Source organism: Psychroflexus sediminis, assembly GCF_900099815.1.
Lineage (GTDB): Bacteria > Bacteroidota > Bacteroidia > Flavobacteriales > Flavobacteriaceae > Psychroflexus > Psychroflexus sediminis.
In genome coordinates this window covers 1-57,671 of record NZ_FNCW01000002.1, presented here as the reverse complement: position 1 = coordinate 57,671, position 57,671 = coordinate 1, and the positions used below count along the sequence as shown (strand labels likewise).

Sequence of the window (57,671 nt, the reverse complement as noted above, 5' to 3'; positions counted from 1 at the left end):
GAAACCGAACGCGGTAACCGAAGCGATGATAAGCGCTCTGAAACCGCCATGGAAGACCGTAAAAAAGACGGTTACTTTTAGACTGTTACTTCTTGAAACAATATTGAAATTTTGATTACAAAAACTGACTTATACGATGAAAATAGATAAAAATCAACTGCTTAGATTCACAACTGCGGGTAGTGTAGATGATGGAAAAAGTACACTTATAGGAAGATTGCTTTACGATTCCAAATCCATCTTTGAAGATCAACTGGCCGCCGTAGGAAATTCCAGCAAGCAAAAAGGTATTGAAGGTGTAGATCTGGCCATGTTCACAGATGGTCTTAAAGACGAGCGCGAACAGGGCATTACCATAGATGTGGCTTACAGATACTTTACCACGCCTAAACGTAAATTCATCATCGCCGACACCCCCGGTCATATTCAATATACCAGAAACATGGTCACAGGAGCTTCTACTGCAAATGCTGCCGTTGTTCTTATAGATGCAAGGCATGGCGTGATAGAACAAACCAAAAGACACACCTTCATCGCTTCTTTATTGAATATTCCACATATCATTGTGTGTATTAACAAAATGGATTTGATGGATTATTCTGAAGACACTTTCAATAGCATAGTGGAGCAGTTTGAAGAATTTTCTTCAAAATTGCTGATCAAAGATGTGCGTTATATTCCTATCAGCGCCTTGAATGGTGACAATGTGGTCAACCGGTCTGAAAATATGTCCTGGTTTCAAGGCTCCCCTATGTTACACGAGTTGGAAACTCTACACATCAGCAGTGATATCAATAAAATAGATGCGAGATTTCCTGTTCAGACAGTGCTGAGGCCTCAACGCAAAGGCTTTGAAGACTACAGAGGTTATGCAGGTAGAATCGCTAGCGGAATCTACAGAATTGGCGATGAAATAGCCGTCCTTCCCTCTGGATTCACTTCAAAAATTAATAGCATCAATGCAGGAGAAAAGGAAGTTGAAGAAGCTTTTGCTCCGATGTCTGTCGCTATGACTTTGGAGGATGATATCGATATCAGTCGAGGTGACATGATCGTAAAAGTGAACAATCAGCCAGAATTATCTCAGGAATTTGATGTCATGCTGTGCTGGTTGAATAATTCTCCCGTGAAACCGAGAACAAAGTACAGTATTATGCATACCTCCAACGAGCAAAAAGCAGTCATCAAAGACATCGTTTATAAAATGGACGTGAACACCTTCAAAAGAAATGAGGCCGATAAGGATTTAAAGATGAATGACATTGCGCGTGTAAAATTGAAAACTTCTCATCGTTTGATGCTGGACTCTTACAGAGACAACAGAATAACAGGAAGTATTATCCTGGTAGATGAATCCACCAAAGAAACCGTTGCTGCAGGTATGATCGTATAGACCATAGAAATAGATTTATGACCCTGAACTCGTTTCAGGGTTTTTTACGAAATGCAGATCAGGAAACAGGTTCAGCCTAAAAACACATTGGATTTAGGTTTATTTTTTTTATAAATAATTGAGAGCCAACAATTAGTTATTCCTTAACAAAGTCCTACTTTTGCCACATCTAAAAAAGAATCTCAAAATGGCTCAAGTAAAAGGAATAAAATCTGCCTTAATATCCGTTTATCACAAAGAAGGTTTGGAACCTATTGTGAAAATTTTAAACCAATTAGGTGTCGAAATTTACTCTACTGGAGGTACTGAAAAATTCATAACTGATCATGGAATACATGTCATTCCTGTTGAAAATATCACCTCCTATCCCTCCATCCTGGGTGGTCGGGTAAAAACGCTCCACCCTAAAGTTTTTGGAGGAATTTTAAACCGAGCCGACCATACCCAGGATCAAGAAGAGCTAAAGGCTTATGATATCCCCCAAATCGATCTCGTTATTGTCGATTTATATCCTTTCGAAGATACCGTGGCTTCCGGGGCCACCGAACAGGATATTATTGAAAAAATCGATATTGGCGGCATTTCGCTTATCAGAGCTGCAGCTAAAAACTTTAAGGATGTGCTTTGCGTCTCTTCAAGACAGGATTACGCTTCTCTGGAAGAAATATTGAAAGAAAACAAAGGCGTTGTAAGCCTTTCACAAAGAAAGAATTTTGCAGCCAAAGCTTTCCAGATCTCTTCGCATTACGATACCGCCATATTCAATTATTTCAACACCTCTGAAGCAATACCTATTCACAAACAAAGTTTTGATAAAGGAAAAGAATTGCGCTATGGTGAAAATCCACATCAGCAGGGCTTTTTCTTCGGTGATTTTGAGAAAGTTTTCAATAAGCTTCACGGCAAAGAATTGTCTTACAACAATTTGCTGGATGTAGATGCTGCCGTCAATTTAATGTCAGAATTCTACCAAGAAGCACCGACTTTCGCCATTTTAAAACACAACAATGCCTGTGGCCTGGCTCAACGAGATACAATTCACCAGGCTTATATAGACGCTTTAGCTGGTGATCCCGTTTCTGCCTTTGGCGGCATTTTGATTTCAAACTCAGAAATAGACAAAGCCACTTCAGAAGAAATTCACAACCTCTTTTGTGAAGTTGTGATTGCACCCGGTTATACCGATGAAGCTATGGAAATCCTGACTAAAAAGAAAAACAGAATCATTTTGGTTCAAAAGGTTTTTCAATTTTCTGATAAAATAGTCAGGACTTGCCTCAACGGTGTATTGGTACAGGACAGAGATGCCAAAACGGATGCTGTTGAAGATTTGAAAACAGCTACTAAATTATCACCTAGCGATGCTCAAGTGGAAGACTTATTATTTGCTTCCAAAATATGCAAACATACCAAGTCCAACACTATAGTTCTGGCCAAAGACAAACAATTACTGGCCAGTGGAACGGGACAAACTTCCAGAGTTGATGCCTTAACTCACGCCATTGAAAAGGCTTTGAACTTTCGGTTTGATTTGAAAAACTCGGTCATGGCCAGCGATGCCTTCTTCCCTTTTCCAGATTGTGTCGAGATTGCAGGTAAGGCTGGAATTACATCGGTTATACAACCAGGAGGTTCTATTAAGGACGAATTGAGCATCGACTACTGCAACGAAAATAATATTTCCATGGTGATGACAGGAATACGTCATTTTAAGCATTAATTAATTAACTTTATACTCTTCAAACAACAAACACATGGGATTTTTTGATTTTCTTACCGAAGATATAGCTATAGATTTAGGAACGGCCAATACGCTTATCATTCATAATGATAAGGTCGTGGTGGACAGTCCATCTATTGTAGCCAGAAATCGTTTAACTGGAAAAATTATCGCGGTAGGAAAAGAAGCTGCCATGATGCAGGGGAAAACGCATGAAAACATCAAAACCATTCGTCCCTTAAAAGACGGTGTTATTGCAGATTTTGATGCCAGTGAGCAAATGATAAGCATGTTCATCAAAGAAATTCCTGCGCTCAAAAAACGCCTTTTCACTCCTTCCCTTCGCATGGTCATCTGTATTCCAAGTGGAATCACAGAAGTTGAAATGCGGGCTGTAAAAGATTCGGCAGAACGTGTGAATGGCAAAGAAGTGTATCTGATACACGAACCTATGGCCGCCGCTATTGGTATTGGGGTGGATATTATGCAGCCAAAGGGTAATATGATTGTGGATATCGGTGGTGGTACTACCGAAATTGCTGTCATCGCTCTTGGCGGTATTGTTTGCGATAAATCTGTGAAAATTGCCGGGGATGTGTTTACCAATGATATCATTTATTTCATGCGCACTCAGCACAACCTTTTCATTGGAGAGCGCACTGCCGAAAAGATTAAAATACAGATTGGTTCTGCTACTGAAGACTTGGAAACGGCTCCTGAAGACATGCGGGTTCAAGGTCGGGATTTATTGACCGGAAAGCCAAAACAAGTTGAAATTTCATTTAGAGAGATCGCAAAAGCCCTGGATAAATCTATCCTTAGAATTGAAGATGCTGTTATGGAGACTTTATCACAAACTCCTCCAGAATTGGCAGCCGATATTTATAACACCGGTATTTATCTCGCTGGGGGTGGCTCCATGTTAAGAGGGCTGGACAAGCGTTTATCTCAAAAAACAGACTTACCGGTTTACATTGCCGAAGATCCATTAAGAGCTATTGTAAGAGGAACAGGAATTACCCTGAAGGACCTGGAGAAATACAAAGCTGTCCTCCTAAAATAGACCTGAGTTATGCAGCAAATCATTTTATTTCTTATTAAAAATAAGACAGGTTTGGTGTTTATCATCCTTTTGACAATTGCTCTTGGACTTACTTTCCAGGCTCATACTTATCACAATAGCAAAGTGGTCTCCTCTGCTAATTTTATTTCGGGAAACATTTTAGGTACTTCTGAAAGTGTAGACCAATACTTTGACTTGAAAACTCAAAATGAAATCCTTTTAGAAGAGAATGAAATGTTAAGAACAAAGCTTTTGAATATGTCTTCTTCTGAAGATACCTTAGAGTCAACTTTAGATTATATCAGTGATACTTTATACAAGGTTCAAAAAGCTAGAGTGATTTCAAATTATTACGATAAGATCGACAATTATCTTCTCATTGAAGGCGGAACAAATGACAGCATTCAACAAGACCTGGGCGTTATTTCCAGCAAGGGCATCATAGGCATTGTTATAGACGCCAGCAAAGAATTTTCCAGAGTGATTTCAATTCTCAACACCAACACCTCTATTAATGCCAAACTGAAAAAAACCAATCATTTTGGAACCCTGACCTGGGATGGGAAGGATCCAAATCTTATGAACCTGGTAGACGTACCAAGATCTGCACCAGTTAAACTTGGAGATACCATTGCCACCGGAGGGCGTTCTTTAATTTTTCCTGAAAATGTTCCTATCGGTGTAATAAATGATTACGAACTGAATGAAAACCTGGGGTATTATACTATTTCTGTAAAGCTTTTTAATGACATGACAAATTTGAAACACGTCTATGTCATTGAGGATACGAGAAAAGAACAAGCCTACGAATTATTAAATCAAGAAGAGCCTTAGATGAAAACCTATTTTATAAATAGCATAAGATTTGTGTTGCTCATCTTGGTTCAGGTCATGATCTTGAATCAGTTTGAAGTAATGGGGTTCATCAACCCCTATATTTATCCTTTACTCATCATCCTACTGCCTTTCAATATAAATTCTGTTCAAAAGCTTGTGCTTGCTTTTGTTCTGGGAATATGCATAGATATTTTTGAAGACAGTGGTGGTATCCATGCCGCTGCAACTTTAGTCATTGCTTACCTGAGGCCCTTGTTCTTAAGAAATGCATTTGGCTTGAGCTACGACTACCAAACTTTAAAATTTTATGATGCCCCGTTTAGATCTAGATTGGTCTACGTTAGCTTCATGGTAATCATACATCATGTTGTTCTTTTTTCTTTAGAAATCTTTAGTGTTAATCATTTATTATATCTTTTAGAAAAGATTGTTTATTCTTCAGCTTTTAGTATACTCCTGATAATGATTACCTTAAATTTAATTCGAAAGAATCGTAAATGAGAAAATTACTCCCTATCATTTTAGTCAGTTTTGCTGCCTTCCTTTTCCTGATCCGTTTATTTTATTTACAAGTGCTAAATGAAAGTTACGATGAAGTCTCCAATAACATCTCTGTACGAAAAGTCTACGACTATCCGCAGAGAGGATATATCTATGACAGAAATGGGAAACTCATGGTTGGAAACCAGCCTGCCTATGATGTCATGGCAGTGCCTTTGGAAGTCAAGGAGTTTGACACCCTGGAGTTAGCCAGTCTATTGAAACTCACGCCAAAACGGCTTAAAATTCAACTGGAGAAGGCCTGGCGATACTCTCCCCGATTAGCTTCCTTAATTACACCCCAACTCACCAAAAAAGAATATGCTTACTTACAGGAGCGCATGCATAAATACGAGGGGTTTTATATTCAAAAGCGATCTTTAAGGGATTATAATGCAGATCACAGCGCCAATATTCTGGGATATATTGCTGAAGTTGGTCCGGGGGAAATCTCTAAGAATTCGTATTATCAATCCGGTGATTTGAAAGGAAAACAGGGGGTTGAAGAGCAGTACGAAGAAGCTTTACGAGGAGAAAGAGGAGTGAAACACTATTTGAGAGATATTCACAACAAAAACATCAAACCCTTTAAAGAAGGTAAATTTGATACGCTTTCAGAAAAAGGAAGCGACTTAAAACTCACAATTGATGCGGAATTACAGGCCTACGGTGAACTGCTGATGCAGGGAAAACGCGGGGGCATTGTTGCCCTGGAACCTGCTACAGGAGAAATTTTGAGCCTGATAACAGCGCCCTCTTACGATCCGGATTTACTGGTGGGGAGAAAAAGGTCTAGAAATTTCACAAAATTATATTACGATACTATCCAAAAGCCCTTATACAATCGTGCACTTCAAGCTGTCTATGCGCCAGGTTCGCCTTTCAAAGCTTTAACAGGACTGGTGGCTTTACAAGAAGGTGTAGTTGGGCTTGAGGAAAGTTTTAATTGTTATGGAGGTTACTCTTATGGCAGGGGAGCAAGAATGGGTTGTCACAATCATCCAAGCCCTGTCGAAATGGTAACGGGTATCGCCCATTCCTGTAATTCCTATTTTGCACAAATCTATAGAAGAACAATTGAAAAGTACGACACGCCTCAAAAAGGTATAGATGTCTGGAGAAAACACATGGCTAGTTTTGGCCTTGGAGATTATTTGGGCTATGACTTGAAAGTAGGAAGAGCTGGTCTTCTGCCGGATTCAGATTATTACAATAAGGCCTATAACTATCCTACGTATGAATGGTATGCAAGTGCAACCCTCTCCAATGCGATTGGACAGGGCGAAGTGCTTACAACACCCATTCAACTGGCCAACGCAACTGCAGCTATTGCTAACAAAGGCTGGTTTTACAGACCTCATATCGTCAAGTCTATAGCGGGATCGCCTATAGAAGACGAAAAATACACGACTAAGCAGGTCACAACTATAGACCAAAAACATTTTGAGCCGATTATACAGGGCATGCATGACGTATTCAATTATGGAACAGCCACTTACCTGAGGGTTCCGGGTATTGAAGTTTGCGGAAAAACAGGCACTTCCGAAAATTATACAGTAGTAGACGGAGAAAGAATGCAGCTCACCGATCACTCTATTTTTGTAGCTTTCGCCCCCAAAGAGAATCCAAAAATTGCCCTGGCTGTTTTTGTAGAAAACGGTTACTGGGGATCTCGATATGCCGGCAGGATTTCCAGCCTTATGATTGAAAAATATCTAAAAGATAAAATCGAAAGGAAAGACTTGGAAAAATGGATTCTTAGCAATACTTTGGAGGATGAATATGCCAAACCATATTCTGGCGAAGATTTTAAAATTAACCAATAAGAATGCCGAAAACCTTACTGCAGATAGATTGGCTTACCATACTTATCATATCGATTCTCATAGGTTTTGGATGGGTTAATATCTATTCAACCACCTTCGTAAGTGAGGAAGAAATTATTTTTGATCTATCAAGAATCTACGGTAAACAGTTGTTTTGGATTATTTTAGGAATAGTTATCAGTATTGTGATTCTCGCTTTGGAAAGTAAATTCTTTGAAAGGTTTGCCAGTGTTATTTATATTTTTGCAATACTTTCCCTTATAGGGCTTTTTATTTTCGGAAAAACCATTGCCGGACAAACAGCCTGGTATTCTTTTGGAGCTTTTAGCATTCAGCCGGCGGAGTTTGTGAAAACTGCTGTAGCCCTAGCCCTGGCAAAGTACATCAGTGAAATGGACAATGATTTGTCCAAGTTCACCTCTCAACTCAAAGCATTCGCCATTATTGGCCTTCCCCTGGCGCTTATCATGCTTCAGCCGGATGCAGGAAGTGCCGTTATTTATTTGTCTTTCGTAATCCCGCTTTACAGAGAAGGCTTACCCCATTTTTATATTACTTATGGCCTTCTGGCAGTCGCTATTTTTATTCTGACGCTAAAATTTGGATTCAGCATTTTTGCGCCGGTTTTTGTTGCCTTATTTATCATCATCTACCTCTTCAACAGAAAGAAAAAACCTAAACTATGGCGGTACATCTTGGTTTTAATCTTTGGACTTGGCTTTTCGTATTCTGTTAATTTTATCCTGAATTCAGTTTTATTGCCTCACCAGAAAGAAAGGTTCAATGTGCTCATTGGGGAGACCAATGACATAAGAGGCGCTGCTTTTAATCTTTATCAAAGTGAAGTGGCTATAGGCAGTGGAGGCTGGACAGGTAAAGGATGGCTTAAAGGCTCACAAACACAGGGGCGCTTCGTGCCAGAACAGCACACCGATTATATCTTTAGTACCGTGGGTGAAGAATGGGGTTTTTTTGGAACAAGCCTCGTCATTATTTTGTTTAGCATTCTTATCCTTAGGTTATACCATTTGGCTGAACGCCAAAAAAGTCAATTCAGCAGGGTCTATGGCTACTCTGTATTAGCTGTTATTTTTGTTCACTTTTTTGTAAACATAGCCATGGTAATCGGCTTATTTCCAACCGTTGGGATTCCACTTCCTTTCTTTAGTTATGGCGGTTCAGGATTGTGGGGTTTTTTAATTTTGGTGCTTATTTTCCTAAAGCTGGACGCTAAGCGGAAAAGCCTGAATTAAGAAAATTTAATCTTCTAAGTACATATCGATTAAACCTTCCGGAGTTTTGAAATAGATCACTTTTTCTTCCTTGTCTATTTTTTGGATAAACTTATCATGTACGGGAATGATAATTTCTCTGCCGTTAAAATCGATAAAGAAAAGCGCCTGCATGCTTTGGTCATTGACAAACTTTATGGCACCAATGCCTCCATGAACTTCATCCACCGCCTTAAAACCTATGATCTCGTGGTAGTAAAACTGGTCAGGACCCAGCTTGGGCAAGTCTGCTAATGGTAAGTAAACATCCCGCTTGAGCAGGTCGTCAGCATCTGCTTCTTCATCCACTTCTTCGAGCTTGACGCGAAGTAAGTTGCTTTTTTGAAGGTTGGATTTTTCCACAAAAAAAGGAATCAATTTATTGCGGTAATCCACAAAAATTGATTCCAGGTTTTCATAGAGTTCGGGTTCGTCGGTATCCAATTTGATTTGCAACTCCCCTTTAAAACTAAATTTACTCACGATGTGACCTAAATAAAAACACTGGTCTTTTGTCATCGCACCAAATTTATTAAGCCTCTTTTTTGTCTTCAGAAGAATCCTCTTCTTCAGCTGGTGTTTCTGCTTCAGCCTCAGCTTCTGCAGCTGCAGCAGCTTTAGCATCTGCTTCTTCTTTGGCTTTCGCCTCTTCCTCTTCCTGAGCCGCTTTTGCTTCAGCTTCACGCTTCGCATTCACTTCTCTTTCCGCTTCCAATGCTTTTTGCTTTTCTGCTTCTTTAGCTTTCGCCGCTTTTTCTTCAGAAGTCGATATTTTATCTTCTTTTTCAGACATCCAAGCTTCAAATTTCTTCTCAGCTTCTTCTTCTGTCAAGGCTCCTTTGTCAACACCTGCTAAAAGGTGTTTTTTCATTAAAGCGCCTTTATAAGATAAAATACGTTTTGCAGTGTCTGTTGGCTGTGCACCGTTTCTTAACCATTTCACAGACGAATCGATGTCTAGCTCAATAGTAGCAGGTTGGGTGACAGGGTTGTAAATTCCTAATTTCTCCAGGTATTTACCATCTCTTTTGGCACGAACATCTGCAGCAACAATCCAGTAAAAAGGTTTTCCTTTCTTACCGTGTCTTTGTAATCTTATTTTAACTGGCATAAAAATTAAATTTTGGAGTTCACGACTCCCGTTATTAATAATGAGGTGCAAAAGTAAGTTTATTTTTTGAATTACAGAACTTTGACTTTAAGATAATTAGAATCCCTTCTGAAGTAATTCCAAGTTCACTTCATTCAATCTTGCGCGCTGGTTTTATGAGGATACGAGCGCGAAGAACTCAGTCCTTTTCACATACAGTACAATTGGACTCCCCCACTAAATCTCCTTCTTCATTAAATTCATACTTACAACACGTGTTGAAATTCTTTTTTAAAATACCTTTTGCCCGTCTAAGTCTTGCCTTTAGGTTTTCAAGGCTTATTCCCATTAGTTCTGCAGCATTCTTTTGTTTAAGACCAGTTATATATATAAGTTCGATGACTTCTCTGTAAATCTCGGGCAAATCATTTATGAATCTGTCAAAACAGCAGACCTCCTGATATTTCTGCAGTGATGTATTCAAGTCTGTATCGAATTTCTCGACATACACAGATTCTTCATTAAAATAATTTGCAATCTCATTTCGGGCAATTTGAAAAACCCAGGACTTAATCTTTTTTTCGTCCCTAACAGAATGCAGGTTTTTATGAATTTTCAAAAACGTATTTTGAACAATGTCATGAGCAGCGCTTTTGTTTTTTACTTTTTTAAGAATGAAAAAATACAATTCATCATTATAATTAGTCCATATTTTTTTAGTGTTCATTTTGAAAAAAATAAGCAAAGGTGGCTTTTCAAGTCACCTTTATTAGCTTTAGCAACAATCGCATTGAGTACAATCACATTGCTTACAAGGGCAGTTACTTTCTAAACAATTTTTGCAATTACATTTAGAGCAGTCACAATTAGTACATTTACAGGCATTCATCATTATATAATTTTAGTGTTCACCAAGTAGACCTGTAAGCCTTCAAAAGGATACATTTAAACCCTGTTAAACTGATAATTTTTAACTTGAATTAAAACTTCTTCAAAATTAACTATTTTAGTTATCTTAAAAACACCGCTGAAGCATGTTAAATAAACTCAACCTGGAACACGTTCTCTTTCTGGACATTGAAACCGTTCCTGAACAGGAGACTTTTGAGGGCTTAACGCCAGTAAAACAAAAGCTGTATGCCGATAAAACGCAATACCAGCGTAAAGAAGAATTTACTGCTGAAGAGTTTTATGAACGTGCCGGGATTTGGGCAGAATTCGGAAAAATCGTATGCATTTCGGTGGGATATTTTAATTTTAAGGGCAGCGAACGCAAATTCAGAACCACCAGCTTTTTTGGTGAAGAAGGCGACTTACTGAAGCGCTTCAAGATTCTGGTTGAAGATTATTTCAGCTTGCCCCACCACCTGATGTGTGGTCACAATGCCAAGGAATTTGATTTTCCCTATATCGCCAGACGCATGCTGATTCATGGGATTTCACTGCCGGAAAAGCTTCAGTTTTTCGGGAAAAAGCCCTGGGAAATTCCGCACCTGGATACTCTGGAGCTATGGAAATTCGGGGATTATAAACACTACACCTCTTTGAAATTGCTCACCGAACTTTTCAATATTCCTTCTCCTAAAGATGACATCGACGGCAGCCAGGTGAGAGATGTGTATTACAAAGAAAAAGATATTGATAGAATTGTAATCTACTGCGAAAAAGACGTTATTGCAGTAGCGCAGGTTATCTTGAAACTTCGTCAGGAAGAACTTTTGGAAGATCACGAACTTATCTCTGTTTAATGCTTAAAGTCAGTAACCTCAACATACACTTTGGAGATGAACATGTCATCAAGAATGTCAGTTTCAACGTTCAACCCAATCAAATTCTGGGCATTGTAGGTGAATCCGGCTCTGGGAAGTCGGTGTCGACCTTGTCCATTCTGGGTTTACTCGGTCCAAAGGCTAAGGTACAAGGGTCGATTTTATTTCAAAAGCGAGAACTGACGAAGTATAGTGAGCAACAATTTCAGCAGATTAGAGGTAATGACATTTCCATGATTTTTCAGGAACCTATGAGTTCGCTAAATCCTTCGATGCGCTGTGGAAAACAGGTGGAAGAAGTCCTGATTCGGCATAAAACCCTTTCCAAAAAAGAAGTCAGGCAGGAGGTTCTGAACCTTTTTGAAAAGGTAAAATTACCGAGACCTGAAGCTATTTTCAAAAGTTATCCTCACCAAATCAGTGGCGGACAAAAGCAAAGGGTTATGATTGCCATGGCGATTGCCTGCAAGCCCAAAATCTTAATTGCGGACGAACCCACCACCGCTTTAGACGTCACGGTGCAGAAAGAAATCTTGAAACTGCTTAAATCTTTACAACAAGAAACGGAGATGAGTATCATCTTCATTTCCCACGATCTGGCCTTGGTATCAGAATTGGCAGATCGGGTGGCGGTCATGTACCAGGGCGAAATTGTGGAACAGAACGATGTGGTCAGCATCTTTAAAAATGCCAGTCACCAGTATACCAAAGCGCTTTTAGCTTCCAAACCTTCTACCAGGCACCGTCTTAAAGCCTTACCAACCGTTAAAGATTATATGCAGGAGGTTCCAAACGCTGCCATAGAAACTTCAGAAGAAAGGAAAAAAAGGCATGAGTTGATTTACTCCAGACCTCCTTTGCTTGAAGTGAAAAACGTCAAAAAAACCTTTATCTCCAATGCGGGCTGGTTTGAGAAATCTGAAAAGATAAATGCCGTGGACGACGTGAGTTTCAAAATTTACGAAGGTGAAACCTTAGGGCTTGTGGGGGAATCCGGTTGCGGAAAATCAACTTTAGGCAATGCCATTTTGAGGCTGGATGACCCCACCGAAGGCGATATTTTATACCAGGGCAAATCCATTACCAGGCTCAAAGGCGAAGCCTTAAGACAGCTTAGAAAAGACATTCAGCTGATTTTTCAGGATCCGTTTTCCAGCCTAAATCCACGGCTTTCGGTAGGCAAAACCATTATGGAACCCATGAAGGTGCATGGCCTGTATGGCAATGCTGAATCGAGACGAGACAAAACCATTCAGATTTTAGAACGTGTGGGATTGTCTGAGGAGCATTTCGACAGGTATCCGCATGAGTTTAGCGGAGGTCAGCGTCAACGTATCGGCATCGCCAGAACCATTGCTGTAGAGCCTAAGTTGATTATATGCGATGAGTCGGTGTCTGCTTTGGATATTTCGGTACAGGCCCAGGTCTTGAATTTGCTCAACGAACTCAAAACTGATTTTGGGTTTACGTACATTTTTATTTCTCATGATTTGGCGGTTGTGAAATATATGGCCGATCAACTATTAGTGATGCATCAGGGCAAAATCGTAGAACGTGGAGAAGCCGATGCCGTCTATGCCCATCCGGAAAAAGACTACACCAAAGAACTTATTGAAGCGATACCTAAAGGGATATAACTTACATGAAATTCCTCCGTGACCTTCGTGTCTTCGTGGTGAAATAGAACTACAAATCTGCCTGCGTTTCACTTTAGGAGGCGGGGACACAAAGGAAACTAATAAAAAACTCTGCGGACTTAGCGCCTCTGCAATAAAAAATATCAATGCAACAAAGTAAAGATTATCTGGAACGTGAAATTGAAAAATTGAGCTTGATGCTAATCAGTTTAATTGAAAAAGTAACAAGTCTTAATTCAAATTCAGCTTCAGATGAATTGAATGAAATCGATACCACTTTGCATGGCGAACTTGATCTAAACCTGAGTAAGATAAGCGAAATGCAAGAGGAGGAGTTTTTAGACCACATTTCAAGCTTGCATCTCTCCCACATTGAGCATTTATCTGAATTACTTTATAGATTAGTTCTAAAAATGGATTCGTCTAGCCTAAAGGAAAGCTATGATTATTCCAAAATCGCTAAAAAAGCAATTTTGTTAATCGATGTTTTAGACCAAAAGTCAAAAACATTTTCAATGAAACGTCTTCAAATGAAAGAGCATTTAAAAACATTTAAGTTAGGCTAGCAAAACAATAAGAAGCTCTTTATGCTGAGACAAAAAAATCTTACCCCAAAATACGCGATAATAGGCACTGCGCACTTAGCTCATCAGAGGTGAAAACAAAACACAAAGAAAGCCTCCTTGACCTTTGTGTCTTCGTGGTGAAATAAAACCAAAAAAACCACCACAGAGTCACAAAGAACAACGTTTCCCTTTGCTTTTGCGTATTTTTGTCTATGGATTTTCGAGATCATCTTCGCAAAATTATCCATGTGGATATGGATGCCTTTTACGCCTCTGTGGAACAGTTGGATGACCCCAGCTTGAAAGGTAAAGCCCTTGCTGTTGGCGGAAGTTCCAAACGCGGAGTCGTGGCGGCGGCAAGTTATGAAGCCCGGAAATACGGCGTAAAAAGTGCGATGAGTGGCCGGCAGGCCGCTCGGCTTTGTCCACATTTAATATTTGTAAGACCACGATTTGAGCGCTACAAAGAAATCTCTCAGCAGATTCGCAAAATCTTTTTTGAATATACCGATCTGGTCGAGCCGCTTTCCCTGGATGAGGCTTATCTGGATGTTACGGTAAATAAATTCAACTTCCCCAGTGCGACGATTCTGGCCAGAGAAATCAGAGAAAAAATCAAAGCTAAAACAGGACTCAATGCGTCCGCCGGAATTTCCATCAATAAGTTTATTGCCAAAGTTGCCAGCGACATCAATAAACCCAATGGTCAAAAAACAATTCCACCAGAAGACGTCATTGACTTTCTGGAACAGCTGGACATCAGGAAATTTTATGGCGTGGGGAAAGTTACCCAGGATAAAATGTACCGCCTGGGAATTTTTACAGGCGCTGACCTTAAGCTTAAAACTCTGGACTATCTCCAGGAGCACTTTGGAAAAAGTGGTTTGCATTACTATAATGTCGTACGCGGCATTCACTTAAGCGAAGTCAAAACGACCCGAATCCGCAAATCACTCGGTGCCGAACGTACCTTTTCTGAAAATATTTCCTCTGAAATTTACATGCTCGAAAAGCTTGAGGATATCGCGGAGGAAGTCGAGAGACGACTCAAAAACAGTCGGGTTGCAGGAAAAACCATCACCTTGAAATTGAAATACAGCGATTTCAGCGTACAAACCCGAAGTAAAACCCTGAAGCTTTTTATTGCCTCCAAAGCTTTGATTATGGAAGAAACCAAGGCCTTACTTTACCAGGAGCCCATCAAAGATTCCATCCGCCTGCTGGGGATTTCGTTGTCCAACCTCAACACAGAACAACCCAAATCAGTGAAAAAACCTTCCATTCCAAAGGAAGAACAGTTGAAATTACCGTTTTAAAAGTTATCACTGTACTTAGGTTCACCGAAAAGACGCTAAGCACGCAGAGATATAAATAAAAGATAATAGCATAAACCTTCTCCGTGCTCTCTGTGACTTCGTGGTCAACAATGACCAGAATCCTGCCTGCGTTTCTTTTTGGAAGCCAGGGACTCAAAGAAACACTGAACTCATTTTAAAACAACAACATCCAGACTGCCATGACCAGCATGATGGTGTTTTCAATAAAGGTCGCTTCGGTCATAGGAAGATTGAGCGCCGTTCCCAAACAGGCACACTTGATGACTTTTTTGGAGAACAGAGAACGGGTGACACCTATAGTGGTAATTCCTAGAACAACAATCGTAGCGACCAAAGCTATATCGATTTCAAATCGCATCAGAAACATGAGTCCGAGGGCGGTTTCTATAAACGGATACACCCACCCATAAGCAGGCAGGGCTTTGGCTAGAGGGTCGTACATCCTAAAGGATTCTGGAAATCCGGTATAATCCAGAAATTTGAAAAAACTAAAGACGATATAAAACAGGCCCATAAAGTCAAACATAAAACTGCTGAGTTCCCAGTCGCTGAAATTCAGCAAAATGGAAGCTGCAGCGATGTAACCAAAGATCAAAAACAAGGGGAACAGCTGTTTTGCTTTGGACTGGTCCTGGATGTTTTGACCAGATTTGTCTTCAAAATCAGATTTTTTTGAAATCGTGTATTTATCTGAAAGTGCCTTTTGAAGCGTCTCCAAATCCACATGCTTTTCCATATCGATTTTAGCTTCTTCGGCTTCCAAATCAACGCTCACCGATTTCACCTGGTCTAAATCTTTAAGACTTTCTTCCACACTGGCTCTGCAATGCTGGCAAGTCATGCCGGAAACTTTATAGGTATGTGTCATGTTTTAATTCAAAAAGGTTTAGAAATGATTCTGGTTTTACATTTCAGCATCATGGTTCATTTCGTCATGATTGATTTCGTCATGGTCCATTTCTTCATCCATCATCTCTTCATCATGCATTTCTTCATCATGCATTTCCTGTTCGTGATGCACTTCAGCATCAGTAGTGTCTTCTTTTTTCTTATCCACGCAAGACACTGACAGCATCATTAATCCTGCAATGAGAGTACTTGATAAAATTAGTTTTAAATTTTTCATTTGTATTGAATTTTAATTAGACATCAGTTTACTAAAATTTTACTCAGATATAGAAGTATTAACATGTTTTTTATAATGAACATGGTGTTTTGATTATTTCATTTGTTTTTTTAAGAGTTGAGCATTCACAGCTACAATAACGGTACTCAAACTCATCAACATAGCGCCTACTGCCGGGCTTAAAATAACTCCCGCTCCAGCCAAAACCCCAGCTGCAAGAGGAACTGCAACTATATTATATCCTGCTGCCCACCAAAGGTTTTGCATCATTTTTTTATATGTGGCTGTGCCAAATAAAATTAGGCTTGCAATGTCTTTAGGATTACTGTTGACCAAAATAATATCTGCTGTTTCTGCTGCAACATCCGTTCCAGAACCAACCGCAATACCAACATCTGCCTGAGCCAGAGCAGGTGCATCATTCACCCCGTCACCCGTCATGGCAACAAACTCACCTTTTTCCTGTAAGTCTTTGATAATGCTTTGCTTGTCTTCAGGAAGAACTTCAGCATAATAATCATCTAAGGAAAGCTCTTCACTTACCGCTTTAGCCACTTGCTCATTGTCTCCAGTGGCCATAATTACTTTAATGCCTCTGTCTTTTAAGGTTTTTATAGCTGATAAGGATTCAGGTCTGATTTCATCTGCTAAAGCAATAAATCCAGCCAGCTTAGCATCTATCGTCACAAAAACTACGGTTTCATCTTTAGATTTGAAAGCCTCTGATGGAATGTCAATGTCCTGTTCTTTTAACATTCCCGGACTCACAATTTTAATTTCCTGATCGTTTAAAGTTGCTTGTATCCCTTTCCCTGTGATATTCTGAAAGCTTGATGCTTCCTGTAAATCCAGATTTTGAGATTTTGCTTTTCGAACTATTCCTGAAGCAATTGGATGTTCTGAACTATTTTCGAGGGAAGCTGCTATTTGAAGTAAGTCATCATCTGATTGTTTTTCTAAAATTGATTTGTAGCGGGTCACCCCAAATTTTCCTTTGGTTAAGGTTCCTGTTTTATCAAAAATAATAGCTGAGATTTTTCTTGAATTTTCAAAAGCAGTTCTGTTTCTTATCAGAAGTCCGTTTTTGGCAGAAACAGCTGTAGAAATCGCAACAACCAAGGGCACAGCCAAACCGAGTGCGTGTGGACATGAAATAATCATGACGGTAACTGTTCTCTCTAAAGCATATTCAAATTCTTTCCCAAGGCTCAGCCAAACAACCAAGGTTATAATACCTGCACCTAAAGCCACATAAAACAAGCAAGCTGCTGCTTTATTTGCCAGGTTTTGGGTTTTGGATTTGGTCTTTTGAGCTTCTTCCACCATGCCAATCACTTTTGACAAATAAGAGTCTTTACCGGTGTGCTGCACTTTTATTTTTAAAGAGCCATTATCATTTATTGATCCGCCAATGACTTCATCCTCTTCGTGCTTGGCAACGGGCTTGGACTCCCCTGTGAGCATCGATTCATTGACATGACTTTCTCCTTCAATCACCTGGCCATCCGCTGGAATCTTTTCACCGGGTTTTACCAGAATAACATCTTCATTTTTTAAGTCGTCTATAGAAACCTCTTCGTGCTCCCCATCTTCTTTTATTCGACGAGCGGTGGAAGGCATCATTTTAGCCAGTTCTTCTAAAGCATTGGAGGCTCCCATCACCGATTTCATTTCTATCCAGTGACCCAGAAGCATGATGACTATTAAACTGGCCAGCTCCCAAAAGAATATTTTACCCTCCAAACCAAAGACAACCGCAGAGCTATAAAAATAGGCCACCGAAATAGCTAGTGCAATCAAGGTCATCATACCTGGTGTTTTCTTCTTAATTTCATCGACCAGGCCTTTTAAAAACGGCCAGCCTCCATAAAAGAAAACAAAGGAAGAGAGTCCAAATTGAAGATATCTATCCCATTTGAATCGAAATTCATATCCAACCAAATCTTGTATCATCGGAGCCAAAACTACTATAGGCAACATAATGACTAATGAAATCCAAAATCGCTTTTTGAAATCTTCAATCATCATTTTATGGTGGTCGTGATGAGAGTGATCATCACCTGAATGCTCATGCTCATCTTTTGAATGATTGTTTTGATGTTGTCCCATAATTTTTAATTTTCCAATTTGGATATTTAGAAGTACGCTTTGGCATTATGTATCTTTTAGACCTTAACGCTATATCAGATATAAAATCAAACCAATGATGACAATGGAACTAAAGAGATAAACAGCCACTTTTTTGAAAGAAATACCTCCACTTCCATGATCGTGATCATGACCTCCGCCTTCTTTCATGTTCTTGGTTTTAAAATTGAAATAAAGCATCAGTGCGGCAAGAACGGCAAATAGAATATTAAAATAGAAGGTATAATCCATCTTAAACTGGGTAACCTCAGCTACCTTACGACTGCCTTCGGGCAAGACTCCAAAAAATTCGAAGCTATAATTGAGTATCAAGGCTGTAATAACAATACTCACATACATCACTCCGGCTATATAAAGTGCTATACGCGGACCATAGTATTTTCTATTGATATTGACCAAAGGTGGTACCATAAGATCCGAATAAATAAAGCCCATAAGTCCGGCAAACATCACTCCATTTTCGTTAAGCACTGTGGCAAGAGGGATGTTTCCCATAGATCCAATAAATGTGGCGGCAGCCACAAAAGGAGCTACAAGTGCATTCTCTATCCGAATGACGAAATCGGGTATCTGTCCTTGCAAATTATTAAGAAAAATAGCCTCCCAAAACGACTGTGGCACTAAGACCGACACAAAGCCAGCTACCGTAAAACCAATCAAAATATCTTTCCAGGCCATTTTCCATTCCATGACAAAGTTTTTACCAACCAAAAACCAGCCTTCCTTCGATTTTATTCGTTTCTTCCAGTCGAAATCCTCTTCTTCATCAGATTCCTCCTCTACTTTTTCACGTGCCGCTTTGATCCATTTCTTTGGGTAGGTAAGTTTGATAAGTATAGAACTTATAACTATAAGTAATAATCCACCAATTATTTCTGCCAGTACAAATTCCCAGCCTAGAAAAATGAATATTAATATCCCAAGTTCGATGACAAGGTTGGTGGAAGCAAACATGAATGCTATTGTACTTACAAAGTGTGCGCCTTTTAAAAACAGCGATCTGGCTGCAGCCAATGCTGCAAAAGAACAGGACGAAGAGATGGTTCCAAATAAAGTAGATAATGAAACGCTTTTCACATCGCTCTCACCCATGTGTCGTGTAAGCTTCTTTTTAGGTACAAAAGCCTGAATGGCACCACTTATTATATAGCCCAATACAAAAGCCCAGCCTGCCTTCCAGAAAAATCCTACTGCGGTTTTGGCGCTTTCTCCCCACAAGCTAAAAAAACCTTCAGAATCCCCTTGAGCAAAAGATAGCATTGGAAAAATCGCAAACAGACCTGCTAAAATTATTGCTTTATTTTTCATATTAAATTAAATTTTTTTGAATTAATAATTAAGAAATACTAAACTCATTTTAAAAATCTGTCATTTTTTTTAGGTAGGATTTATGCCTCAACTTTCAATGAATTCAGATTTGTCAGTTCTGTTTAAAAACCATTTTTCACCTATAAAAACGATGAGCATAATGCCTGCAGAAACAATCAGAACCAAAATATCGGAAGACAACTTTATCCATAAAAAAGCAACCAGAACTATAAGATCTAAAACCAATGCGGTTATCAAAATAACAGCATTGGCCTTCACCTCCTTTCTTAAGTGTTTGAAAACTCCCCAGTGAATGATCATGTCCATAACCAAATAAAATATAGCTCCCATAGATGCAATCCTGGAAAGGTCGAAAAATACGGTCAGGACAATGGCAATGACTACCGTGTAAACCAGCATATGCTTTTGAATTCGTCCAGGCATTCCAAAATGGCTGTGTGGAATCAATTTCATGTCGGTGAGCATAGCTGTCATTCTGGAAACGGCAAAAATACTGGCAATTATTCCTGAAATGGTTGCTACAATGGCAATACCCACTGTAAAATACAAGCCATAATCCCCAAAAGCAGGCTTTGCAGCTTCAGCCAGAGAATAATCTTTGGCTTTGACAATTTCAGAAATCGAAAGACTGGAATTTACGGCATAAGCGACCAGGAAATAAACCACCGTGCATATCAATAATGAAATAATAATAGATCGACCTACATTTTTCTTAGGCTTGGTGATTTCATCTCCGCTATTGGTAATGGTGGTAAATCCTTTATAGGCCAAAATAGAAAGAGCCAAAGCTCCGATATAACTGGCTGCTGAATAGTCTGTGCTTTCAGAAGGTTTAGGTATCAGACCCTCTAATGAAAATCCAACTGCCCACAAAGCCCCTACTGCAAAAATCAAAATCCCTGCAATTTTGACAAATGCCATCACCAGGGAAGATTTTCCAATCAGTCGATTGCCGGAAATATTGATCAAAAAAGCAAAAATTAATAATCCCACCCCCAAAACAGGAATCCAAAGCGCTTTATTTTCAACGGTAAAAAGTTGCAGCGTATAGGATCCAAAAGTTCTGGCAACCAGACTTTCATTGATGACCATCGATAAGGCCATCAATAAAGAAGCAGAAGCCGTAATGGTCGTTTTGCCATAGGCTTTTTGCAAAATCATAGCAATGCCTCCTGCAGAAGGATACGCGTTGGAAACTTTGATATAAGAATATGCACTAAAGCCAGAAATGACTGCGCCCAGCAGAAAGATATAAGGAAACCATGTACCCGAAAGTTCTGCTACCTGACCAAGAAGTGCAAATATTCCTGCTCCTATCATGACACCCGTCCCTAGAGCGACAGACCCCAATAAACTTAAACTTCCTTTTTTATACTGGCCCATGAATTAACCCGCTTTTTCCAGTTCGGCTTTTCGTTTTTCGAATTCCTCATCATCAATTTCACCCTTAGCATAGCGATTTTTGAGGGTTTCTAATGGCGTTGAAGTCGTGCTGGGATTCTCTGTTGAGTTAGGCTTTCTTTTAAAAACACCACTCCCTCTTACTGCCATAAATAAAACAACTATAAGTATTAAGCCTATAATCCATCCGTACATCATAATTTTTGAATTTTAGTATTATTAAAAATTAAGTTTACTGCTTGTCATTTTCCTTTTCATCCATCATGCCTCCATTGTGCATGTTTTGCATCATTTCCTGCATCATTGCTTTTTTCATTTCTGGATTTTCCTGCATCGCCTCCATCAGTTTTTTTCTGCCCTCAGCGCTTTTCATCATTTTTTCAGTCATTTTGGACCGCATGTTTTCCATCATCTCCGGGTTGTTCTGCATCATGTTCTGCATGTTTTCTTTCATCTGCTCTATCATCTCCGGATTATTTTTCATCATCTCCATTAGTTTTCCAGATTCCATCATTTCCATATGGCTTTGCATCATGATTTTCCGAGCGTCTTGATCTTGCTCAGCCATTTGAGTAAATTCTGTCATGTGTTCAGGATTTGAAATGATTTCCTGGTAAACAGCCTGTCTGTTGTTTTGAAGTTCCATGGTTTCAGCAGCATCAAAGCTGGATTTACAGCTTACAAACGCCCCCATTATTCCAATTATCATTAGTGTTCTCGAAATTGTTTTCATTGTTTTCATTGTTTTCATTGTTTAATGTATTTAGTTAAAAATTATTTTAGTGTTCCAAACATTGAGTAAAAGCTTTCCTTATAGAGCTGATTCTTACTCCTTTTTTACGTGATTTTAAAGTTTCTCATCATGCCCATATCTTCGTGTTCCAGATTGTGGCAGTGATAAACAAACAAGCCTTTGAAATCCTTAAACTCCATGATTACTCTGGCCTTCATCCCCGGCAATAACAAGACGGTGTCCTGCCAGCCATCATTTATAAAACCCTCTTTTACAGCCTCCCATAATTGGGAATCTACATCGCTCACATCTCTTTCCAAAATGTTGAACTGTACCTGATGAATATGAACGGGATGTGGCATCTGCATCATGTTACCCATCATGTCGCCACCACTCATCATACCCTCATCTCCGCCCATCATGCCGCCGTCACCCATCATGCCGCCGCCACTATCATTACCCATCATAGCAGAACTATTGATCAACTCCCAAACTTCTGTACTCCCTAGCTTTACGGTTTCTTCATCGACTACGCCTGTAGTTTCCCAGGTGCGCCCATTGATCGTCCATTCCATGTGATCCATGGCGAAGCTAAACTGCCTTGGATTATTTAGATTTTCTGCCGTAGACGGATCGATATAATTCGATTTGACTAATTGCTGCGGTAAGCTATACTCATTACTGCCAGAACTAGTTGTCTTTACAGTAAACACTTCATATTCGCTTCCTTGAGGTAAGGAAGTCTCTCCACCCTCCATCATCATACCCCCGGACATGACTTCTAAAGGAAAGGACTCATTTTTCATAGTCAATCGAATGCCTTCAGGCTTGTCTGATAAATCCAGCCAAACATCTGCTCTTTTTGCAGGACCAAGCATAAGGTAGGGCAATTCTTTGGGGGCACTTAATAAACTTCCATCAATCCCTATGACAGTGATTGGACTTCCATCCTCCCAGGCCAACTTGTAAATTCTTGAATTGGAGCCATTCGGTAATCTGAGTCGGTAAGCACAACCTGATTTCAGATTCAGAACTTTTTCGGCATTCCCATTTATCAAAATCTTGTCGCCTAAAAAGCCGCGCATGCTATCCATTCTGCTTTGAATATAAACCAACTGATTATCTTCATCAAAAGAGCGATCCTGAATCACGACAGGCCTGTCAAACTCGCCTTTGGGTAAGTTGAGTTGCTGTTCTTCCTCATCGGTCACCAGTAAAAGCCCGGCAAGGCCATTATAAACCTGCGGTCCTGTGCGACCATGTGGGTGCGGGTGATACCAATAGGTCCCCGCACGATTCATGACTTCATACTCATAAATATAGGTTTCCCCACTATGGATGACATCCTGAGGGTGGCCATCATCCTCGGCCGGAACATGCATCCCATGCCAGTGAACAATAGTTTCTTCAGGGATATTATTCTGAAAACGAATACGTATTTTTTGACCTTTCCGCACCTTGATCGTCGGTCCGAGATAGCTGCCCTTCGAGGCCTGTAAAGCCTCCTTATCCCCTGTTATCAGGTCTCCTTCAAATACCCAGACTTTTGTTTTGGGGCCGGACAGGATAGGTATATCCCGCTCAACAGCACTTAATTCCAAATCTATATCAGGGATAAAATCTGGATCCATCACAGGTGATGCTGCTTTTGAGAACTGGCCATCACAGGAAGAAATGAATGGCCAAAGCATAAGCGTTGCCGCGCCATAGCCTGCGGTTTCAAGAAATGCTCTTCGGTTAAATGCCTTAGGTGGTTCTAGTTTTTTCATTGTTAAAACGTTTTGAAAGAGGTTAATTTTTTTGGGCAATTCTCAGTGGTTTATACTACTTCATAAGTATTAAATGATTTTTATTCTTTTATATCTTTAATCGTATCGGATGACGTACTGACACTCTTTGTTTCGTCATGAGTTCTTCCTTCCTGATGATTGTGATGCATAAAAACATCCTCTTCTATGAGGTCTTTTTGCTCTTGATGCTCTTTATCATTTTCCTTTTTTTTATCCGTACAGGAAATTGCAAAAAAAGTAACTACAAGCATGATTAAAATTTTTATCACATTTTTCATACAGTTTGTGTTTTGGTCCTTTAAGTTTTTTAAGTAAGAATTGCAGTTCTTTATTTAATAATTCATTAAAAAATAACTACCATCTTCACTCATAAACTCTTGGCTTAATAAAATTTTATTGTCATTTAGTTTTTCAGTAACCTGATAGCTTTCAGTTTTAATATTTAATCCCATCATATAAACTTTAATGGTTAAATGAGATTGAAGATCAAAACCACTAGCAGTCTTGTTTACCCTTCGATGGCTTAGTTTAATTTTATTTTTAGAGCCAAAAAAGCCAAGCATTCCTGATTCAACAGACATTTTCAAGCTAAGGTCCTTCAGTTTCTTTTCCTCTGCTTTAAATTGATAGAGGTTTTTAAAACCATAAGATGAAGCTTCTATAACATATTTAGCATCACCCCTTTGAGCAAATGGAAACACATTAAGAAGTACGTCAGATTTCTCTGGCTTACAGGTGTAATGAGTAAAATATTTTTCTTCTAGTTTTCCGTCTTCATCAAAAATTTTTACTTGCAGATTTACTGACAGTTTATCTCCGCTGCTTTTTAGTTCCCCTACATCAAAAAACTGCTTTGATTTCAATTCTTTTTCTTCATCAAAAACTTTACGTACAATTTTTTTGTCAGCAATTTGCTCTATGAGCATGTCTTGACAGTAAGTTACATGGCTTATTATGATGGATAATATAAAAACAAAGGTTTTAAGCATGGTACATTATTTCTGTTACCGTTCTATTAATAAATCACTTCCGTTTTCTAATTACTTTTATACAAATGCTAGTTTAAAGATCAACTCTGTCATAATGCTTATTTCTGAAAAAACACTTGTAACTTCTAGTTGTTAACCTGAACACTTGGATTATTTCTTCCCGTATTTTTTTATACTAAAGACGCTTGGTAAAAGCTTTATAATTTGATTCTGATTCGAAATAGGTCACAGAGCCTTGTGAATTGGACAACACAATAAAGGCCTCAGATTTATCTATTGGATTCCCGCTGTAAGGATCAATAGCGATTCTCGCTTCATCTATTGAGTTCAATTTATCGACGCACATGTCGCAACAGCCGTAGTAGGTTTTGCCACTTACCGGCACCGCGATTTGCTCAACACCCATATAGGCGTCATTGACCATACAAACCTTATCGTTTGGGACTTTATCCCCAATTGCTAAACTTTTAAGCGGGTCTGTGTGTTCCGTTAGCCTGGATGTGGTGGTTTTGTTCTCTTTCTCTGAAGTGGAGTTACAACTCACAAGAAAAAGCAGGAGTGTACATGCTGTTAATATAGTTTTCAGTGTCATGTTTTAAAAGGTATTAAGTTAAAAGGTATTGATAAAAATTTAAATTTATTAAGGTATTAACTAATGTTTAGTTATTTGATGGTTTCTTTTACCGTTCCACATTTCAGCATTTTATCGCCATAATAAGGATTGCGAATTTCCTGGCTGGTGGATAGCCATGAAGCTTTTGCCATAGGACAATACTCCAAATAAACCTCCCCTTTTGAAAGCTCTCCGGCTTTTACTAAAGAAAGCATTTCAAGACTTAATCCCTTAAAGGCTTCTCGCTGTTCTTCCAAACCAGTGGATGAACTAAATTTGGTCACTGCTGTTTTTGCTGTTTCACCGCCGTTTACATTCTCAAGTGATGCTTCTAACTTACCTGCCGCTTTTTTGGCTACTTCAGTTTTTGAAGCTACCAAGGCTTCTTTTAAATGAATGTAATGCTCAAAAGCTTCACCTAACTGCTGATCTTTAAACTCAAGGTCCATGTTTTGACTCATTTCTTTTTGCTCCCCATCATGAGCATGTTTATGTTGTGCAAAGGCTCCAAAACCGATAAAGATTAGGGTGAGGACTAAAGTTGTTTTTTTACTTTTCATTGTTTTAATTTTTAAAATTTAAGGTTCATTATTTAATTACAGAGGTTACTTCACCACACTTCAACATGGACTCACCATAGTATGGATTCATAATTTCTTCTTTTGCGCTTAGCCAGTAGGCTCCGTTATTTGAATTTGCCATAGGACAGAATTGAACATACAGCTCTTCAGCTATGGGCTTGATAAGTTTTACAATGGGAATCATAGCTTCAGATACGTCTTGAAAAGTATTTCTAATTTTTTCAATATCATTTTGTTGCTGTATATGCTCAAGCGCCTTTTTTAATTCACGGCTGTGCTGCATCCAGCTATCATGAGCTTCATCAGTAAAAACAGACATATCCACCTCTGCTATACTTTTTTTAAGTTGGATCCCTGCAGATTCAGCATTTTTAAAATCATCTGTAGCCAGGGCATTTTTAAAAGCTAAATAATCCTTTAAAACCGGCTTTAGTTCTTCTTTAGCTTCTTCACTACTGTTTATAGTTTCACCTGACGGAGTGCTCTGCTTCACACTTGAGGTTTCTTCACTCTCTTTCATATCTCCGTGCTGATGACCTGTCATCGAGGCGCCTCCTTCAGGATTCATCATACTCGGTTTTCCCGCCAGTTGGGCTTCAGAATCTATGCTGAAAGCGCCATAGGTAACCACTTCGTCGCCTGGCTCCAAACCCGAAAGGATTTCGACAAAATCTGATGAGGTTTCACCGATCTCAACGGTCTTCATCTTAAAATAAACCCCATTTTCATTCTCCAGCTGCTGATAAACCACCGAGCGCTTCCCCGTCCAAAGCACAGCAGATTTTGGGGCCATCAAAGTTTCACTGCCCTCTGACTTAGGTGCTGTTTTTATCACTTCTGCCGTGATAAAAACACCCGGCTTTAAGTCCAGATTTCGATTATTAATGACGACTCGTGCCTTTGCAGACCGAGTCTCGTCATCCAAAACAGGTGTAATAAAAGTGACTTCTCCTGAAACTTTTTTATAGTTTGGTGTCTCTAATTTTGATTTGTCGCCTACATTTATTTTGTTGAGATCGTTTTCATAAACATCTAGGATTGCCCAAAGACTGGACAAATCTGCAATGCTCATTAAGCTTTGGCCGGCTTTCAAATTATCCCCCTGGGTAACTTTCAAATCTGTAATTATCCCTGTTTTCGGAGAGCGCAGATTCAATCTTCCGTTTTTCAGTGACTCAACATCATCGACAGACAATTCGTAATTTTGAATTTTTTGGAGGATGCTATTCAGCAAAAGCTCGTTTCCCTGGCGTCTGGCCAGTTCCAGTTCTTCTTTTAAAACCTGAATTTCAGGCGCATAAACTTCTGCCACTACTTCTCCTTTGCTTACCTGTTCTCCTTCTTCGTTTACAAAAAGCCTTTCAATTCTGGCTTTGAAATTCGTGGATATGGAAAAGGTGTTATCAGCATTGACTTGTAACTGACCCGATAAATTCAGGTTGGATTCATAGTTTTGAGTTCCAAGTCTGGTGGTTGCTACTTGAGCCAGTTTTCGAGCAGTTTTACTCATTTTGATAGCATCCGGATCAATGCTTTCTTCCATTTTACTTGCAGGAATTAAATCCATTCCACAAATGGGACAGTCGCCCGGCTCGTCCTGACGGATCTGAGGATGCATCGAACAAGTCCAGACTGCTTCGCCTGCCTGCTCCTGAGAATGATTATGGGCATCCTCTTTTTTAGGTTCAGGTGAAAACAAAGTAATCCCTAAAAAAATGCCGACGATAAATATGACAATAAAGCCTAAATAATATTTGTATTGCGTTTTCATAATGCTGAATTTGAAGTGAGGTAACCTAAGGTTTCATTTGTTTTTTGAAGATTTGCCAAAGCCTGAGCCTGCTGTTTCAGGTAGAGTAATCGCTCCTGATACAAGCGTAAAACTTCTTCGATTTCCATGGAGGCATTGGCTAAAGCAACTTCTGAAAGCTGTAAAATATCTTTTAACCTCAGGAGTTGTTTTTCATATAAATCAAGACGATCAAAAAGTTCATCCTGCTTGTACTTTGCCACTTGAATTTCGGTTCTTAAAAGCGTTTTTTCATTTTCCAGCTGAAATTGTATCGCCTCGCCCTGAAGGGAAACCGCTTTTTTTCTGGATTTATTTTTCTTTCCAAAAATGGGTAAACTCACCGATAGCATAGGCATTATCGCATCCTGACCAGCGTCTGCATTCATCACGTTTTGATTTTGAATAATCGCATAATCCAAGCCTAAACCAAACTGCGGCAAAGCCTGTTTTTGGGCCAACTCACTTTCTGCTGCATTGGAGTCCTGCAAACTGCGAATGCGTTCCAGACGAGGGTGCGTTATCGAAAGCGTATCGCTCTCCATGAATTGGATTTGTTCCAGAGTCTGCTTTGGGTTTGGGATTAAAACCGGTGCTTCCAGCGGCCTGTTCATCATCTGATTAAGCTGAGTCACTAAAGCTTGATCTTGATCTTTTAACACCTGAAGGACATTCAGCTGCTTATCCATCTCCAGCTCAACTCTTAAAATATCCACCAAATTCGCCTTGTTATTTTCGAAGTTAGATTCTACAATAGATTTCAGGTCTTTTAAAATTTCGAACTGTTCTTCTTCGATTTTAGCAACATATCTTAAAGCCGAGAGCTCATAATACTGTTGTGCGACCTTGAGATACAATTTCAGTTTTTGATCCTGAAATTTTTCAAATTCGGCTTCGGCTTTGTAAGCTGCTATATCGCCTTTCACTTTAAAGGTTCCAAACCAGGGCAGCATTTGAGTCAGGGAAAATCTTGCAATTTGAGGACCCACCCGAGTTTCTATGGGACTGATGAAATAGCCAAAACTCAGGTTGGGATCCTGCCAGGATTTGGCCAGACTTATGCCTTCTAGCTGAGCTTCAAAGCGCTTATACTGCGTCTTTAACTCCAGGTTATTTTCTGCAGCAGTGGTTTTTAAATCCTCAAGGCTTTGGCCATTCAGGTTAAAACTAAGGCAGAACAGCAGTCCGATTAGAACAAGCTTCAGGGAGCTGCCGGGTGATTTTATGGGATAGGTATTAAACATAGTTTTCGTTTATTAAATTTATTCGAGATCAATTTCAGAAGTCGTTTTTAACTGTCTGCTATAAATGATATAAAACAAAATAGGCAGTAAGAAATAGGTCAAACTCGCCATCAACATGCCGCCAAAAGCAGGAATCGCCATAGGCACCATAATATCTGAACCTTTACCCGTTGAAGATAAAACCGGTAAAAGAGCGATGACAGTGGTTACTGAAGTCATCACGGCCGGACGAATTCGTTTGAGTCCGCCTTCCATAACAGCTTCACGAAGTTCTGCCTTGGATTTGGTAGGATTTCTGTTGAAGGACTGTTTCAGGTAAGTCGCCATCAGCACGGCATCATCGGTCGCAATTCCAAATAAGGCGATGAATCCAACCCACACCGCTACACTTAAATTGATGGTTTTGAGCTGAAAAATATCCCGAAGATTTTGTCCAAACCAGCTAAAGTTTAAAAACCAGTCTTGTCCGTAAAGCCAAATCATGATAAATCCGCCACTAAAGGCTAAAGCGATGGAGGAAAATACCATCATACTGATGCGAACCGACTTGAACTGGAAGTATAAAATCAGGAAAATCACCATAAAAACCACGGGGATAATCATGGATAATCGCTTTTCTGAACGGATTTGGTTTTCAAAACTTCCTGCAAACCTGTAGCTCACACCACTTGGCACCTTCAGGTTTCCGGTGTTGATTTCTTTAGTAATAGCGGCTCTGGCAGCTTCCACCGCAGCAACTTCAGCAATACCATCGGCACGATCGAAAAGCACATATGAATTCAAAAAGGTGTTCTCTCTTTTGATCATTTGCGAACCGCGTTCATATTCTATTTCTACAAGTTCACTCAGCGGAATCTGTGTTCCTGAGGAGGTCGAGATCAGCATTTCTTCTATCCTTTTCGGCGTATTTCTCATTTCACGCGGATAGCGCACTCTCACCCCATAACGTTCCCTGCCTTCCACGGTTTGCGTGAGGTATTCGCCCCCTATGGCTACAGATATGTACTCCTGAACCTCGTTGACTGTCATTCCGTAACGGGCAAGGTTTTTCCGATTTAAATTCAGGTGCAGGTAGGGTTTGGCGACCACTCGATCGGCAAAGACCGCCTGTGTTTTGAGTTTATCTACTTGCTTCAAAATTCCTTCCAGTTCTTTCCCGAAATCTTCTATCGTCTGCAAGTTAGGTCCCGAAACTTTAATACCCATAGGTGCACGCATCCCCGTCTGCAACATGATTTGGCGCGTTTCTATAGGCTGTAACTTTGGTGCAGAAGTAATGCCGGGAATCCTGGTGACCTCAGTGATTTCAGACCAGATATCATCTGGCGACTGGATGTGTTGTCGCCAATTTCTGAAGTAGTTTCCGTCTTCGTCTTGTATTAAAAAAGGTTTGAAATCATTTTCAATTTCATACAACAGTTCAGACTGAATTTGTTCTGAAAATGCTTTTCCTGATTCATTTTGAAACACAAATTCAGAATTATCAAACCACAGTACATCTTCTGAATTTTTAGAGATATCAACCTCGCCGTTTTGAATTCTCACCCCTTCTACTCTAAAACGTCCGTCATTATCCACACGGTAAGCCTGGAGTTCACCCTGGGCATTTTGAATGAATTCTGTCTTATAAGTGATTAAATTTTCGAACATGGAAATGGGTGCAGGATCAATTGCAGATTCTACCCGTCCAAGCTTTCCTACCACGGTTTCAACCTCAGGAATCTGTTTGACCAGAATGTCCATTTGCTGAAGTTTTTCTTTATTGAATTCGATTCCGGAATGTGCCATGCTGGTAGGCATCAATATAAAACTCCCTTCATCCAGACTGGGCATAAACTCTTCGCCAATGCCTGGGAATGTTTTATCCATGGCTTTCCAGACTCCCGTGTCTTCAATGGAAAGACCTACAGCATTGGCAGCTTGTTTAGACCACTGAAAGGTCGTTGAAAACCCCAGCCAAATCATAACTCCTATACCTATAGCCAACACGGGAAGTACTAAAAATATCCTGACATGCTTTAGAAATAAAGTCAGGATCTGAGCATAATACTTTTGCAGTAAGAGGTAAAATGTCAATAAAACACCCACCAGAATACCAACAAAAAATACATTAGAAATCATCGATTGCTGTGGTCCTAAAGGCAGCCAAAGCCATGAAAGCAAAACCAAAACCCCGGTCACCAATACATAAAAGTGCAGGTTTTTTACCCGATATGCTTTAAAGTAGGTCTGATAAGACATAAAATAGCTGACAGCATAAAGTATAATAAACAGCCCTAACCAAAATTCATAAAAAATAGTCCAAACCCCTACCAGACCAAGAAAAGCGTTTAAGTAATACGCTGTTTTGGTCTTGTTGATTTTGATTTTAAACACCATGTACATCAGGCTTGGCAAAATCAAGACTGTGACCAAAAACGCGGAGATCAGGGCAAAGGTTTTGGTGTAGGCCAAGGGAATAAAGAGTTTGCCTTCGGCAGCTTCCAGGGCGAATACGGGTACAAAACTGATCACCGTCGTCAGGACCGCCGTTAAAATGGCAGAACTCACTTCAGAGGAACCCTTGTAAATGTTACTGACCAGCGATTTCTTCGGTGATTTTTCAAGCTTTTTCAGGACATTTTCAGAAAGGATAATGGCCAGGTCGATCATGGTACCAATAGCAATGGCGATTCCGGATAGAGCGACAATATTGGCTTGTACATGGAAGAATTTCATCGCGATAAAGACCAGCAGCACCGAAATGGGTAAGACTGCAGATATGACCAGGGAAGCTCTTAAATTGAAAACGATGATAATCACAACCAAAATAGCGATGATTAACTGTAAACTTATGGCTTCTTCTAATGTACCAATGGTTTCATTGATCAGTTCTGAACGATCGTAAAACGGAACGATTTCCAGATGGCTTTCAGTTCCGTCCGCCAGGGTTTTGCTGGGTAATCCCGGGGAAATTTCTTCAATTTTTTCCTTGACATTGATGATGGCCTGCATAGGATTAAAACCATCCCGGGCAATTACCACTCCACCAACAACATCTGCTCCGGCACGGTCGAGAATGCCTCGCCTCTGGCTTGGCCCGATTTTAATTTTTGCGACATCTTTGAGGTAAATAGGAACATTTTGACGCTCATCCACCACAATGCTTTCGAAATCCGCAAGGTTTTCTATATATCCCAGGCCTCTTACAATGTATTCCACCTGATTGATTTCCAATGTTTTGGCTCCTACATCCCGATTGCTTTCCTTTACCGCCTTAGCGACTTGCATCAACGGAATATTATAGGATTTCAAGGCCTCTGGATTTACATCAATCTGGTATTCTTTTACAAAACCTCCGATAGAAGCCACTTCTGAGATCCCCTTGGCACTGCTTAAACCATATTTTACGTAAAAATCCTGTACGCTTCTTATTTCATGTAAATTCCAGCCTCCGGTAGGCTCATTGTTTTTGTCTCTGGGTTCGAGCGTATACCAGAACACCTGCCCAAGGGCAGTAGCATCTGGCCCCAGCGTAGGTTTAGCTTCAGCAGGCAAGAGTCCTTTGGGGATGGAACTGAGCTTTTCGAGAATACGGGAACGGGACCAGTAGAATTCGACTCCATCCTCAAAAATCACATAAATACTGGAAAACCCGAACATAGAAGAACTTCTCACCGTTTCTACGCCAGGCAAGCCCAGCAGGTAAGTGGTAAGGGGATAGGTGATTTGGTCATCTATGTCTTGAGGAGAGCGACCTGGCCATTCTGTAAAAATAATTTGTTGATTGGCGCCTGTGTTGGGTATCGCATCAACTGGAATCGGGTTTTTAGGCAAAAAGGAATCGGCCCACTGAAACGGTGATACCATTAAACCACCTATCACTATAGCTGCCAAAAGAATGAATGCTACTAAACGCTGGTTTAGAAAAAACTTGATGATTTTATTTAACATGGGGCTTTGATATTAAAAACATGTAGACAGATTTGGATTTTATTCTGAATTCAATTCAGTTAAAATCTAAGCGGCAAGTTTTAAATAATCAAATAAGGAAGACCTGATGCAGGACTCGGAAATCTAAGGAATATTGAGGAGGATGGTAAACCGGAAAATTCTTAACTGACGTATTGTAGGTTTCAGGATTTAAGAAATGAATAAAACTATAGGCTACGAGCTCAAGTGGGAAATCCAGGTCAAATTCAGCCTTAGAAAATTGAAGCTCATCCTGACCTTTTACCACTTCAACTTCGTCATCACAGCACTCAGATTTTTCTTCTGAAGGCATTTGCTGATGCATATCACAGGTTTCGGCCTGGGATAAAATAGCTTTGTCTATCATGATGTTTCCACAATAATGAACCCCAACCGTGAAAGACAAGGTTGAAAATAACACAAGAAGTGCTAAAGTGATGGACGCTATTTTAGAAATGAATGATTTCACTTTACAAAAGTATACAATTTTATTTAGAATTATTTTTCTTTAACAATACTCTTTTGATAGTAAAATGCTGGTAATAAAATCAATACAAATATCGGCTGGATTAAAAAGCGCCGTATATAAAAAATAATAAGGTAATTCTCAGCTTTCATATCTGAGATAAAAAACCAAAATGTAGTGATTAAGACCAGATAAGTAAAGCCGTAAAATACAAGGGAAAAAAGAAAGGTCTTCTTAGATGGAAATGCAATCCAGATAAGGGCTAAAGAAAGAATGGAATTCAATAGAAACCTCCAGCTCGTGGAGCAGATAACCTGAAAGGTGTTGAATTCAGGGGGTTCAGAATAGCTATACTTCGAAGAGTAAAACTCGAGAAGTGGATCTGAGAAAAGTTCGTGTTCGAAATGTCGAATCAGTGCTAAGCCAATCACCAAAAGCCCTAATAAACCGAATTTCAAAAATTTATTCATTGTTTGGACTGTTACTGGTTTTGTAGTTTTTAATCCAAAAAATCCATAATAAGAACACAAAACCATAAATAAAAAGAGGAAAAAGGGTTCCGTGCATTAATTCTGTATATTCTGGCATCTCATAAATCCCTATGGTAAGTAAAGCAATGCGCAAAACATTGAAGGCATAAATCAAAACACTCCCCGCAAAAATATACAGCAAGGTGGATTTCCAGTCTTTTTTAAAGGCCAGAACGAAGGATAAAAATAGGATAATCACACTCACCGCATTGCAACCTTCCACCACTCTTACCAAATAATCCCCGTTGATGCCAAGGCGCATAGAAGGATCATAGTGACTGGGAATCATTTTGGTTTCATAGCCTAAGAAATTGATTAAACTCTCTGTTTGTAAGGCAACAATATGGGTTACAGGTTCCGGAAAGTAGATTTCAGACCCAACATTATCCAAGTAGAGTTGGTAAGCCAGTGTTAGAACAATATAGGTCCCAAAGAAAATTCCTAAGAACCTTATTACCGCTTTATTTTTCTTTAAAATTTCCAAAGTTGGGGTATTGAATTTAGTTGTTGAATACTGGATTCTACTATAAACCTGTTTCAAAATATTTAACAAATTTATAGAAAACGACCTGTATGAAATGCCTTTATAATAAATACTTTTGTTTCAAATCTAACATCATGAACTTAGAGGATTTAAAACCAGACGTAGAAAACATACTTTCAAAGCAAAATTTAGACATCAATCATAGACTAACTGAGGTTTGCGACTTGCTCCAAACTAAGGTGGACACTTACGATTGGGTTGGGTTTTATTTTAAAAACGGTGACAAAAGAGAACTCATTTTAAAAGCTTTTGCCGGCGAACCTACCGAACATACGACTATTCCTTTCGGAAAGGGCATTTGCGGACAAGTTGCGGAATCCAATCAGAATTTTGTGGTTGATGATGTTTCAGCTCAAAATAATTACATCTCCTGTAACATCAATGTAAAATCTGAGGTGGTGATCCCCCTATTCGTTAATGGTGAAAATATCGGACAAATAGACATTGATTCTAACACGAAAAAAGCTTTTTCAAAAGAAGATGAGAACTTTTTAGTCTGGGTGAACGCCCAAGTGAGTAAACAACTAGAGATTTAATTAAATCGCATTTTTTTGACGCTCTTTTTCGGTCAGCGGAATAAATTCCGGAACCAGCTTTTTGAGAACATCTATAGATTTCACTACATTGTTGTTTGAAATCTGATTCTGCAGATTTTTGAGTAAAATCAATTTTTCGCTATCAAAATTGTAACTTGCTTTTGCGATAAGTATTTTCTGATGATGTGTTGGGAGTGTATTTTCCTTATCGGCCAGTAACTCTTCATAAAGTTTTTCTCCAGGTCTTAAACCTGTATACACAATATCTATATCTTCATAAGGTATAAACCCAGACAGGCGAATCATTTGCTTTGCAAGATCAATGATTTTTACCGGCTTACCCATATCAAAGACGTAGATTTCGCCGCCATTACCCATAGCTCCAGCCTCCAAAACAAGTTGACAAGCTTCATCAATCGTCATGAAATACCTTGTGATATCGGGATGGGTTACTGTTACCGGGCCTAGGTTTTCAATTTGTGCTTTAAAATGTGGGATTACAGAACCATTGGATCCCAAAACGTTTCCAAATCTTGTAGTTATAAACCTGGTATTCGAAGTTTTGGCTCTTGCTACAGATTGTAAGTAAATTTCTGCACATCGTTTGGAAGCCCCCATGATATTGGTGGGATTTACAGCTTTGTCTGTAGATACAAATACAAAGCGCGAAATCTTAAATTGAACAGATAAATCCGTAAGATTTTTGGTTCCTATAAAGTTGACGTCTAAGGCTTCAATAGGATTCGCTTCCATCATTGGAACATGCTTATATGCTGCTCCATGAAAAACAATTTCCGGCTGGAAATAATCAAAAATAGACTCTAAACGCTTGAAGTTTCTAACATTGGCTATAATCTTTTCAAAATGAAGGTTTGGGTACTGTGATTCCAATTCTAAACTCATATGGTGCAATGGGGTCTCTGCCTGATCAAGCATGAGTATTGTTTTGGGTTTGAAGCGAATCAGCTGCCTTACAATATCGCTACCTATGGACCCAGCTGCTCCTGTAACCAAAATCACTTTGTCCTTATATATTGTGCTGAGTTTCTCTCGTTGAAGTTTTATAGGAGTTCTTTGTAGCAGGTCTTCTAAATTGACTTTTTTAATTTCAGAAGAAATTGATTCTCCACTCCAATCCTGAAGATCTGGAAGTTTATATATTTTGAGGTTTAATTCTAAAAGTTGGCTTAGGATATCGGAATCCGCTGTAGCCAATTCTCTTAATTTTTGACTTGAAACGATTACTGAAGTCCCTCCTCTTATTTTTTTATGTTCTAACTGTTCGAATGTAACTATTGGTAATGTGAGAATACGTGTTCTCTTTAATTTACTTATTTCACTTATAAAACCAACAATCTCAAAATTTGTTCGTGAATCTGAAATTATACTTTCTGCAATGGCCACATCCGTTAAGCTTGTACCGAGTATATAGGCTTTTGTTGAAGTGTATTCTGCATGTATAAGCTGGTAAACCCTTTTCACAATAACCCTGAATAAAAACAGCATTGAAAAGGCTATAAAACCATAGATGATAGCACCTCCATTAACCAAAATTTTGGTCTGATAGATGTTATAGATTAACTCGTTTATAATGATCAAAGTTACAACCGTGGCGATTGTTGTTTGCAATTGCTTAATGGAGTCTTTAAACCCTGTATATCTTACTACTCCAGCATAAGATTTGAAAATAATAAAGAACAAAATCTGGATAATCACCAGGGAAGCAAACTCCCAGTTCAGGTGGATAAATTTAAGTTTTTTTTCGCCTACAGATGAAATCAGGAAGAAGGTAAATTGAGCTGAAAGTATAGAAATACAAACATCAATCAGAAAGATAACAACTCTAGGCACGTAATTACGAGCTAAGCGCTTAAGGATTTTAAAGCAAAAATGCTTTAGTGTAAATATAGGATTCATTTCAATTGGTTAAGATTCAAAATGCAAGATCAAACTTAAGGAATAATTTTACATTTGTCTTAAATAGTACTTCCCAAAAAACATATTTATGCAGATAATGCGTTTAAAGCCTAAAAGGCTTTCTTTTTGAAAAAAAATTGCGCTTATTTGTATTAAATTTGATTAACAAAAATTTAATGAAACAATCCGTCCTACTTCTTTTTTCAATTTTCGTTTTAGGTTGTTCCTCCAGGAAAGAAGTCGTCTATTATCAAGACATTGACTCAAGAGAATTTGCTTCCATAGAATCTATATATTCTCATCCTCAAATTCAAATCAATGATATTTTAAATATCACAACTACGGCTTTAAATCCCGAAAGTGTTCTGCCTTTTAGTTTTAACAGCGCAGACAATGCAGGGGCTCAACCCAGGCAAATAGAGCTTCTCAAATTAACAGGATACCTTGTGAATAAAGAAGGACAAATCAATTTTCCTCAGCTTGGAAAAATTGAAGTAAAAGGTAAAACTACACAAGAGGTACAAGATCTCTTGGAGAAGAAGTTATCGGTTTACGTTAAAAACCCAACTGTAAATGTCAGAATTATAAATTTTAAGTTCACTGTTCAAGGCGAAGTAAAGCAACCAGGAACTTACGAAATTATTGAAGAAAATATGACTCTTCCCCAGGCTTTGGGATTGGCTGGAAGCCTGACCATCAATGGAAGAAGAGATAATATCATGATATACAGGCAGGAGGGTGATGGGCGTAAAGTAAAACGTATAGACCTTACCCAAACGGACTGGATGAATACAGATTATTTTTTTATCAAACCCAATGATATCATCTATGTAGAGCCTAACCAACCAAAAGTAAAATCTGCAGGTTTTGTAGGCAATGTGGGTACACTGCTTTCAGTTGTTTCAATTTTATTCTCTGCCGTAGTTTTATTAGCTAGATAATCTTTATATGGAAAATCCAAATACAAATATACATACCAGCTCTTCTCCTGAAGATAGTAGCGAAGATCTTAAAAAGATTGTTCTTCAGTACCTCAAGTACTGGCCTTGGTTTATCATATGCCTGGTTATATCAGTATCAGTCGCCTTAATTTATTTACGCTATTCAACCAACATCTATCAAACCAATGCTCAGATAAAAATACTTAAAGACCAGAGTGGTCTTGACCTTTCTGGATTAAGCGGTGGTTCACCCCTTATAGATATGAGTAAAGTCAACCTGGAAAATGAAAGGAGTGTTTTAAAATCTAGAAGGATTGCATTGAAAGTCGTAAAAAATTTAGATTTGACCAGCAGCTATTACAAGTCTGGCAGCTTAAAATCTTCTGTGATATGGGAAGATGAAAGGCCTTTTACAGTATTTTGGATAGAGAATGATTCTATATATGACTCTGCTACACCTTTATACACAGTAGAATTCATATCTCTTAATCAATTTGAGATTTCAAATCCTGAAACCAATTTTTCTAAGGAATACAGAGTTGGCGAGCCTATGAACGTGGAAGGCTATCCCCTTGTACTCAACTTCAATCCAAATTATAACGGTGACATTACTCAACTGGTTGGGTCGACTTTTAATTTTAATTTTCGCTCTACCTCCCAAGCTGTTAGCTCCTTAACAAATCAAATCAGTGTGGAGCCACTTGGAGATAGAAGTGAGATCTTAAATATTTCCATCAAAGGTCAAAACAAAGAAAAGAACGAAGATATTCTCAATGCATTGATAGATCAATTCAATGCTGATGGTATTGAAGATAACAGGCTGATTGCTAAACGCACTGAAGAATTTGTGATAGAACGTCTGGAATATCTTGTGAGTGAACTGGATACTGTAGAAAGTGGTCTTGCCAATTATAAAAGCGAAAATGATCTTGTTCAAATTGAAAATAATGCCACCGCTTTATTTGGCAAAAGTACTGAAGCAGAATTACGGGTCTTTGAAATTAGCAATCAGTTATCCCTAACAAAAAACTTTAAAGAAGAGCTTTTAGAGCAAAGTGAATATGATTTGCTGCCGGCAAGAATTGGGATTGCAAATGACAACCTCAACAGTTTTACAGAAACTTATAATCAGAAGATATTAGAAAGAGAGCGCCTCCTGATTTCTTCTACCCTAGAAAACCCCAGTGTAAAAGAAGTTGAGAAACTCATTCAACAATTAAGAAATAATATACTTAACACAATCAACAACTACATAAAAAGTCTTGAAATCTCCTTAGAAAAGGTAAAAAGGAGAGAAAGAGAGTTTGATTTAAATATTGGTAAACTACCAGGGCAGGAAAAAGAGATAAGAAATATTCAACGTCAACAAGCAGTTAAAGAAAAACTGTATTTGTTTTTACTTCAAAAAAGAGAAGAGGCGGCTTTATCCTATGCGATTACGGCTCCTATCATAAAAGTTGTAGATTACGCTTATACTCAGCCTACACCCGTAAGTCCTAAATCACAAATTATTTTGCTTTCGAGTTTAGTTATTGGACTCGTCGTCCCCTTTGGCGTGCTTTACATGCTTTTCCTCTTAGATACAAAAATTAAGACCAAAGATCAAATAAGAGCCTTCTTACCAGGCATCCCGTTAGTCGCTGAAGTACCTCAGCATAAAGCAGAAGAGAATAAGGTGATTTTACCAAACGACAGGTCCTCAATCGCTGAGTCATTTAGAATTATGAGAACCAATCTCAATTTTATGAGAGTAAAAAAAGAGAGCAGCTCATTATCCGATTCTGAAGTAGTGTTTGTTACTTCCACAACCAAAGGAGAGGGAAAAACCTTTGTAGCTATAAACCTTGCATCTTCACTTGTTGCCGCCAAAAAGAAAACATTACTGATAGGTTGTGACCTTAGAAATCCGCAAATTCACAATTACCTAAATCTCAAAAAAAATAAGATTGGTGTATCAAATTATCTTTACGATGATACTATTACTTTTGAAGACCTTATTATAAAGAATGCTTTAGAAAGTCTTAACCTAGATGTCATTCTCTCTGGTGATATTCCTCCTAACCCAGCTGAAATACTGATGAGTTCAAAATTTGCTCAATTATTGGAAGAAGCAAAAAAACAATACGATTATATCATCATCGATACTGCACCAACTATTTTAGTAACCGATACCATCTTAATTTCTAAATACGCTGATATTACATTATACATCACTAGAGCTGGATTCACAGACACAAGGCTGCTCCCCCATATTCGTGACCTCAAGGAACAGAAGAAACTTGTGAACATGGGAATAATCATTAATGGGCTAGATGAAGTCGGTATCAATGCCTATAATTATGGGTATGGCTATGGTTACGGTGCAAATCAAGAGAAAAAGAAATTCTGGAAGTTTTGGTAATTTTTAATTTAAAAAAAATAAGTTTTAAGTTTCTTTTTTGTGCTTTTGCACTAGCACTTGTCTCATGCGGTGGATCTAGAAGAGTGCAACAAGCTGAAATTCAAAGAGCTAATACAATTATAAGTGTCGTGAATTACTCTAAAACCTATCTTGGAACCCCCTACAAATATGGCGGCATGGATCCATCAGGGATGGATTGTTCAGGATTGCTTCAGCTTTCTTTCTTACGCTATGGGGTAGAACTGCCTAGAACGACAAGACTAATGTCTAAGTTTGGCAATAAGGTAAAACTGAAGCAGGTGGATGTTGGAGATCTTGTGTTCTTTAGAACAAACAAAAAGAGCCGGGGAATCAATCATGTGGGCTTAGTGGTAAACAGGACTCCAAAAACAATAGATTTTATACATTCTAGCTCTTCTCAGGGTGTAATGATATCTTCCATCAATAATCCATATTGGAGAAAAAACTACGTAAAAAGCAGGCGAGTGATTTATTAACCTAAACTAAAATACTATGAAGTTTGCCAACCTTCCTTTGTTGCAAGTTTGCTTAGTATTCTTTTGGGGGATTTGGCTGGGTTTTACAGATTTTCAGTTTAATATTTCGACTTATGTTTCGATAAGTTTGTCGCTCTTTATACTCCTTATTATTTCGTTTTTGATAGCTAAATCTCATCCAAAAATGAAATTGATTTTTACTAGCGCTGCGCTTTTATTTATTTTTAGCCTGGGCCTGCTTAATACTAAAATACATTTACCAAAGCATCAGGAAAATCATTATACGCATTTCTTAACCCCGGATTCTTCTCAGGCTCATTATGTCACTTTTGAAGGAGAAGTCGTTAAAGCTTTAAAGTCTAACGCCTATAAAGATAAATACAAAATCAATTTGATTTCCTGGCAAGGCAAAACAACAAAAGGTAAAGTCTTACTTCAGATTCCCGTTTCAGACAAACTACAGATTTCCTCAAAGTCTAGAATTTCAGGTTACGGAAAACTTACTGCATTTAAAGACCCTCAAAATCCTCAGCAGTTTAATTACAAGAATTATATGTTTACGCAACAGATGAGTCATGTGATCGACTCTGAGCTTGCTCAACTCAGAATAAAGGCGAAGCCTGGCATTAGTTTCTTGAGTTTTGGTGAACAGGCAAGACACAAAATTGAAAGGTCTCTGGATAAGCACAGGTTTACCAAAGAACAAATGGACATTATTCAAGCTTTATTATTAGGTCAAAAACAAGACATAGACCCGGAAACATATACCAGTTTTTCTAAAGCGGGTGTAGTTCATATTCTTGCTGTTTCAGGTTTACATGTAGGTATCCTATTAATTATTTTACAGTTTATAACTAAGCGTCTGCTAAGAATAAAGTATGGCAGGGTTTTACGAGAAGGCTTTGTTTTACTTGGTATCTGGGGGTTTGCAGCACTAGCAGGATTTACTCCATCGGTCTTAAGAGCTGCGGTTATGTTTTCGTTTTTGAGCCTGGCCCTGAATTACAAACGAAAAACCAGCCCAATCAATACCCTGGCGCTTTCTGCTGTGTTATTGATTTTTATTAATCCCTATCTTATCTATCAGGTCGGTTTTCAACTAAGTTACCTGGCGGTCATAAGCATAGTGACACTTCAGCCAAGGCTCTACAGACTTTATCAACCCAGATATTTTTTAGATCAGAAAATTTGGGATATCCTAACCGTGACCATCACTGCTCAACTGGGAGTCTTACCCTTAAGTCTGTATTACTTTCATCAATTCCCGGGTTTGTTCCTAATCAGTAATCTGGTTATTTTACCCGGCTTAGGACTTATACTAGCAGGTGGTATTTCTGTTATTCTCTTAAGTTTGCTAGGGATTTTACCGGAATTTTTAGTTTCTGCCTATGGTCGTCTCTTAGATCTACTTTTAGGTTTTGTCGACTGGATTTCTTCAAAAGAAAATCTGGTATTCTCTGATATTTACTATACTAAATCAATGCTTATAGCTAGCCTGGTTTTGCTTTTAAGTTTAATTTTATGGAATTCAAAACATAAATTATGGAGCTATTCTTTTCTGAATCTATCACTGCTGGCTTTTATAATTTGTCTGTATAGTGAAAAACGCAATCAACTTCAGCAGGGAGAAGTTTTGGTTTTTCAAACCTATAAAAACTCTCAACTAGGTATTCTCAGAGGATCTGGTCTGCATTTATATAGCGATAAAATTCAGCCTGAAGACTCCATTATAGGTGCTTACCACATTAAAAATTACAAAACTTTAAAAGGGATTAATACTATCCAGATTTCAAGCTTTAGGCATGTATACCAGCTCAACTCAACTGAGACTTTATTTGTATTAGATAGTATTCCTGTTTATCCTGAAATGAACTTTCAGCCTCAGTATCTTCTTCTGAAAAATTCACCGAATATAAATCTTGACAGAGTCATATCAAAGCTGAAACCTAGGCTAATAATTGCTGATGGAAGCAATTATAGAACAGATGTTGAACGCTGGCAGACATCAGCAAAAAAACTCAAGGTAAATTTCCATTCCACCTGGGAACGGGGGGCATTTGTACTTCCCGGAAATTAATCCTTAAAGGTTCCTTCAAATTCTGCCTGATAAGCTTGCCATGCTTCCTGAGTAGTTAGGTCCTTATAATCATCTGTTGCGATCATTTTAAGATAAATCTCGAGCTGTTCAGCTGTTCTATAGCCTACCACAGGGGCGATGACATCAGATTCTTCATCAAAGAAAACAACCGTAGGATAACCCGAAACCTTCAAGGCATTAGCGAAAAAATGCTGTGCATTTCGCTTTCCTTTACGTTCTGGTCTATAGTTCGGATTGGTATACTCAAAGCCCTGGTAATCTACCGTTTCAGTTCCTTCCGCATTAAATTTTACAGGATAAAAATGGGTGTTTACGTACTTGACTAAGTCTGGATTTGAAAAGGTGTTTTTATCCATCATTTTACACGGTCCGCACCAGTCTGTATAAACGTCTGCAAATATTTTTTTGGGCTCTTTTTTTTGAGCATCCAAAGCTTCATTCATCGTCATCCATTTAATTTGTGCATGCACAGAATGAAGCATGAAAAACATAAGCCCTAAATACAAATACCTCATTTCTTTTATTTTACTTCGTCATCTGCAATTTCGAAGCCCTCCGCTTCAAGACCTTCAACTTCTTTTTCTTCGGCACCGTGAGTCAGTCGTTTTAAGGGTTTGAGCAGTAAAATAACTAAGACTCCAAAAGCAACAGTGAAAATCACAATGCCCATAAAGGTTTGAAATTCAAGATCCGTTTGGAACTGATCTATCTCTATTCTTCCCTGATATTCTCCCTCCTGGTAATCAAACTTTAAGTAAGTCAGCAGCTTGTTATCTTCTGATGTATTATAAGTTTTTATCCTGCTGAGCAATTCAGACTTAGACTTTTCTCCTTCATAAGTAAATACAGAATTGATTCTCTCATCCGTATTGACTTCTTCAAAGACGACCTCACCCGATGAATTTGTATAGAGCTGGGTTTCTATTATAAAGGCTTTATTGTTCTCGAACACCTCTTCAGGATTTGCATTAGCAACAAACTGTGAGAGTTGATTTTGATCTGCGCTAAGTTCAATATCGATGCGTTCCGCCTGCGAAGACTCCCCTATGATTCCAGCTACTTTATTACCAAGACCTGTCGCCGCAAAATAAAGCCCCATCATCAAAGCGGCATAACGCAAAGGGGCGAGTTTCGTAATGAAAGACAATGCTACGGGAGAGGCAGAGAGCTCTCCAATGGTGTGAAGCAAATAAGCAAAAATGAGCCAGTAAATTGCAGATTCACCATTCGCTTCATACTGTAAGGTAGCGAATACCATAAAAACAAATCCAAGACCCATGACAATAACCCCTATGGCCATTTTGAAAATAGAAGAGGCTTCTTTCCCTTTTTTCTTCATGCGACTCCAAAACCAGGCTACTGGAATTCCAAATAAAATAATATAGGTTGGATTAAGCGACTGGAAAAAGGCTGCGGGTACTGTATAATCAAAGACCGGTAAGAATCGATCTGTTTTTTGTTGAGCATAAATATTCAATAAGCCACCGGCTTGCTCAAAAGCGCCCCAAAAGACAATTACGATTAAAAAAGAAAGCAGCAAAACGATAAATCTGTCTTTTTCAATTTTGCCATTCAAATCTTCATAAACGGTCATCATAAAACCTACCACAACCGACAGGAAAATAAAGAACACAATGTAAGCTGTAACTTCAGTTTCCATAAACTGGAGAGGAATCACAAAGGATAAAGCGACCAGCAGAGCCACTACTGCAAGTGATTTTTTAGTAGACAGCATGTTTTGAAAGATCTCCTTGATAGACACGGAGGATTCTTCGGTATGGATTAAACTACTAGGCTTATTCCCTACATGGGTAAGGTATCTCTGTCCAAATATATAAACCAACTGGCCCAAAACCATTCCTATGGCCGCAAGACCGAATCCGTAATGCCAGCCGTATTCTGAAGCGATATAGCCTACCAAAATGGCAGCTACTGCAGCACCAACATTGATACCGATATAAAATATAGAAAATCCTTTGTCACGTCTTGCATCTCCTTCTCTATAGAGTCCGCCGACCATGGTAGAGATGTTGGGTTTCAACATTCCAACACCGAGTATAATGAGTAAAAGACCGGTGTAGAAAGCCCAGTCTTGTTCGATAGACAACACCCCGTGTCCCGCAACCAAAAGCCAGCCGCCAATCATGACCGATTGCTTCTGCCCCAGGATTTTGTCTGCTATAATTCCTCCGGGAATAGAAACCACATACACCAGCATAGTATACCATCCGTAAATAGCGAGTGCTTTGCCTTCTTCCCAGCCCAAGCCGGGGTTTTCTGAACTCACCTTGGCAAGCATATACAGCGTGAGAATAGCACGCATGCCATAATAGGAAAAACGTTCCCAAAGCTCTGTAAAAAACAAAATGTAAAGACCTGCTGGATGGCCAAATAATTCTTTTTGATAGGCTGGTTTAACTGTGGCTTCCATATAGTTTATAGGTTTTCTTTAATAAAATTAGTCATCAACGTATAGAGGTGAAGGCGAGTATTTCCTCCATAAATTCCATGATTTTTGTCGGGGTAAATTCGCCAGTCAAATTGTTTATTGGCCTGCACCAAAGCCTCTATGAGCTGCATCGAATTTTGCACATGTACGTTATCATCACCGCTACCATGCACCAGCAGATAATTCCCTTTATCGAACTCATCTACATGGGTAATCGGCGAATTATCATCATAACCAGAGGGGTTTTCCTGAGGAGTTGTCATATAGCGCTCGGTATAAACCGTATCATAAAATCTCCAGCTGGTTACCGGTGCAACCGCAATGGCTGCTTTGAAAACATCATTCGCCTGGAAAATAGCATTGGTAGACATAAATCCTCCGTAACTCCATCCCCAAATACCAATCCTGTCGGCATTTATATAGTCTCTTTCTCCAAAGAGCTTAGCTGAAGAGATTTGATCTTCAAGCTCGTATTTACCGAGTTGTTCCTGAGTTATTTTCTTGAAATCTCTGCCTTTAAATCCTGTCCCTCTTCCGTCTACACAGGCCACAATATAACCTTGCTGAGCAAGCATCTGGTACCAGTAGTCATTGGTGCTAAAAAACGTATTGGAAACCGACTGAGAACCAGGTCCTGAATATTGAAACATCAATAAAGGATAGGTTTTTTCAGGATCAAAGTTCGGTGGCTTGATCATCCAGGTGTTCAGTTCATAACCATTCACGTTAATCGTAGAAAGCTCTTTGGGCGATATAGTGTAGTTGTCCAACTTATTTAGCAAAGCTGAATTGTCTTTGATTTCTCTTACAAGCTCTCCTTTTTTTGCTTTATGTAAGGTATAAACAGCAGGAGTGGTCGTATTGGTAAACGTATTGACAAAATAAGTATAGTCTGCACTAAAATCTGCTCGGTGTGTTCCTGTTTTTTGGGTAAGTCTTAATTTATTCCTTCCATTGGCCAAAACAGAGTACACATCGCGATTAACACTTCCTTGCTCTGTACTTTGAAAGTAAATCCGGCCAGACTTGTTATCAAACCCATAAAAATTGGTCACCTCCCAGGCTCCGCTAGTGACCTGATTGATTAAACTTCCATCTTCAGCATAATGGTAAATATGCTTCCAGCCATCTTTTTCACTAGTCCAGAAAAAGCTATTGTTATTCAGAAAAGTTAAATCGTCTGTAACATCAACATAAGCATCGTCCTTTTCAGTTAAAACCAGGCTTGCGGCTTTAGTTTCAGCATTGACAAGATAGAGCTTGAGTTCATTTTGGTGTCTGTTTAAACTTTGAACACTAAACAGATTTTCATCTTCGGTCCATTTTAACCTGGGCAAGTATTCAGGAACCTCCAGATTTATTTTGGAATTGGTGTTGCTGTCTAAATCATAGAGATGAAGACTCACTTCTGCATTGTCTTCCCCGGCTTTAGGATACTTAAACACCTCTTGAGTTGGATACAAGTCCTGCCCGTAAATTCCATATAAATCCATGGAAAATTCCGGAACTTTACTTTCATCAAATTTCAAATAAGCTATTTTAGTTCCACCCGGATTCCATTCAAAAGCACGTACAAAAGCAAACTCTTCTTCATACACCCAATCGGTAACCCCGTTGATGATTTTATTCTTTTCGCCATCCGTGGTGACTTTTACAGTGGTATTGGTTTCCAGATTCTTATAAAAAATATTGTTGCCCTTGACGTATCCTACTTTTTTGCCATTCGGAGAAAAGGCAGGCGACTGTATCTTTACATCATCGATTTGGGTTAATGTCTTGGTCTTTAGGTCATATACATAATAAATACCTTTGGTAGAACGTCTAAAAATCGGTTCAACTTTCGTTCCCAAAAGAGCTTTGGTCTCATCCTTACTCAACGAAAAGGTTTGAAAAGTAGACAGGCCTGGAATAGAATTACTCGTTAAAAGATTAGCTGTTTTTTCACCGGTTTTATAACTAAAGACTTCAATCTTCATATTTTGAGTGGATCTGTCATAATCCTGAACAATATAAGATTCGCCGTCTTTTAAGGATTGTAAATTTTGCATGCGCTCCTGACTAAACTCCCCGCTCCAAATGTCCTCTAAGCTTATTTCCTTAGTTTGAGCAGACAATAAAGTCATTGAGCCAGTCATCAAAATGACCAGTAGACTTAATTTGATTTTTAGTTTATTCATGATTTTATTTTTGGAGATCAATTTTACTAAAAAAACATCAAAAATCACGTTCTTTTCTTATTAAAAACTCAAATTAAGAGGTATTGTATAGGGCTTGTATAAATAATTATGTTCTTAAAATTGTACATGCCTGATAAAGCGGCTTATAACTTATGAAGTGTATCTTTGTAGTCAATTGTTTAATTAATTCAAATGTCTCAAATCTCAGGTTTCTCCAAGTTGACCAAACTCGAAAAAATAGACTGGCTGGCCACTCATTATTTATCAGATTATCCCAGGGCAGAAGCTATCATCAAACAGTACTGGAATTCTGACGAAGCTCTACAAAAGCTTCACGATGAATTTACAGAAAATACCATTTCAAATTACTACCTGCCCTTAGGTGTCGCTCCCAATTTTGATATAGACGGAAAGCTTTATGCCATCCCCATGGCCATTGAAGAAAGTTCTGTGATTGCTGCCGCCAGTAAGGCCGCCAAGTTTTGGCTGGACAAAGGCGGCTTCAAAACCGAAATCCTTGGAACGACCAAAGTGGGTCATGTGCATTTCAATTATAGTGGAGATTCACAACAACTAAACCTATTTTTTGAAAGCATTAAGCCAAAATTGTTTTCGGATACGGCTTCCATTACCAAAAACATGGAAAAAAGAGGAGGCGGTATTAAAGACATTCAGCTCATCGACAAAACCGAAGATCTTGAGAATTATTTCCAGCTCTACTGTACATTTGAAACTGTAGATGCTATGGGTGCAAATTTCATCAATTCCTGCCTGGAGCAGTTTGGTCAAACCCTGGAAGCTGAAGCCAGAACTTACAATAATTTTACTTCAGAAGGAACTTTTCCGGAAGTCATCATGTGCATTTTATCCAATTATGTTCCAGAATGCCTGGTTAGGGCTGAAGTATCCTGTCCCGTTACAGAACTGGGAGAAACAAAAGAAGAAGCAGAACAGTTTGTCAGAAAGTTTTCTCAAGCCATCAAAATTGCCGAAATAGAACCTTACAGGGCCGTGACTCACAACAAAGGGATTATGAATGGTATTGATGCCCTTGTATTGGCCACTGGCAACGATTTTAGAGCAGTGGAAGCTGGCGTGCATGCCTTTGCCGCCAAAAGGGGACGTTACAGCAGCCTGACCCACGTAAAAACCGAAAACGGCATCTTCAGGTTTTGGATTGAAGTCCCTCTGGCTTTAGGAACCACTGGCGGACTAACAAGCCTGCATCCGCTCGTAAAATTATCTTTGGCCTTGCTCAACCACCCTTCAGCAGAACAGCTTATGAGACTTACAGCAGTAGCTGGACTTGCTCAGAATTTTGCAGCCGTGAATTCCCTAGTGACCACGGGAATTCAGAAAGGCCATATGAAAATGCACCTGATGAATATCCTCAATCAATTTGAAGCTGACGAAACAGAAAGAGCGAAAGCTGTCGACCATTTTAAAACCCATACGGTAACCCATTCAGAAGTGATTAATTTACTTGAAAAAATGCGTTCGTAGTGGATACTCAGAAGTTTTACAGTCACGGCAAGCTTTTAATCACAGGGGAATATTTAGTTTTGGATGGCGCCAAAGCTTTGGCAATACCCTGTAAGTTTGGACAGCACCTAAACGTGATTCCCTCAGAAAAAGACACTTCACGCTGGCTGAGCTATGATCATCAAAATCGGCTTTGGTTAGATATCGAATTTGATCTCCTTCAGGTGATCAAGACTACCTGGAAAGGAAATAACGACATTGAAAACAGGCTTTTTCAGGTTTTTAGAGAAATTAACAGGCTGAACCCAACTGTTTTTACTCAAAATTATCAGTTTAAAACTCATCTCGAATTTCCGAAAACCTGGGGGCTGGGCACGTCTTCAACGCTTATTGCTAACCTGGCCAAGTGGGCTGATGTAAACCCTTATGCTTTATTAGCCAATACCTTTGGCGGTAGTGGCTATGACATTGCCTGTGCAGATTCAGACGCCGCACTGGTTTTTCAGCTTGAAAAAGGAGAACCTCAAGTGGAAACTGCCGAAATTCCTGAGGCCATCAAGTCTTATATTCATTTTGTTTACCTGGAAGAAAAGCAAAATAGCCGGGAAGCCATTGCCAACTATAAAACGACAAGACCAAATGGCCTGGAGAAGTTTATTTCAGAAATAAATAAGATAACCCAGGACTTTCAAAACGTTGAATCCCTTGAAATGGCTCAAGAATTAATAGATAGTCATGAACAGTGTCTTTCTGAGATTCTACAGATAAAACCCGTTCAGTCCAGACTATTTCCCGATTTCAAAGGCCATATCAAAAGTCTTGGTGCCTGGGGAGGAGACTTTGTCATGGTACTAAGCGAAAAAGATCCTACGCATTACTTCAGGAATAAAGGCTTGAACACCATCCTTAGCTTCGAAGACATGTCCTTATAAAAAAAGCCCTGTCACAAACTGTAACAGGGCTTTCTATTTTATTTTATCTCTCTGGATTTAGTAGATTACGTGAATATTCTTCTCAATCTCTTTACTGTTCTTTAAAGCTTCAATAATCGGACTATTTCTTGGATTCAGCAGGTTACGCGTTCTAGCCTCGGTCTCTTGCTTGGCAACAGAGCGATAAGATGGCAATGCTTCTGCTTCGTTCTTTTCCAAAAGATTTATCAAATAAACACCTGTATTTCCTTGTAGTGGCTTAGATACCTCTCCTACTTCCATAGCAAATGCAGCCCCAACAATTTTTGGTTCATTGCCTCCTCCCGGAATGATAGAATTACTCATGTTGATAGACGTCGCTTTTTGTACGCTTTGTTCAAATGCAGAAGCCACGCTAGCAAGATCATTGCCCTGAATCTGAGAAATGATATTATCTGCCTGTTTGCGCTTTCTTAGAATTGGTGTGACTTCAGCAGAAGCTTCTTCTGGAGATTTTAAGCCTTTTTTAGATTTCTTGGTCACTCTCGCAACGATGTAACCGTTTCCTGTATCAAAACTCTTTACGTCACCGACCTTGGTTTCCCCTTCAAAGGCCCATTTCACAATCGATCTCTGTCTGCCCACTCCTGGAATAGTTTCATCGAGTTTGTCAATTCCGCTGACGGGTTTTACTGTTTTATCAACAGCTTCTGCTTCTTCACGGAAATCTCCTTCTTTAGCGGCAAGTTCAAATTTACTGGCAGAACGGTAAAGTTCATTTAAGGTTTTCTCCGTTGGTTCAACTTTTTTGGTAACCGTAGCCAATTTAACCACGTCTTTAGGAGAAGTTCTATCTTCCACATACACAACGTGGAAACCAAAGTCCGTTTCTACAACTCCATAGCTGTTCACTCTTGCTTCTTCAAAAACATACTCATTGAATTCCGGAACCAAAGCTCCATAAGTGATCCAATTTAAATCTCCGGCATTAGCGGCACTTTGACGATCTGATGAAAATTCTGCAGCCAATTCTGCGAATTTCCCTGAATTCCTTTGGACTACAGAGGTGATGCTATCTGCTAAACTTTTGGCTTCTTCTTTGGTTCTTGTCACAGACCCATCCACACGTGTGCCTTCATAAGTTATAAGGATATGGCTTGTTTTTACCGAATCTGGTTTTTGACTGCGCTCAAGAAGTTTAGTCAATTTATAGCTTTCGTTTTCAAAATAAGGACCATAAACTTCATTGATATCCAAATCCAAAATTTCATCTGCGAATTCTCCGGTTAAGTTATATTCAAAAACATACATGTCGTTGAAAGGTGTTTCTGAATTTACAGCAACAAATTCTTCAACATCATCTGTAGTTTTGAAATTTGGACTCTCATCCGTTAACATTTTTTCTACCTCAGCCAAAACTAAAACATTGTCCTCTTCTGAAGGCTCTTCTTCGAAAGAGACATATTCCAGGTCTCTTTTAGCTTCTTGTTGGAAACGCTCTTTGTGATCGTTGATATAAGATTGAATATCAGACTTGGTCACTTCCACTTCTTCGGCCTCGTTGTAAGGAATTTTGACAAATTCAAAAGTAAGATTATCATTTTCCTGGTGGTAAATCTGCTTTCCTTCAAGAAGAGTAGTTTTTACGCCTGCTTTTATCATATTGAAGTAAAGTTGAGATTTAGCATTAATCGCCATAGATTTCTCAAAATTCAACCACTGCTGATATTGTTCTGGAGAAGTCAGTTTAAGTTCTGCGATAAACTGCTTCAGTTTAGCCTCATCAAAAAAGCCTGCTTCATTGGAGAACCTGGGATCCCCTGCCAGCTGCTGCGCCATAACATCCGTAATTTGATCTGCGCCAACTTCAAGGCCCAATTTATCAAATTCCTGCTTGAGCAAGGTTCTCCTCAGGTTACTATCCCAGGCTTGTTTTGCAGCTTGTAAGGTGCTTACCCTGCCCTGACTCTGCTGAACAATACTTTCAACTTCGGAAGCAAACTCCTCCCTGGTTATTTCTTCATCACCAATCACGCCAACAACGCTGGTCGTTTTATCTCCAGAAAAACCACCGTTTCTGAATAAGTCAGTAAGCACAAAAGCAAATAAAGCTAAGGCTATGATGACTATGAGGAAAACTGTGCGTTCTCTAATTTTACTAAGTATTGCCATTTTAGGGTATTTTAAGAAATATAGGGGGCGAAAATAAGATAATTAGCCCATATATAAAACCTTGTTGTTCAAAATATTTAATTCGTTTAATAAAGCTAAAAAGAGTTGGAAATGAGGTTTAAAGGTTTTTTCAGGAAAATAAATTTCTATTCACCTGTATCTACTTTAATGGAGACCAATTCTATTTTTTTATTGGACGCCTCGAGAATTTCAATTTTAAAGTGATCTATGTTTACTTCCTCACCAACATCAGGGATTTCCTCTGTGGTATTGACGATCATCCCGCCCAGGGTTTCGTAATTTTCATTTTCCGGAAGGTTGATGTCGTATTTCTCATTGATGTAATCCACATCCAGCCTGGCAGAAAATTTATATACGTTTTCTCTGATGATTTCTTCTACCAGGATAACAGAATCGTGCTCGTCTTCAATCTCTCCAAAAAGTTCTTCTACAATATCTTCTACCGTCATCATACCACTGGTTCCCCCGTATTCATCGACTACTACAGCAATACTCTTTCTTTTTTTAATGAGGACGTTAAGAATCTCTTTCACAAGCATAGTTTCCGGGACAAAAACAACAGGCATCAAAATACTTTGGATATCTTGTGGCTGACGGAACATTTCAAAAGAATGAATATAACCTACGATATCATCGTTGCTTTCTTTATAAACTAATAATTTGGAAAGTCCTGTTCTGGTAAAAATTTCCGTGAGGTTCCTGGTGTCTTCTGAAATATCTACTGCCACAATTTCATTACGAGGAATCATAACTTCACGGGCTTTTACTTCAGAAAACTGTAAAGCATTTCGAAAGATTTGAATTTCAGAATCTATATCTTCTTTAGATTCAACCGTTTCCATTTGCTCACTGATGTAATCTCCAAGTTCTACCTTGCTAAAATTAAGCTGTACTTTATCGCCTTCCATTTTGAAAACGCGTTTCAAAATGATGTCTGAAATCCATATGATAAAACTTGAAATAAAGCTAAACAGGTAATAGAATATAAATGCGGGAACGCTGAATACCTTCAATAGTACATTAGAGTAAATCTGAAAAAACACCTTGGGAAGAAATTCAGCAGTAAATAGAATAACCACAGTAGATATTAAGGTCTGCGTAAACAAACTGGCTTCGGTGATAAAATAATTTAAAAATTCATTTTGAACGGGCTGCATACTCTCAAACCAATTCATGATTAAATCTCCCATGAAAAAACCGTAAACAACCAAAGCGATGTTATTTCCAACTAGCATGGTCGCGATAAACTTGGAGGGTTTTTTTGTCAATGTTTTTAAAACACTGGCGATGATATCAGTTTGATTCTTCTGAATCTCTATGTGAACTTTATTCGCCGACACAAAGGCGATTTCCATCCCGGAAAAGAAAGCGGAAAGCAAAAGGCATAAGATAATAACGAGAACTTCTGCGCTCATTACTTCTTGTTTTTAGTTTTGTTTTCAATTCTTTTTCTGAAACGCCTTTTAAAGAAAAACATAAAAATGGCTAGTACAGAAAAGAATAGATAAAGGTAAGCTCTGCTCTCGTTTTCTGCCCATATGCGAATAGCTTCAATGATAAAGAAAACCGCAAAAGCGATATAAGCAAACTCAAAGTATTTAAAATATTTCATCAATCTGGTATGTATTGGATTCCTGTATTGGATCTCGAATTGAAAGTAGTAAATTTTTGATCAGCATCAAAACCTTCGCCTTCGTTTCTAGCACCATTGGATAGCTGTAAATTGTACTTATAATCGGTAAAAAGCCATTCCTGCTGTTGATCCCAATATAATTGAGGACCCGTTAATATCGTACTATCAGAAGTGACTATTTTGACATTTTTCCTCAAATCTATCAATCCTGTTTCTAAATACTGTATTGCATAGTCTGAGGTAATCGTATTCTTGCTGGAATCAATTTCAAAAAAATCCAGCTCTATACCTTGAGGAAATTCTCTAAAGGGGAATTCTCTGTTGGAATAGTCTAGCATTTCCGGACTTCTTAAGTTTGCTTTTACCGATCCGCTATCTGTATAAAACAGGTTGAGCTCATAGACCTTGGATTGAGGCTCAAGAAAATCTTTTTCCATTTCCTTCACATCCTTTAGATTACCCTCACAAGCAAAAAGCATTGCTGTAAATAAACATACAGCAATGCTTTTGTAAAAAAATGAGTTTTTAATTATCATTCTAGATATTTGGGACCACGACGCTTTCTCTTATCCAACAATTGGAAAATGAGATTTTTTTGCCTGCAGCCTCTTCCTGAAAAATATCAGATTTTTGAGGAGCCCTGGCTCTATAACTTTCAGCTGTCTCATTTGCATTTGAACTTATAGATGGATCTACACGTCCAGCTCTAGCTGCATAGTCTGCTGCCAACCAGTAAACCGCTCTTTTTTCGAAAACTGTATTACCACAATCGTTAGCACTCTTAGCATACATGTCTGCGATTTTTAAGTAGGCTACACCCATAGAAGGCTTGCTTTGTAAAGCTTTTCTGTAATAATTTCTTGCCTGAGAATAGCTGCCTCTATCTTTATAATTGTTGGCTATTCTATAGTATATTCTAGCTTTTCTAATTTCACTAGTTTCCAGTTCTGCAGCTTCATTATAATATTCCAAAGCTTTTGCCCTATCACCTTCAGCTTCTGCCAACTGACCTAAAGAATAAGCAGAGCTTGCAGAAGGCTCCTTCTGGTGTAAAGCCTCAGAAACTTTAAAAAATAACGGGTCCTGTGTACAGTCCTTCGCAGATAATCTTTCATTGGCGTTTTTCAACCATTGAACATTGTCTTTATTCTCATCAAAATTCTTTTTATATAAAGGAATCAGGTTATCACAGTCAGCTTTAGAACCTAATAAAGAGTTTACACTTTCTTTAATCTTGGTATAATTTCTTAGGTAGATTTCAGAATTTTTAAGGATTCTAGATTCTCTGGAGGTCAGTTCTTCCTGAGCTTCCTGCTTCTCGATCAGAGGCTTAGCTTCTAAGGCTTTGTCGTTTTCCTGAGTCTCGATAAGCGCTATAACCTGATCATACTTATCGAACAAAAACTGAATATCTCTTTCCCCGGCGTCATTAAGGTCATTTGCTATTCTGAAATACGCATATATAGCAACTGGTGAGGAAAAGTTTTCTTTATCGACTTCTACAATTTTTTCAAAAGCCTCAAGCCTTTCTTCCAAAGTTCCCACTTCATATTTGTATTTGATCATTGCAATATCAGCGAATACATCTCCTGCTTTAGTTTCGCCTGGAAACTTTTCTAAGCGCATGGTTTGGTTATCGATATATTCCTGAATCAATTCTTGTTTTCTTTCTTCAGTTTCAGCTACTTCGATCATTTCTTCAAGCATCTTTTCTCCTCGCTGATAAATAAGAATATTGTAATCTGAGCAATTTTCCAGCAATTCCTTATACTTAGGATAAGCATCGCTAAAGTTTTCTACTTTGGCACTTTCGTTAAACAAACTAAGTGTCACTCTACAGTCCTGAGCACTTGCTGCATTAAAAGCAAACACTAATCCTAAAAGTGTAAAAGCAATTTTGAACTTCATAATTTTAAGTATTTAATTATATTTAGATTTAATGAACCATTTGTCGTTGAAAGAGAAACTAAAAAATACGCTGATAAAATTTTCCTGTATCAAATTATTTGAGGTTGTCCCTCTTTCAAAATATTCAACTCCTAGGTTGGCATTGGTAAAAACCCGACCGGCAGGTAAACCTAGACCAAATGATATGCCAAACTCGTTTATATCCTCACCATTATATTCCAACCCACTCTCTTCATATCTTATTCCAGCTCTGTAAACCACCCGTTTAAAGTAACTTACAGGATCATTGTAGCGGGGAATAAAAAAACCTCCCAATCTAAGGGCACTGGCTTCTTTTTGAACAACCTGTGCCCCAAAGTTAAAATCTAAGGAGGAAAAATCTCCAGCGGTGTAGTTTTCATATTCTAAGCCTACAAACCATTTTCTCTTCTGTCCAAGTCCTAAACCGAAAGCATACATTTCCGGTAATTCAATTTCAGTATCTAAAGGATTTAATTCAACTTCATTAATTACAATTTCAGTTTCATTCTGCCCAAGTTGAATTGTGGCTAACTCTCGTCGTCGGTTTACATCAAGTGATGAGCCTGTTTCATACCTTCCTGAGAAGTTCAGGTTTATTTTTTCTGATAGATTTAAATTGTAAAGTGCGCCAGCTTCAAAAGAGAACCCACCTATGTAGGTAAAATTAATCTCTCTGGAAGCATATTGTACTTGGTTTGCAAAAATAATGGATTTATTCTCTATATCTCCAAAATGATAATTAGCTGTTGCACCAAGCCTAAAGTTTTTGAGAGGCTCGAAACCTGCTGAAAAGTAAGCGGTGTTTAAACCTCCGCGACCCTCAAATCGGGAAATACGATTTGGTGTTATTTCTTCAAGTTCATAACCTACAGCGCTTCTTGGTTTGATTCCAAAACCCACTCCTAAGTTATCAAAAGGCAGACCAATTGCTAAATAATCGAACGTGAAATAATTTAAATTGTCCGAGCTGGTAGTTGTTTCTAGCTCTACAGAGTTGGCAGTAGCTCCTGCCGTAAAGGCGGTTAAACCCAGGTCTGAATAAGCCGCTGGATTTTTTAGATTAAGATGAATACTATCTGAAAACATCCCCAGACCAGCCATGGACCTATTTTCTACCGTCCCTCTAAAGGCTTTGGTTCCTATCCCAAGAAAAGAATAAGGGGATAATGAACCTTCCTGAGCTGATGCAGAAGAGGCTGCTATAAGTAGTATCGAAAATAAAAGAAAAAATCTTGTGAACATTAAATTGAGTTGAGTTGTAGAATTTTATTTAATCCTTTCAATAAAAAATTAGAAGTCGCAAATATGCTATTTTTTATAGATGCTGACAACAAATAATAATCTCCTCCTGTTAAAACAACTGTTAAATCTTCATAATCAGTCAGATAATCTTCAATATAGCCGTCAATTTCATAACAAATTGACTTACAGACTCCCACTTGCATGGCTTCCTTGGTAGATTGACCTATATATGTTGAGGCTTGAAAGGCTTCTTTAATTAACGGTAGTTTTTTTGTAAACGTATGCATGGCTTTATATCTCATTTGTAAACCTGGAGAGATGGCACCTCCTTGGTAAACGGACTTTTTATCGATAAAATCATAAGTTATACAAGTCCCTGCATCTATGACCAGTACGTTATGCAAAGGAAATTCATCAACAGCTGCAGCTACTAAGGCAATTCGATCTAAACCTAAAGTTTCGGGAGTCTTATAGTTATTGTGAAAATTTAATTTGCTTTGGTGAGAAAATTTTAAAAGATCTACGTTTTCTGTAAGTAAGCTTTCTAAAGCAGCTGGAACTTCACTTGTAGAAGAAATAATTCCTTTGGATAACTTTGGATAGGATTGTAAAATTTTCCGAAAAAAATCAATCGAATGTTCTGAAGGAACTACACTTTTTTCTACCAATTGATCTGCATCAAAGACTGCAAATTTGATTTGTGTGTTACCTACGTCAACGATTAAATTCATATCTAATTAAAAGTTCAAAGATAGTGATAAGAATATTTCATCTTTTCTTTTGTTTAATTAAATAATGGGTTTATATTTGCACCCGCAATAAAACTGGTGCCTTAGCTCAGTTGGTAGAGCAAAGGACTGAAAATCCTTGTGTCCCTGGTTCGATTCCTGGAGGCACCACCTTTTAAACCTCAACTTTAAGTAGTTGAGGTTTTTTTATGCGTGAAATTCGAGTCACTGGTTCTCCCAAAGCCTTGGGGACG

The 57,671-nt window shown here is 38.7% G+C and carries 51 protein-coding genes and 1 tRNA gene (1 of these 52 running past the window's edge); 20 read left to right on the top strand and 32 right to left on the bottom strand.

Going from position 1 to position 57,671, the window contains the following annotated elements; translation table 11 throughout:
• From cysD to rodA, 8 genes are all read left to right on the top strand, one after another.
• A protein-coding gene (gene cysD / locus BLP81_RS01715; protein ID WP_093364848.1) for a sulfate adenylyltransferase subunit CysD crosses the window boundary here: on the top strand, positions 1-81 show its final stretch. The gene continues 825 nt to the left of window position 1, outside the view; only the last 81 of its 906 coding nucleotides appear in the window; its start codon lies beyond the left edge, outside the window; it ends in the stop codon at positions 79-81.
• Between the two features lie 55 nt (positions 82-136).
• Complete coding sequence (locus BLP81_RS01710) at positions 137-1,393, top strand: sulfate adenylyltransferase subunit 1 (protein WP_093364847.1); 1,257 nt, start codon at positions 137-139, stop codon at positions 1,391-1,393.
• Positions 1,394-1,580: 187 nt separating this feature from the next.
• A complete protein-coding gene (purH, locus tag BLP81_RS01705; RefSeq protein WP_093364846.1) occupies positions 1,581-3,113 on the top strand; it encodes a bifunctional phosphoribosylaminoimidazolecarboxamide formyltransferase/IMP cyclohydrolase in 1,533 nt (510 codons plus the stop codon).
• A gap of 34 nt (positions 3,114-3,147) precedes the next feature.
• The gene (locus BLP81_RS01700; RefSeq protein ID WP_093364845.1) at positions 3,148-4,176 is read left to right on the top strand and encodes a rod shape-determining protein; all 1,029 of its coding nucleotides are present in this window, start codon (positions 3,148-3,150) and stop codon (positions 4,174-4,176) included.
• 9 nt (positions 4,177-4,185) lie between these two features.
• Positions 4,186-5,010 (top strand): rod shape-determining protein MreC, encoded by an 825-nt coding sequence (gene mreC / locus BLP81_RS01695; protein ID WP_093364837.1) that lies wholly within the window; start codon positions 4,186-4,188, stop codon positions 5,008-5,010.
• Entirely contained in the window at positions 5,011-5,514 is a 504-nt protein-coding gene (gene mreD / locus BLP81_RS01690) for a rod shape-determining protein MreD (RefSeq protein WP_093364836.1), read from the top strand.
• Entirely contained in the window at positions 5,511-7,379 is a 1,869-nt protein-coding gene (gene mrdA, locus BLP81_RS01685; protein ID WP_093364835.1) for a penicillin-binding protein 2, read from the top strand. Before mreD ends, mrdA begins: the two co-directional genes overlap by 4 nt.
• A gap of 2 nt (positions 7,380-7,381) precedes the next feature.
• Entirely contained in the window at positions 7,382-8,632 is a 1,251-nt protein-coding gene (gene rodA / locus BLP81_RS01680) for a rod shape-determining protein RodA (RefSeq protein WP_093364834.1), read from the top strand.
• Positions 8,633-8,638: 6 nt separating this feature from the next.
• Here the strand turns inward: rodA and rimM are convergent, their stop codons facing one another.
• From rimM to BLP81_RS01665, 3 genes are all read right to left on the bottom strand, one after another.
• Complete coding sequence (gene rimM, locus BLP81_RS01675; RefSeq protein ID WP_093364833.1) at positions 8,639-9,169, bottom strand: ribosome maturation factor RimM; 531 nt, start codon at positions 9,167-9,169, stop codon at positions 8,639-8,641.
• Between the two features lie 13 nt (positions 9,170-9,182).
• Positions 9,183-9,761, bottom strand: coding sequence for a 30S ribosomal protein S16 (locus tag BLP81_RS01670; RefSeq protein WP_093364832.1), 579 nt, complete (start codon positions 9,759-9,761; stop codon positions 9,183-9,185).
• Between the two features lie 178 nt (positions 9,762-9,939).
• Positions 9,940-10,467 (bottom strand): sigma-70 family RNA polymerase sigma factor, encoded by a 528-nt coding sequence (locus BLP81_RS01665; protein WP_093364827.1) that lies wholly within the window; start codon positions 10,465-10,467, stop codon positions 9,940-9,942.
• Between the two features lie 307 nt (positions 10,468-10,774).
• On the opposite strand from BLP81_RS01665, the gene BLP81_RS01660 reads away from it, so the two are divergent.
• From BLP81_RS01660 to dinB, 4 genes are all read left to right on the top strand, one after another.
• Entirely contained in the window at positions 10,775-11,488 is a 714-nt protein-coding gene (locus BLP81_RS01660; RefSeq protein ID WP_093364824.1) for a 3'-5' exonuclease, read from the top strand.
• The gene (locus BLP81_RS01655; protein WP_093364822.1) at positions 11,488-13,146 is read left to right on the top strand and encodes an ABC transporter ATP-binding protein; all 1,659 of its coding nucleotides are present in this window, start codon (positions 11,488-11,490) and stop codon (positions 13,144-13,146) included. Before BLP81_RS01660 ends, BLP81_RS01655 begins: the two co-directional genes overlap by 1 nt.
• Before the next feature lie 146 nt (positions 13,147-13,292).
• A complete protein-coding gene (locus BLP81_RS01650; RefSeq protein ID WP_093364820.1) occupies positions 13,293-13,712 on the top strand; it encodes a hypothetical protein in 420 nt (139 codons plus the stop codon).
• Between the two features lie 212 nt (positions 13,713-13,924).
• Positions 13,925-15,028, top strand: a complete 1,104-nt coding sequence (gene dinB, locus BLP81_RS01645) for a DNA polymerase IV (protein WP_093364818.1) — start codon at positions 13,925-13,927, stop codon at positions 15,026-15,028.
• A gap of 175 nt (positions 15,029-15,203) precedes the next feature.
• Here the strand turns inward: dinB and BLP81_RS01640 are convergent, their stop codons facing one another.
• The 18 genes from BLP81_RS01640 to xrtF all read right to left on the bottom strand — a co-directional run bounded on the left by BLP81_RS01640 (position 15,204) and on the right by xrtF (position 34,280).
• Entirely contained in the window at positions 15,204-15,917 is a 714-nt protein-coding gene (locus BLP81_RS01640; protein WP_093364816.1) for a heavy metal translocating P-type ATPase, read from the bottom strand.
• Positions 15,918-15,953: 36 nt separating this feature from the next.
• Positions 15,954-16,175 (bottom strand): hypothetical protein, encoded by a 222-nt coding sequence (locus BLP81_RS01635; RefSeq protein ID WP_093364813.1) that lies wholly within the window; start codon positions 16,173-16,175, stop codon positions 15,954-15,956.
• 93 nt (positions 16,176-16,268) lie between these two features.
• A complete protein-coding gene (locus BLP81_RS01630; protein WP_093364811.1) occupies positions 16,269-18,284 on the bottom strand; it encodes a copper-translocating P-type ATPase in 2,016 nt (671 codons plus the stop codon).
• Between the two features lie 69 nt (positions 18,285-18,353).
• The gene (locus BLP81_RS01625; protein ID WP_218118862.1) at positions 18,354-19,631 is read right to left on the bottom strand and encodes a permease; all 1,278 of its coding nucleotides are present in this window, start codon (positions 19,629-19,631) and stop codon (positions 18,354-18,356) included.
• 87 nt (positions 19,632-19,718) lie between these two features.
• Entirely contained in the window at positions 19,719-21,035 is a 1,317-nt protein-coding gene (locus BLP81_RS01620; RefSeq protein ID WP_093364809.1) for an APC family permease, read from the bottom strand.
• Positions 21,036-21,038: 3 nt separating this feature from the next.
• On the bottom strand, positions 21,039-21,251 hold the full coding sequence (locus tag BLP81_RS01615) for an SHOCT domain-containing protein (RefSeq protein ID WP_093364807.1): 213 nt from the start codon (positions 21,249-21,251) through the stop codon (positions 21,039-21,041).
• Between the two features lie 34 nt (positions 21,252-21,285).
• The gene (locus tag BLP81_RS01610) at positions 21,286-21,786 is read right to left on the bottom strand and encodes a DUF4175 domain-containing protein (protein WP_245686393.1); all 501 of its coding nucleotides are present in this window, start codon (positions 21,784-21,786) and stop codon (positions 21,286-21,288) included.
• 104 nt (positions 21,787-21,890) lie between these two features.
• A complete protein-coding gene (locus BLP81_RS01605) occupies positions 21,891-23,555 on the bottom strand; it encodes a multicopper oxidase family protein (protein ID WP_093364806.1) in 1,665 nt (554 codons plus the stop codon).
• A gap of 80 nt (positions 23,556-23,635) precedes the next feature.
• Positions 23,636-23,827 carry a hypothetical protein gene (locus BLP81_RS01600; protein ID WP_143002800.1) on the bottom strand — a complete coding sequence of 64 codons (192 nt, stop codon included), beginning with the start codon at positions 23,825-23,827 and terminating at the stop codon, positions 23,636-23,638.
• An 81-nt stretch (positions 23,828-23,908) separates the two neighbouring features.
• Positions 23,909-24,565 carry a hypothetical protein gene (locus BLP81_RS01595; RefSeq protein ID WP_093364804.1) on the bottom strand — a complete coding sequence of 219 codons (657 nt, stop codon included), beginning with the start codon at positions 24,563-24,565 and terminating at the stop codon, positions 23,909-23,911.
• A 175-nt stretch (positions 24,566-24,740) separates the two neighbouring features.
• The gene (locus BLP81_RS01590) at positions 24,741-25,157 is read right to left on the bottom strand and encodes a hypothetical protein (RefSeq protein WP_093364794.1); all 417 of its coding nucleotides are present in this window, start codon (positions 25,155-25,157) and stop codon (positions 24,741-24,743) included.
• Between the two features lie 71 nt (positions 25,158-25,228).
• Positions 25,229-25,738, bottom strand: a complete 510-nt coding sequence (locus tag BLP81_RS01585) for a DUF3347 domain-containing protein (RefSeq protein WP_093364791.1) — start codon at positions 25,736-25,738, stop codon at positions 25,229-25,231.
• 28 nt (positions 25,739-25,766) lie between these two features.
• Complete coding sequence (locus tag BLP81_RS01580; RefSeq protein ID WP_093364788.1) at positions 25,767-27,530, bottom strand: efflux RND transporter periplasmic adaptor subunit; 1,764 nt, start codon at positions 27,528-27,530, stop codon at positions 25,767-25,769.
• A complete protein-coding gene (locus tag BLP81_RS01575; protein WP_093364786.1) occupies positions 27,527-28,792 on the bottom strand; it encodes a TolC family protein in 1,266 nt (421 codons plus the stop codon). Before BLP81_RS01575 ends, BLP81_RS01580 begins: the two co-directional genes overlap by 4 nt.
• 18 nt (positions 28,793-28,810) lie before the next feature.
• Positions 28,811-32,725, bottom strand: a complete 3,915-nt coding sequence (locus tag BLP81_RS01570) for an efflux RND transporter permease subunit (protein ID WP_093364781.1) — start codon at positions 32,723-32,725, stop codon at positions 28,811-28,813.
• Positions 32,726-32,813: 88 nt separating this feature from the next.
• Complete coding sequence (locus BLP81_RS01565) at positions 32,814-33,212, bottom strand: HYC_CC_PP family protein (RefSeq protein WP_093364777.1); 399 nt, start codon at positions 33,210-33,212, stop codon at positions 32,814-32,816.
• 29 nt (positions 33,213-33,241) lie between these two features.
• On the bottom strand, positions 33,242-33,679 hold the full coding sequence (locus tag BLP81_RS01560; protein ID WP_093364774.1) for an exosortase F system-associated membrane protein: 438 nt from the start codon (positions 33,677-33,679) through the stop codon (positions 33,242-33,244).
• Complete coding sequence (xrtF, locus tag BLP81_RS01555) at positions 33,672-34,280, bottom strand: exosortase family protein XrtF (protein WP_245686392.1); 609 nt, start codon at positions 34,278-34,280, stop codon at positions 33,672-33,674. The genes BLP81_RS01560 and xrtF overlap by 8 nt, the downstream gene beginning before the upstream one ends.
• 77 nt (positions 34,281-34,357) lie before the next feature.
• Here xrtF and BLP81_RS01550 point away from each other — a divergent pair, with 77 nt between their 5' ends.
• Positions 34,358-34,819, top strand: coding sequence for a GAF domain-containing protein (locus BLP81_RS01550; protein ID WP_093364770.1), 462 nt, complete (start codon positions 34,358-34,360; stop codon positions 34,817-34,819).
• Here BLP81_RS01550 and BLP81_RS01545 read toward each other — a convergent pair whose 3' ends face one another.
• Complete coding sequence (locus tag BLP81_RS01545) at positions 34,820-36,736, bottom strand: polysaccharide biosynthesis protein (protein ID WP_093364766.1); 1,917 nt, start codon at positions 36,734-36,736, stop codon at positions 34,820-34,822.
• Positions 36,737-36,912: 176 nt separating this feature from the next.
• On the opposite strand from BLP81_RS01545, the gene BLP81_RS01540 reads away from it, so the two are divergent.
• From BLP81_RS01540 to BLP81_RS01525, 4 genes are all read left to right on the top strand, one after another.
• Positions 36,913-37,677 carry a polysaccharide biosynthesis/export family protein gene (locus BLP81_RS01540; protein ID WP_093364762.1) on the top strand — a complete coding sequence of 255 codons (765 nt, stop codon included), beginning with the start codon at positions 36,913-36,915 and terminating at the stop codon, positions 37,675-37,677.
• Positions 37,678-37,684: 7 nt separating this feature from the next.
• The gene (locus tag BLP81_RS01535) at positions 37,685-40,078 is read left to right on the top strand and encodes a GumC family protein (RefSeq protein WP_093364756.1); all 2,394 of its coding nucleotides are present in this window, start codon (positions 37,685-37,687) and stop codon (positions 40,076-40,078) included.
• Between the two features lie 83 nt (positions 40,079-40,161).
• Positions 40,162-40,575 carry a C40 family peptidase gene (locus BLP81_RS01530; protein WP_245686391.1) on the top strand — a complete coding sequence of 138 codons (414 nt, stop codon included), beginning with the start codon at positions 40,162-40,164 and terminating at the stop codon, positions 40,573-40,575.
• 16 nt (positions 40,576-40,591) lie between these two features.
• Entirely contained in the window at positions 40,592-42,652 is a 2,061-nt protein-coding gene (locus tag BLP81_RS01525; RefSeq protein WP_093364755.1) for a ComEC/Rec2 family competence protein, read from the top strand.
• Here the strand turns inward: BLP81_RS01525 and BLP81_RS01520 are convergent.
• From BLP81_RS01520 to BLP81_RS01510, 3 genes are read right to left on the bottom strand one after another with little or no spacing between them, the layout of a single operon-like run.
• Positions 42,649-43,188, bottom strand: a complete 540-nt coding sequence (locus tag BLP81_RS01520) for a thioredoxin family protein (RefSeq protein ID WP_176752665.1) — start codon at positions 43,186-43,188, stop codon at positions 42,649-42,651. The genes BLP81_RS01525 and BLP81_RS01520 overlap by 4 nt on opposite strands.
• Positions 43,189-43,193: 5 nt before the next feature.
• A complete protein-coding gene (locus BLP81_RS01515) occupies positions 43,194-45,104 on the bottom strand; it encodes a peptide MFS transporter (RefSeq protein WP_093364753.1) in 1,911 nt (636 codons plus the stop codon).
• A gap of 5 nt (positions 45,105-45,109) precedes the next feature.
• Entirely contained in the window at positions 45,110-47,299 is a 2,190-nt protein-coding gene (locus tag BLP81_RS01510; RefSeq protein WP_093365442.1) for a S9 family peptidase, read from the bottom strand.
• Positions 47,300-47,491: 192 nt separating this feature from the next.
• Between BLP81_RS01510 and BLP81_RS01505 the strand changes: the two genes are divergently transcribed.
• Together BLP81_RS01505 and BLP81_RS01500 are read left to right on the top strand one after the other, a co-directional pair.
• A complete protein-coding gene (locus BLP81_RS01505) occupies positions 47,492-48,802 on the top strand; it encodes a hydroxymethylglutaryl-CoA reductase, degradative (protein WP_093364747.1) in 1,311 nt (436 codons plus the stop codon).
• Entirely contained in the window at positions 48,802-49,713 is a 912-nt protein-coding gene (locus tag BLP81_RS01500; RefSeq protein WP_093364745.1) for a GYDIA family GHMP kinase, read from the top strand. The genes BLP81_RS01505 and BLP81_RS01500 overlap by 1 nt, the downstream gene beginning before the upstream one ends.
• Before the next feature lie 57 nt (positions 49,714-49,770).
• Here the strand turns inward: BLP81_RS01500 and BLP81_RS01495 are convergent, their stop codons facing one another.
• The 7 genes from BLP81_RS01495 to BLP81_RS01465 all read right to left on the bottom strand — a co-directional run bounded on the left by BLP81_RS01495 (position 49,771) and on the right by BLP81_RS01465 (position 57,420).
• Positions 49,771-51,864: a peptidylprolyl isomerase gene (locus tag BLP81_RS01495; protein WP_093364743.1), complete on the bottom strand. Its 2,094-nt coding sequence runs from the start codon at positions 51,862-51,864 to the stop codon at positions 49,771-49,773.
• Positions 51,865-52,010: 146 nt separating this feature from the next.
• Complete coding sequence (locus BLP81_RS01490) at positions 52,011-53,300, bottom strand: hemolysin family protein (protein WP_093364738.1); 1,290 nt, start codon at positions 53,298-53,300, stop codon at positions 52,011-52,013.
• Positions 53,300-53,497 carry a hypothetical protein gene (locus BLP81_RS01485; RefSeq protein WP_093364737.1) on the bottom strand — a complete coding sequence of 66 codons (198 nt, stop codon included), beginning with the start codon at positions 53,495-53,497 and terminating at the stop codon, positions 53,300-53,302. The genes BLP81_RS01490 and BLP81_RS01485 overlap by 1 nt, the downstream gene beginning before the upstream one ends.
• Positions 53,497-54,054, bottom strand: a complete 558-nt coding sequence (gene lptC / locus BLP81_RS01480) for an LPS export ABC transporter periplasmic protein LptC (protein ID WP_093364736.1) — start codon at positions 54,052-54,054, stop codon at positions 53,497-53,499. Before lptC ends, BLP81_RS01485 begins: the two co-directional genes overlap by 1 nt.
• A 1-nt stretch (position 54,055) precedes the next feature.
• On the bottom strand, positions 54,056-55,426 hold the full coding sequence (locus tag BLP81_RS01475; RefSeq protein WP_093364735.1) for a hypothetical protein: 1,371 nt from the start codon (positions 55,424-55,426) through the stop codon (positions 54,056-54,058).
• A gap of 12 nt (positions 55,427-55,438) precedes the next feature.
• Positions 55,439-56,689 (bottom strand): BamG family beta-barrel-assembly machinery protein, encoded by a 1,251-nt coding sequence (locus BLP81_RS01470; RefSeq protein ID WP_093364734.1) that lies wholly within the window; start codon positions 56,687-56,689, stop codon positions 55,439-55,441.
• Entirely contained in the window at positions 56,689-57,420 is a 732-nt protein-coding gene (locus tag BLP81_RS01465; RefSeq protein ID WP_093364732.1) for a type III pantothenate kinase, read from the bottom strand. Before BLP81_RS01465 ends, BLP81_RS01470 begins: the two co-directional genes overlap by 1 nt.
• A 95-nt stretch (positions 57,421-57,515) precedes the next feature.
• On the opposite strand from BLP81_RS01465, the gene BLP81_RS01460 reads away from it, so the two are divergent.
• Positions 57,516-57,588 (top strand) — tRNA-Phe (locus BLP81_RS01460).
• The last annotated feature ends 83 nt before the right edge of the window (positions 57,589-57,671 follow it).

Bases quoted from the DNA above. Each gene is read 5' to 3' on its own strand.
- BLP81_RS01710 (WP_093364847.1), top strand. From the start codon at position 137: ATGAAAATAGATAAAAATCAACTGCTTAGATTCACAACTGCGGGTAGT.
- purH (WP_093364846.1), top strand. From the start codon at position 1,581: ATGGCTCAAGTAAAAGGAATAAAATCTGCCTTAATATCCGTTTATCAC.
- BLP81_RS01700 (WP_093364845.1), top strand. From the start codon at position 3,148: ATGGGATTTTTTGATTTTCTTACCGAAGATATAGCTATAGATTTAGGA.
- mreC (WP_093364837.1), top strand. From the start codon at position 4,186: ATGCAGCAAATCATTTTATTTCTTATTAAAAATAAGACAGGTTTGGTG.
- mreD (WP_093364836.1), top strand. From the start codon at position 5,011: ATGAAAACCTATTTTATAAATAGCATAAGATTTGTGTTGCTCATCTTG.
- mrdA (WP_093364835.1), top strand. From the start codon at position 5,511: ATGAGAAAATTACTCCCTATCATTTTAGTCAGTTTTGCTGCCTTCCTT.
- rodA (WP_093364834.1), top strand. From the start codon at position 7,382: ATGCCGAAAACCTTACTGCAGATAGATTGGCTTACCATACTTATCATA.
- rimM (WP_093364833.1), bottom strand. From the start codon at position 9,169: ATGACAAAAGACCAGTGTTTTTATTTAGGTCACATCGTGAGTAAATTT.
- BLP81_RS01670 (WP_093364832.1), bottom strand. From the start codon at position 9,761: ATGCCAGTTAAAATAAGATTACAAAGACACGGTAAGAAAGGAAAACCT.
- BLP81_RS01665 (WP_093364827.1), bottom strand. From the start codon at position 10,467: ATGAACACTAAAAAAATATGGACTAATTATAATGATGAATTGTATTTT.
- BLP81_RS01660 (WP_093364824.1), top strand. From the start codon at position 10,775: ATGTTAAATAAACTCAACCTGGAACACGTTCTCTTTCTGGACATTGAA.
- BLP81_RS01655 (WP_093364822.1), top strand. From the start codon at position 11,488: ATGCTTAAAGTCAGTAACCTCAACATACACTTTGGAGATGAACATGTC.
- BLP81_RS01650 (WP_093364820.1), top strand. From the start codon at position 13,293: ATGCAACAAAGTAAAGATTATCTGGAACGTGAAATTGAAAAATTGAGC.
- dinB (WP_093364818.1), top strand. From the start codon at position 13,925: ATGGATTTTCGAGATCATCTTCGCAAAATTATCCATGTGGATATGGAT.
- BLP81_RS01640 (WP_093364816.1), bottom strand. From the start codon at position 15,917: ATGACACATACCTATAAAGTTTCCGGCATGACTTGCCAGCATTGCAGA.
- BLP81_RS01635 (WP_093364813.1), bottom strand. From the start codon at position 16,175: ATGAAAAATTTAAAACTAATTTTATCAAGTACTCTCATTGCAGGATTA.
- BLP81_RS01630 (WP_093364811.1), bottom strand. From the start codon at position 18,284: ATGGGACAACATCAAAACAATCATTCAAAAGATGAGCATGAGCATTCA.
- BLP81_RS01625 (WP_218118862.1), bottom strand. From the start codon at position 19,631: ATGAAAAATAAAGCAATAATTTTAGCAGGTCTGTTTGCGATTTTTCCA.
- BLP81_RS01620 (WP_093364809.1), bottom strand. From the start codon at position 21,035: ATGGGCCAGTATAAAAAAGGAAGTTTAAGTTTATTGGGGTCTGTCGCT.
- BLP81_RS01615 (WP_093364807.1), bottom strand. From the start codon at position 21,251: ATGATGTACGGATGGATTATAGGCTTAATACTTATAGTTGTTTTATTT.
- BLP81_RS01610 (WP_245686393.1), bottom strand. From the start codon at position 21,786: ATGAAAACAATTTCGAGAACACTAATGATAATTGGAATAATGGGGGCG.
- BLP81_RS01605 (WP_093364806.1), bottom strand. From the start codon at position 23,555: ATGAAAAAACTAGAACCACCTAAGGCATTTAACCGAAGAGCATTTCTT.
- BLP81_RS01600 (WP_143002800.1), bottom strand. From the start codon at position 23,827: ATGCTTGTAGTTACTTTTTTTGCAATTTCCTGTACGGATAAAAAAAAG.
- BLP81_RS01595 (WP_093364804.1), bottom strand. From the start codon at position 24,565: ATGCTTAAAACCTTTGTTTTTATATTATCCATCATAATAAGCCATGTA.
- BLP81_RS01590 (WP_093364794.1), bottom strand. From the start codon at position 25,157: ATGACACTGAAAACTATATTAACAGCATGTACACTCCTGCTTTTTCTT.
- BLP81_RS01585 (WP_093364791.1), bottom strand. From the start codon at position 25,738: ATGAAAAGTAAAAAAACAACTTTAGTCCTCACCCTAATCTTTATCGGT.
- BLP81_RS01580 (WP_093364788.1), bottom strand. From the start codon at position 27,530: ATGAAAACGCAATACAAATATTATTTAGGCTTTATTGTCATATTTATC.
- BLP81_RS01575 (WP_093364786.1), bottom strand. From the start codon at position 28,792: ATGTTTAATACCTATCCCATAAAATCACCCGGCAGCTCCCTGAAGCTT.
- BLP81_RS01570 (WP_093364781.1), bottom strand. From the start codon at position 32,725: ATGTTAAATAAAATCATCAAGTTTTTTCTAAACCAGCGTTTAGTAGCA.
- BLP81_RS01560 (WP_093364774.1), bottom strand. From the start codon at position 33,679: ATGAATAAATTTTTGAAATTCGGTTTATTAGGGCTTTTGGTGATTGGC.
- BLP81_RS01550 (WP_093364770.1), top strand. From the start codon at position 34,358: ATGAACTTAGAGGATTTAAAACCAGACGTAGAAAACATACTTTCAAAG.
- BLP81_RS01545 (WP_093364766.1), bottom strand. From the start codon at position 36,736: ATGAATCCTATATTTACACTAAAGCATTTTTGCTTTAAAATCCTTAAG.
- BLP81_RS01540 (WP_093364762.1), top strand. From the start codon at position 36,913: ATGAAACAATCCGTCCTACTTCTTTTTTCAATTTTCGTTTTAGGTTGT.
- BLP81_RS01535 (WP_093364756.1), top strand. From the start codon at position 37,685: ATGGAAAATCCAAATACAAATATACATACCAGCTCTTCTCCTGAAGAT.
- BLP81_RS01525 (WP_093364755.1), top strand. From the start codon at position 40,592: ATGAAGTTTGCCAACCTTCCTTTGTTGCAAGTTTGCTTAGTATTCTTT.
- BLP81_RS01520 (WP_176752665.1), bottom strand. From the start codon at position 43,188: ATGAGGTATTTGTATTTAGGGCTTATGTTTTTCATGCTTCATTCTGTG.
- BLP81_RS01515 (WP_093364753.1), bottom strand. From the start codon at position 45,104: ATGGAAGCCACAGTTAAACCAGCCTATCAAAAAGAATTATTTGGCCAT.
- BLP81_RS01510 (WP_093365442.1), bottom strand. From the start codon at position 47,299: ATGAATAAACTAAAAATCAAATTAAGTCTACTGGTCATTTTGATGACT.
- BLP81_RS01505 (WP_093364747.1), top strand. From the start codon at position 47,492: ATGTCTCAAATCTCAGGTTTCTCCAAGTTGACCAAACTCGAAAAAATA.
- BLP81_RS01495 (WP_093364743.1), bottom strand. From the start codon at position 51,864: ATGGCAATACTTAGTAAAATTAGAGAACGCACAGTTTTCCTCATAGTC.
- BLP81_RS01490 (WP_093364738.1), bottom strand. From the start codon at position 53,300: ATGAGCGCAGAAGTTCTCGTTATTATCTTATGCCTTTTGCTTTCCGCT.
- BLP81_RS01485 (WP_093364737.1), bottom strand. From the start codon at position 53,497: ATGAAATATTTTAAATACTTTGAGTTTGCTTATATCGCTTTTGCGGTT.
- lptC (WP_093364736.1), bottom strand. From the start codon at position 54,054: ATGATAATTAAAAACTCATTTTTTTACAAAAGCATTGCTGTATGTTTA.
- BLP81_RS01475 (WP_093364735.1), bottom strand. From the start codon at position 55,426: ATGAAGTTCAAAATTGCTTTTACACTTTTAGGATTAGTGTTTGCTTTT.
- BLP81_RS01470 (WP_093364734.1), bottom strand. From the start codon at position 56,689: ATGTTCACAAGATTTTTTCTTTTATTTTCGATACTACTTATAGCAGCC.
- BLP81_RS01465 (WP_093364732.1), bottom strand. From the start codon at position 57,420: ATGAATTTAATCGTTGACGTAGGTAACACACAAATCAAATTTGCAGTC.